Below are 56,762 nucleotides of genomic sequence, written 5' to 3'. Positions count from 1 at the left end.
TACCGCGGCGTGTTCGGCAGCCATGTCACCAACGTGCTGCGCCGGCTCAAGCGGATCTGCGCCTTCTACGGCGTGTCGCCACAGTTCATCCTGTGCTCGGCCACCATCGGCAACCCGCAGGCGCATGCCGAAGCGCTGATCGAAGCGCCGGTCACCGCCATCACCGAATCGGGCGCGCCGACCGGGCCCAAGCACGTGCTGCTGTGGAACCCACCGGTGGTCAATGCCGACCTGGGCCTGCGCGCCTCGGCACGCTCGCAGAGCAACCGCATCGCCCGCATCGCGATCAAATCCGGCCTGAAAACACTGATCTTCGCGCAAAGCCGGCTGATGGTCGAAGTGCTGACCAAGTACCTCAAGGACATCTTCGACCACGACCCGCGCAAGCCCGCACGCATCCGTGCGTATCGCGGCGGCTACCTGCCCACCGAACGCCGCGAGACCGAACGCGCCATGCGCGCGGGCAACATCGACGGCATCGTCAGCACGTCGGCGCTGGAGCTGGGCGTGGATATCGGCAGCCTGGACGTGGTGGTGCTCAACGGCTACCCCGGCAGCGTGGCGGCCACCTGGCAGCGCTTCGGCCGCGCCGGCCGGCGCCAGCAACCGGCGCTGGGCGTGCTGGTGGCCAGTTCGCAGCCGCTGGACCAGTACGTGGTGCGGCACCCGGACTTCTTCGCCGAGGCCTCGCCCGAACACGCGCGCATCGCCCCGGACCAGCCGCTGATCCTGTTCGACCACATCCGCTGCGCGGCCTTCGAACTGCCATTCCTGGCCGGCGACCCGTTCGGGCCGATCGACCCGCTGGTGTTCCTGGAAGCGCTGGCCGAAACCGAGGTGGTGCACCGCGAAGGCGACCGCTGGGAGTGGATCGCCGACAGCTACCCGGCCAATGCAGTGAGCCTGCGTTCGGTGGCCGATGGCAACTTCGTGGTGGTCGACCGCAGCGACGGCAGGCAGCAGATCATCGCCGAGGTGGATTACTCTGCCGCCGCATTGACGCTGTACGAAGGTGCCATCCACATGGTGCAGTCCACGCCCTACCAGGTGGAGCGACTGGACTGGGAAGGCCGCAAGGCGTACGTCACGCGCACCCATGTGGACTACTACACCGACAGCATCGACTTCACCAAGCTCAAGGTGCTGGACCGCTTCGACGGCTGCATGGCCGGCCAGGGCGATGCGCACCATGGCGAAGTACACGTGGTGCGGCGCGTGGCCGGCTACAAGAAGATCCGCTATTACACCCACGAAAACATCGGCTATGGGCCGGTCAACCTGCCCGACCAGGAACTGCACACCACCGCGGTGTGGTGGCAGCTGCCACAGGGCCTGCTGCTGACCGCGTTCGACAGCAAACAAGAGGCGCTGGATGGCTTCCTCGGCGCCGCCTACGCCCTGCACATCGTGGCCACCGTGGCGGTGATGGCCGACGCGCGCGATCTGCAGAAGGCAGTGGGCAATGGCGACGGTGCGTGGTTCGCGGTAGCTGACCAGAGCGGGCGTGGCCAGCTGCGCGGCGCCGAGTTCGACGCCAGCGCGATCGAATTGCAGCAGCAGTTCGTGCCCACCGTGTACCTGTACGACAACTTCCCCGGCGGCGTGGGCCTGAGCGAGCCGCTGTGGCTGCGCCAGGCCGAGCTGCTGCAGCGCGCGCAGGAACTGGTGCAGCGCTGCGACTGCAAGGCCGGTTGCCCGGCCTGCGTGGGCCCGGTGCTGGCTGGCCAGGAAGACGATGCCACCACGCCCAAGGCGCTGGCGCTGAAGGTACTGGCACTGTTCGACGAGCACGCGCTGCCCGTTGCCACCGCACGCGCGCGGCACGATGCCGAGGTGGTGCCGTTTTGAGCCTGAGCCTGGACAAGCTGCGCCTGCTGCGGCGCCAGGCCGGTGATGCCACACCGCGCCCGGCGTCTGCGGAGACGGCTGCCGCGCCTGCCCCCCCCGCACCCGTGGCGGCCAACGATGCGCAGGCGCACCGGCCCGCACCCGACTCGGTGTTCGCCTGGGTGGAACAGGAAATCCGCCACAAGCCGACCGGCGCTAGCGCCCCTGCGGCGGCACCGGCGCCGTTGCGCAAGCCCGATGTGGGTGGCCTGCACCGGCTGCTCGGCCTGCGCGATCGCGGCACGGCGGCGGCACGGCCGCGCGCGAATGCGCAGGATCGCCATGTGCCCGGCGAGGAAATCGCACCCGGGCTGTTCCTGATCGAATCGTTCCTGGCCCAGCCCGTCCCGACCCAGCCGCTGTCGCTGGCCTTCGCCAGACGCCAGGGCGAACAGGTGCGGCCGCAGGACCTGATGTTCTTCGATACCGAAACCACCGGGCTGGCCGGCGGCACCGGCACCCGTGCCTTCATGATCGGCGCAGCCGACTGGCATCGCGATGCCGCGCGCGGCGAAGGCCTGCGCATCCGCCAGCTGCTGATGACCACCATGGCCGCCGAAAGCGCGATGCTGGCCGAGTTCGCCCGTTGGCTGCAGCCTTCCACCGTGTTTTCCAGCTACAACGGCCGCTGCTACGACGCCCCGCTGCTCAAGACCCGCTACCGGCTGGCCCGCCAGCGCTGCCCGATCACCCCGCTGGACCATGTGGACCTGTTGTTCCCCACCCGCCGCCGTTACCGCGGCACCTGGGAAAACTGCCGGTTGGCCACCATCGAACGCCAGTTGCTGGAGATCGTGCGCGAAGACGACCTGCCCGGTTCCGAAGCGCCAGCGGCGTGGTTGAACTACCTGCGCGGCGGCAGCGCGGTGAACCTGCGCCGGGTGGCCGACCACAACCACCAGGACGTGGTGACCCTGTCGCTGCTGATGCTGCGGCTGGTGGCTGAAGAACGGCGCGAACGCGAGACGCTGGGCCTGGCAGGCGGGCCGGGTTCGGCCTGAGCGGGCGTTGACACCCCGTGCAGCCGGGGCAGTGCAAGCTGTCCACACTTACCCGCTCACGGAGACTGGCCATGCGTATGCCCCTGTTGTTGCTGCTTGGTTGTGCCCTGCCGCTGACCGCGTGCAGCACCCCGCCCAAGAGCAGCACCGAACCCACCGTGGTGGACCCGGTTCCACATGTTGCTGATGGAGGCACCATGGAGTGCAATCCGGACGTTCTCGAGCAGTTCAATGGAAAGGTAGCGGACGAAGCGCTGGTCAAGGAGGCAGTCGCCGCCAGCGGTGCCAAGAATGCCCGCGTGGTGAAGCCGGGCATGGCCGTCACCATGGATTTCCGCGAGGACCGGTTGACCATCAACGTCAATGGGAAAAACGAGATCGAGCGCATCGGCTGCAACTGATAACCCGCATCGATCTGTAGAGCCACGCCCTGCGTGGCTGCGCTTCGTTCGGCATCCCGTCAGCCACGCAGGGCGTGGCTCTACCCGGCGGTGTCCTGCGTTTTACCGCAACCGCTGCGCGCTGCCATCGGCCAGCGCCTTGTCGATCGCGTTGCGCACCTCGCGCGCGATCTGCGCCGAGGCCACGCTCTGTTGCTGCGCAAGGCCTGACTGTTGGCGGGCGAGTTCGGCCTGCTGGCGTGAGAGATCGGCGATACGGCGGTGGTCTACCGCCGCCGCCGCATCCGCTTTCGCGCGTTGCGCGGCGCGCTCGGCCAGCGCTGCATCGCCCTGCACCCTGCGCGCAGCGTTGTTGGCCATTTCCGCTGCATCCTGCGATTCCATCGCATCATGGCTGGCCCGCATGGACAGCGCGGCAATGCGCTCGCCCAGTTCCCCCTGGCGCTCGCCAAGTTCGCCCATGCGTTCGCCCAACGCCCCCTGCTGCCGGCCAAGCGTGGCCACCTGCTGCTGGGCCTTGGAAAGCGACTGCAGCAGCGCCGGATCACGCACCAGATAGCGCTCGTTGCCGCGCCGTACCCACAGCACCGGATCGTTGCCCTGCGCGTCGCGCTGCGCCTGCTTGAGGTCGGCCACCGAAGCATCAACGAAGTTGTCGCCGCCGCCCATCAGCACGAATGCCTGGCGCGGCTGGTGCGACATGTCCAGGCGGCCGTGGGTGATGGTGGTGGTGCTGACACGGTCCGGGTGCGGCAGCGGCGCGGGTGCTGCCAGCGCGGCTGGGGCGGCCACGGGGCGGGGCGCCGCCGGCGGACGCGGTGCCGGCACCGGTCGAGGCGCTGCCGGGGCGGCGACGGCAGGCGGCGCGGCCGGTGCTGCGGGGACGGCAGGGATCGCCGGTGCGGCCAGCACGGGGGGAGCCGGTGGCGGCGGCGGTACTGCGGCTACCAGCCGCATCGGCGCCACGCCGACCACCACGAACAGCGCGGTGATCGCCATCGATGCCACGCGCGGGAAGCTGCCGGTCTGCTGCAGGGTCAGCAGACGGCGCTTGAGGCTGCGGAAGTTCGGCGAGGCACTGGCCACGCCCACGGCCGGGCGCGGGGCCACGCCCAGCTGCACCAGCAGCCGGCCGTAGTCGTGGCGGCAATGCCCGTGGCCGGCAACCACCGCGCTGTCGCAGGCTTCTTCGCGGGCCAGCGCGTACTCACGCGCGGCCAGGTGCACCAGCGGATGGAAGAACAGCAGGTGCTGGGCAAGCGAAGGCAGCAGGCCCCACCACAGGTCACGGCGTTGCAGGTGCACCAGTTCGTGGGTCAGCGCCATGTCCAGGTCATCGGCGGCCATTGCCGGCAGCTCGCGCGCCGGCAACAGCAGCACCGGGTTCCATGGGCCGATCAGTTGCGGCGAAGTGATCTGCGCCGAAATCTTCAGCTGCGGCGCGCGCGCCAGCCCATGTGCTTCGGCGGCAAGCTGCAATGCCTGCTGCAGGCCGGCGTCGGTGCAGCGTGCAGCACTACGCACCAGCGCACGGCTCTGGCGGTAAGCGCGCAGGCTGTGCAACAGCATGACCAGCACACCGGCGGCCCACAACGCGAACACCACCGTCTGCCAGGACAGGTCGGGCAGCAGCGATGCCGTAACGGCTGGCGGCGCCACCTCGACCATCGCCCCGGTCAGTTCCATCTGCACCGGCACCATCGGTTGCGCGGCCAGCACTGCGGTATCGATGCCCGGCGCCGGCAGCACCGCCAGTTCCAGCGGGCTGCTCCACACCAGCCCGAGCACCGCCTGCACTGCCACCAGCCACCACAGCCGGCAGCGCGTGGCGGCGGGCAGGCGCGGCAGCAACCGGCACACGCCCCATACCAGTGCCACCAGCACCGCGCTTTGCACGCTGGTCCAGCCGAGGCGGTTCAACAGCTCCATCATCTGGGTATCCATGCTCAGCCCTCCCGCTTGCGGGATTGCAGCTGGGCGACCAGCGCTTCGAGTTCGGCCAGCTCGCTGTCGCTCACGTCCGCCTTGTGCGACATGAACGCCACGAACGGGGACACAGAGCCCTGCAAGGTCTTCTCCACGAAACTGGCCACCGCGCCCTGGACCACGCTGTCCTGTTCGCCGGTAGCCGAATAGCGGAATACGCCCTCGACCTGCTCACGCTGCAGGTAAGCCTTGCCGCGCAGGCGTTCCATCATGGTCAGCACGGTGGAACGGGCCAGCCCGCGCTCCTCGCCGAAGCCGGCCGCCACCTCGCCCACGCTGGCGTTGTTCTGTTCCGCTACATACTGCAGCAGGGCCAGTTCCTGGTCCCCGATGGTCTTGCCGCGCATGACACTCTCCGATGACTACACGTGTCGTCACGGTGCCAGTGACTACAAGTGTCGTCAAGTGCCGGAGGAGTACGGGCCGACGAACGGTAGGGGACCGCCTGGGCCGGCCGTTGGCCGGCTGGCCGTATGGCGTCGGCTACTTACCCGTGCGGTCCGCCCATCACCGGCAGCACCACGCCGCTGATATAGCTGGCGGTCACCGGCGACGCCAGGAAGACATACGCGGGCGACAGCTCTTCCGGCTGTGCGGCGCGGCCCATGTCGCTGTTCGTGCCGAACTCGGCCACGTCCGGCGCCTGCTTGTCGGCCGGATTGAGCGGGGTCCAGACCGGACCCGGCGCGACCGCGTTGACGCGGATGCCGCGTGGCAGCAGCTGGCTGGCCAGTGCCTTGGTGAAGGCGTGGATGGCACCCTTGGTGGCGGAATAGTCGATCAGCGCCTTGCTGCCGAACAGCCCAGTCTCCGAACCGGTGTTGATGATGCAGTCGCCTTCTTCCAGATGCGGCAGCACCGCGCGCGCCATCTGGATGTAACCGCCGATGTTGGTCTGCAGGGTTTCCTGCAGGTGCGCGTCTTCCAGATCCTCCAACCGTTCGCAGTGCAGCTGGAAGGCGGCGTTGTTGACCAGGATGTCGATGCCGCCGAACGCCTTGGCCACCTGCTTGACCGCCCTGTTGCAGAATTTCGGATCGCGCACGTCACCGGCGATCACCACGCAGCGGGTGCCTTCGGCTTCCACATGCTGGCGGGTGATGTCCGCATCTTCCTGCTCGTCCAGGTGCAGCACGGCCACGTCTGCGCCTTCGCGGGCGAACAACACCGCCACCGCACGGCCGATACCGGAATCGCCGCCGGTGATGATCGCGCGCTTGCCCTGCAGCTTGCCGCTGCCGACATAGTCTGGCGCGAGGAAGCGCGGGGCCAGATCCAGTTCGTGTTCGTTGCCCGGCTTGGCAATGTGCTGGGCCGGCATGGTGTCCGGCTGCTTGCGGCTGCCGGCCTGGGTCGCCTTCTTCGCGGCCTTCTTCGTGGCGGCCTTCTTTGCTGCAGCACGCGCGTCCTTGGCCTTTTCCTGGTCCTGCAGCCGGCGCTGGCGCGCGGCCACGCGCGCAGCGCGCGGATCGGCGGCGGCGGCCTTGCGGGTGGCGGTCTTGACCACCGGGGTACGCGCGCGGGTGGCCTTCGGTTCGGCGGCGGCGAGGGTGCTGCGTTTGCGGGTCTTCTTGGCCGTGGCCATGCTCAACTCCTTCGTTGCGGTTGCCTCGGCGCGGGTGGAGGGCGAGGCAAGGGCAGTGTGTCGGCGCTGTCGGTCATATACGGTGAATGCCATGTGGGCACGCCGTGCAGGGCTTCATCCGCCGCATACGCCTGCGGCGGCATCGTGGGTACAAGAATCCCGCTGGAGTGCTCCCATGTTCCGTCCCTTGTTCGCATTCGCCGCATTGACCGCCCTCACCGCCTGCAGCAGCACGCCGGTGGCCCAGGTGGAACCCATCGACGGCGTCATTTCCGGCCAGTGCCACGTGGACAAGGTGCGCGGCGCGGTTGGCCTGGCCGCATCGGCCGCCACCGTGGAGCGCGCCCGCGTGGACAGCGACAGCCTGCAGGTGGTCGTACTGCGCGGCCAGCGTGCAGAGAGCGGTGCCACCGCCAGCGGCGCGGCCAATCCCAGCCCGGGTGCGGAAAGCGGTGGCGAACGACTGACCATCGAGACCGGGCGCACCAACAACATCACCGCGATTTTCTGTGGTTGATTGCGGCTGACGGACACGGTTGGACCGCCTGGGCCGACCAACGGTCGGCGCTACCGGATCGGGGTCAGCGGGCGTTGCGGGTTTTCTTTCTCGCCACGCGCAGGAACTTCAGCGTGGCCTGCTCCCACTGGCGCTCGCCACGCAGCCCGGCCAGCTTGGCCAGAGTGCCGTCGCGCCAGCCGTCGAACACGCTGGGATCGATATAGGCCTTGCGGCACACCGCCGGCGTGTTGCCCAGCAGCGTGGCCACCTCGCACACCACCTCCTTCTGCAGCGCGGCCAGCGCACGCTCGCTGGGTGCCTCGGGCAAGGCGGTGGCAGCGAACTGGCGCAGCGCGGCCACGGTGCCACCCCAGGTGCGGAAATCCTTGGCGCTGAAATCGGTCCCCATCGCATCGCGCAGGTAGGCGTTGACCTGACCCGAATCCACCAGCTGCAGGGTGCCGTCGTCATCGCGATACTGGAACAGGGCCTGACCCGGCAGCTGCTGGCAACCCTTGATCAGGCCGACCAGGCGCTTGTCGTCGATATCCACTTCCTGCTGCTGGCCTGACTTGCCGCGGAAGCGCATGCGCGCGCGCGCCCCCTTGACCAGTTCCAGGTGGCGGTTGCGCAGCGTGGTGAGTCCGTAGGAGCGGTTGTCGCGGGCGTACTCCGGGTTGCCCACCCGCACCAGCGTTTCGGCCAGCAGCGCGATCACTATCGCCAGCACCTTGCCCTGCGGAAACCCGGGCAGCTTGAGGTCGCGGCGCAGGCGGCGACGCAGCGCCGGCAGCGCCTCGCCGAAGGCAATCACCCGGTCGAACTTGCCATCGCCACGCACCCGCGCCCAGTCGGGGTGGTAGCGGTACTGCTTGCGCTTGCGCGCATCGCGTCCGGTGGCCTGCAGATGGCCGTTGGCCAGGGCACAGATCCACACATCGGTGTAAGCCGGGGGGATGGCCAGCGAACGGATCCGCGCCAGGGTGGCGGCGTCGCGGACCGCGTGGCCGTCGGCGTCGCGGTAGCTGAAGCCCTTGCCGGCGCGGCGCCGCGCCAGGCCCGGCTGTTCATCGCTGACGTAACGCAGGCCGGCATCGCGGGCAGCAGTGGCTTCGGGGGTGGCAAGGCGTGCAGGCATGGTGGCGGGCAAGGAAGGGGCCTGCAGTGTGGTGGGCGCGGTGACGGCACCGCGTCAATAACGGAACACAAACACCTCACGTCCGCCCTTGGCGATATGCTCCATGGTTCACCGCCTGGAACTCCGGAGTCCCGATGTCGTCCCTGTCTTTCCGCCGCATGCGGCGCCCGTTTGGCCCCACGATCATGGCCGCCGCCCTGGTCCCCACTCTACTGTTGCTGGGCGCCTGCAACGCCCCGCCGATGGACGAACAGGAAGCAGCGGGTACCCACGCGCAGAAGGCTGCCGAAGAAGCCGCCGCTCCGGCCGATACCATCGGCAAGGCCACCGAGGCGCCGCCGGTCGGCAACTGCGATGCCACCCAGGTACAGAGCCTGGTCGGCCAGGCCTACAGCGACGGCATCGGCGCGCAGGCGCAGCAGGATGCCAGCGCGCGCCAACTGCGCGTGCTCAAACCTGACGACATGACCACCATGGAATTTGTCGGCGAGCGCCTGAACATCGAAGTCGACGAAAAGGGCGTGGTCACCGGCCTGCGCTGCGGCTGAATTGGGCACGCGCGGAGCGGGTTTTCGAGGGGTTTGGTTGCGCCTGCAACCGTGTATTGCGGCGTTGCAACAACTGTGATCTAGTCGAAGCATCCGGTGCCTCCAGATGCGCTCAACGGATTGAGCGGGGACGAGTGTCGCCGCTCACCCGACTTTGAGGCAGAGATGGCCCCCCGCAACCGCCAAGGGCTTTACGACCCGCAAGACGAACGCGATGCCTGTGGTTTTGGCATGGTGGCGCAACTTGATGACCAGCCGTCACGGCTGCTGGTCGATACCGCCATCGCCGCGCTTTCGCGCATGACCCACCGCGGCGGCGTTGCCGCCGACGGTGTCACCGGTGACGGCTGCGGCCTGTTGCTGCGCCGCCCGGAGGCTTTCCTGCAGGCGCTTGCTGCCGAAGCCGGCATCACCCTCGGCGCGCGCCACGCCGCCGGCGTGGTGTTCCTGCCGCACGACGAAGCAGCCGCGCAGGCCTGCCGCGACACCCTCGAACGGCAACTGCGCGACGCCGGCTGCCAGCCGCTCGGCTGGCGCGTGGTGCCGACCGATCCCAGCGTGTGCGGCCAGCTGGCCCGCGACACTCTGCCCCACATCGAACAGCTGTTCGTCGATGCCGGCAGCGGCCAGGATGAAGCCGCCTTCACCCTGGCGCTGTTCCTGGCCCGCCGCCGCAGCGAACAGCAGCTGCGCGAACATGCCGATTACTACGTCACCACGCTCAGCCCCAATGCGATCAGCTACAAGGGCATGGTGCTGCCGGACAAGCTGAGCCGGTTCTACCCGGACCTGCAGCGCAACGACCTGGCCTCCAGCGCCATCGTGTTCCACCAGCGCTTTTCCACCAACACGCTGCCGCGCTGGCCGCTGGCGCACCCGTTCCGGATGCTCGCCCACAACGGCGAGATCAACACCATCGAAGGCAACCGGCGCTGGGCGCAGGCGCGCAGCAAGGTGTGGAAGACCCCGCGTTTCGACATCGGCGAGTTCGATCCGGTGATCTCCATGCATGGCTCGGATTCGCAGAGCCTGGACAACATGCTGGAGCTGATGGTCAGCGCCGGCATGGAGCTGATCCAGGCGCTGCGCATCCTGGTGCCGCCGGCGACCCAGTCGCTGGAGTTCAAGGACGCCGACCTGGCCGCGTTCTACGAGTTCTACGGCCTCAACAGCGAACCCTGGGATGGCCCGGCCGGCATCGTCGCCTGCGACGGCCGCTACGCCGCCTGCACCCTGGACCGCAACGGGCTGCGCCCGGCGCGCTGGATGCTCACCTCCGACCGCCACTTCCTGGTCGCCTCCGAAGCGGGCGTGTGGGAAGTACCGGCCGAACGCGTGGTGCGCAAGGGCAAGCTGGGCCCGGGCGAAATGATGGCCATCGACCTCAAGCGCGGCGACCTGCTCGATTCGGATGCCATCGACCGCATCAACCGCGGGCGCGCGCCGTACAAGCAGTGGCTGCAGCAGGGCGTGACCTACCTGCAGACCGAGCTGATCGATCCTTCGCTGGTCGAAGAGCCGTTCGACGAACGCACCCTGCGCAGCTACCACAAGCTGTTCCAGCTCAGCACCGAGGAGGTGGAGCAGATCCTGCGCCCGCTGGCCGAGACCGAGCAGGAAGCCACCGGCTCAATGGGCGATGACACCCCGATGGCGGTGCTCAGCCAGCAGAGCCGGCCACTCTACGATTACTTCCGCCAGGCGTTCGCGCAGGTCACCAACCCGCCGATCGATCCGCTGCGGGAAGACTGCGTGATGTCGCTCACCACCCAGCTCGGCAAGGAGACCAACATCTTCCATGCCGGCGCGGAGACGGTGAACCACGTCATCCTCAATTCGCCGGTGCTCAGCCAGCGCAAGCTGCGCCAGCTGATCAAGATGCCGCAGTACGTGGACCGCAACCGCCTGATCGACCTCTCCTACAGCCTGGACGAAGGGCTGAAGGCCGGCATCGAGCGCATCTGCACCGAAGCCGAGGCCGCCGCACGCGACGGCATCGTCATGCTGCTGCTCAGCGACCGTTACCCGGTGGCCGACCGGCCGATGGTGCATGCGTTGCTGGCCACCAGTGCGGTGCACCACCACCTGTCCCACGCCGGGCTGCGCTGCGACGTCAACCTGATCCTGGAAACCGGCACCGCGCGCGACCCGCACCACATGGCCTGCCTGCTCGGCTTCGGTGCCACCGCGGTGTACCCGTACCTGGCCTACCAGACCCTGTTCGACCTGGGCCGGCGCGGCATCCTGCAGCTGAAGAAGGGCGGCGAGCAGTCGCAGATCGGCCGCAGTTACCGCAAGGGCATCTACAAGGGCCTGTCCAAGATCATCTCCAAGATGGGCATCTGTACCGTGGCCAGTTACCGCGGCGCGCAGCTGTTCGAGATCGTCGGGCTGGACGATGAAGTGGTGGATCTGTGCTTCCCGGAAACGCCCTCGCGCGTGGCCGGCGTGGGCTTCGCGCGGCTGGACGACGAGGCCCGCGAACTCACCGTGCGCGCCATGAACGATCTGCTGCGCCCGGACGTGGGCGGCGTGCTCAAGTACGTGCACGGCGGCGAATACCACATGTACAACCCCGACGTGGTCATGACCCTGCAGCGCGCCGCGCGCAGCGGGGATGCCGCCGACTGGCAGCGCTACTGCGAGGCGGTGCATGGCCGGCCGGTATCGACCCTGCGCGATCTGCTGCAGCTCAAGGCGGCCCCGACCCCGACCCCGCTGGACGAAGTGGCCCCGGCCGAAGACCTGTTCCGCCGCTTCGACACCGCCGCGATCAGCCTGGGTGCGTTGTCGCCCGAAGCGCACGAAGCGCTGGCGATCGCCATGAACAAGCTGGGCGGGCGCAGCAATTCCGGCGAAGGCGGCGAAGACCCGGTGCGCTACGGCACCCACAAGCGCAGCAAGATCAAGCAGGTGGCCTCGGGCCGGTTCGGCGTCACCGCCGAATACCTGGTCAATGCCGAAGTGCTGCAGATCAAGGTGGCCCAGGGCGCCAAGCCGGGCGAAGGCGGGCAGCTGCCCGGGCACAAGGTCAATGAACTGATCGCGCGGCTGCGCTATGCCAAGCCGGGCATCGGCCTGATCTCGCCGCCGCCGCACCACGACATCTATTCGATCGAAGACCTGGCCCAGCTCATCTACGACCTCAAGCAGGTCAACCCGGATGCGCTGGTCTCGGTGAAGCTGGTCTCGCATGCTGGCGTGGGCACCATTGCCGCCGGCGTGGTCAAGGCCGGTGCGGACCTGATCACCGTGTCCGGCCACGACGGCGGCACCGGTGCCAGCCCGGTAAGCTCGATCCGCTACGCCGGCGTGCCGTGGGAACTGGGCGTGGCCGAATCGCACCAGGCCCTGGTGGCCAACGACCTGCGCGGGCGCACCCTGCTGCAGACCGACGGCGGCCTGAAGACCGGCCTGGACGTGATCAAGGCCGCGCTGCTGGGCGCGGACAGCTTCGGCTTCGGCACCGCGCCGATGATCGTGCTGGGCTGCAAGTACCTGCGCATCTGCCACCTCAACAACTGCGCCACCGGCGTGGCCACCCAGGACGAACGCCTGCGCGCGCAGTACTTCACCGGCCTGCCCGAGCGCGTGGAGAACTTCTTCCGGCTGCTGGCCGAGGAAGTGCGCGGCTGGCTGTCGTACCTGGGCGTACGCTCGCTGGACGAGATCGTGGGCCGCACCGACCTGCTGCAGCAGCTGGAGATCGCACCGCGCCCGGGCGTCAAGGTCGACCTGTCGCGCCTGCTCAACCCGGCCCAGTACAGCGGCAGCCACTGCGCCGCGCCGCGCCTGTACGAATCGCCCGACAGCCTGGCCACGCAGATGGATGGCCTGCTGGCCCCGGCCATCGCCGGCAAGCTGGGCGGTGAGCACCGCTTCCTGATCCACAACACCGACCGCTCCATCGGCACCCGCCTGTCCGGCGCCATCGCGCGCGCGCATGGCAACCAGGGCATGAGCGATGCACCGCTGACCCTGCGTTTCCGCGGCACCGCCGGGCAGAGTTTCGGCGCGTTCAACGTCGGCGGCCTGCAGCTGGAAGTCGAGGGCGAAGCCAACGACTACGTGGGCAAGGGCATGGCCGGCGGCCGCCTGGTGGTGCGCCCGCCGCGTGGCGCGCGTTTCGAAGCGCGCAACACCGCCATCATCGGCAACACCTGCCTGTACGGCGCCACCGGCGGCGAGCTGTTTGCCGCCGGGCGCGCCGGCGAGCGCTTCGGCGTGCGCAACTCCGGCGCGCTGGCGGTCATTGAAGGTGCCGGCGACCACTGCTGCGAATACATGACCGACGGCATCGTGCTGGTGCTGGGCAAGGTGGGGCTGAACTTCGGTGCCGGCTTCACCGGCGGGCTGGCGTATGTGCTGGATATCGACCGCGATTTCGTGGACCGCTACAACCACGAACTGATCGACATCCACCGCATTTCGGCCGAAGGGTTCGAAAACCACCGCCAGCACCTGCACACCCTGATCAGCCGCCACCGCGAGCTCACCGGCAGCATCTGGGCCCAGCAGATCCTCGACGAGTTCCGCGATTACGTGGGCAAGTTCTGGCTGGTCAAACCCAAGGCCGCCAGCATTGAATCGCTGACCGAATCACTGCGCCGCGCCGCCTGATGCCGGGCAGAGCCCGGCACTACGCACCCATGCACCCTGGTAGTGCCGGGCTCTGCCCGGCAACACCGACAAACCTTCCGAGCCCGCCATGAGCCGCAAGCACGCCTTCCAGTTCCTCGACCTGCCCCGGACCATGCCCCAGCGCATTCCGGTGGAGCTGCGCACCTCCGGCGACTGGGGTGAGCTGTACGGCAAATTCGGCAAGGAAGATGCCCAGTACCAGGCCGGTCGCTGCCTGGACTGCGGCAACCCTTACTGCAGCTGGAAATGCCCGGTGCACAACGCCATTCCGCAGTGGCTGCAGCTGGTGCAGGAAAACCGCATCCACGAAGCGGCCACGCTGTGCCATTCCACCAACCCGTTGCCGGAAGTGTGCGGCCGGGTGTGCCCGCAGGATCGCCTGTGCGAAGGCAGCTGCACGCTGGAAGAGTTCGGCGCGGTCACCATCGGTGCGGTGGAAAAGTACATTGTCGATACCGCCCTGGCCACCGGCTGGCGGCCGGACCTGGCCGCAGTGGAAGCCACCGGCAAGCGGGTGGCGGTGATCGGTGCCGGCCCGGCCGGGCTGGCCTGCGCCGACCGGCTGGCGCATGCCGGCGTGCAGGCGGTGGTGTACGACCGCTACGAACAGATTGGCGGGCTGCTGCAGTTCGGTATTCCCAGCTTCAAGCTGGACAAGTCGGTGATCAGCCGCCGCCGCAACGTGCTGGAAGGCATGGGCGTGCAGTTCCGGCTGGGCGTGGAGATCGGCCGCGACGTGACCCTGGATACGCTGCTGGCCGACTACGACGCGGTGTTCGTCGGTACCGGCGCCTACCGCTACACCGATGGCGGGCTGCCCGGCCAGGACCTGAAGAACGTGCTGCCGGCGCTGCCGTTCCTGGTGCAGAACAGCCGTATCGTCAGCGGCAGCGATGCACACGGCCGGCCCATTGCCGGCTGGGAAGACACCCTTGCCCTGCCGGACCTGGAAGGCAAGCGCGTGGTGGTGCTGGGCGGCGGCGATACCGGCATGGATTGCGTGCGCAGCGCGGTGCGGCTGGGGGCGGCGCGGGTGACCTGCGCCTACCGCCGCGATGAAGCCAGCATGCCGGGCTCGGCACGCGAAGTGGCCAACGCCCGCGAAGAAGGGGTGCGCTTCCTGTTCAACCGCCAGCCGCTGTCGATCGAGGCCGGTGCCGATGACGAAGCGATCGGCGTGACCGTGGTGGAAACCCACCTGGGCGAACCGGATGCGCAGGGCCGGCGCAGCGCGGTGCCGATTGAGGGCAGCGAATCGCTGCTGGAAGCGGACGTGGTGATCATCGCCTTCGGCTTCTCGCCGACGGCGCCGGAATGGCTGACCGCGCAGGGCGTGGAGGCTGGCAGCAACGGCCGTATCCTGGCCGGTGGCAAGGGCCGGCTGCCGTTCCAGACCGCGCATCCGCGCCTGTTCGCCGGTGGCGACGCCGTGCGTGGCGCGGACCTGGTGGTGACCGCCGTGGCCGAAGGGCGCGATGCCGCAGCGGCGATCGTGGAGCTGATCACCGCCTGACAGCGGTCACGGGGGCAGGGTAGCGCCGGCCGTTGGCCGGCCCACGCAGTGCCGGATTCAAGCTGCGGCCCGTACCCCAGCGCGTTCGATCTCAAGCGCAATCAGCAGCTGGATCTCATCCAGCTGGTCGCGGATGCGGGCATTGCCCGCGTCGTCGGCGTGGTCGCAGCCGATATGTGCATCCAGCATGCGTGCCAGGCCGACCAGCAGCAGGTCGGCATCACCGCTGGCGGCATGGCGCAGCAGGCGGCCCAGCGCGCGGATGCGGGCACTGCGGTCGTGGGCCAAGGCCTGCACCGACGGATCATTGCGGGAAGCAGAGAGGGGCATGGGGGGCTGTCCTGATTGACCGGGTGACAGCCGTCAATGTCGGTTATGACCCCATCTTCGGCTATGCAACTTTTACGAATTGGTGTGAAGGACCTCAGGCGGCCTGTGGCGGTGGGCGTCGTTTGGGGATATCGCGCAGCCATACACGACATAGAATGTCGCTATTGCCCCGTCTTTCGGATGATCTCCATGCGCATCGGCTTGGCCGCCAATCGGCTGCACCACCACGACAAGCACGCCGCGCTGTTCCGCTGGCTCAGCGCCAGTGACGGTGGCCTGCGCGAACTGGGCGTGGAACTGCATGCGGTCGGCCGCACCTACGACGCCATCCAGCGGCTCGGGTTCCTTCCCCACTTCCCCACCCTGCGCCGCTACCCGAACGGCCGCGAAGGCGGCCTGATGAAGCTGGTGGCCGAGGTGGTCGGCATGGGCACGCCCGAACGCACGCTGGACGGGGCGATCTACCTGATGGACCCGGTCGACCCGTCCTCGGTGTTCCCCGAAGCCACCGCGCTCAAGCGCCAGTGCGTGATTCACGGCAAGCCCTTCATCTCCACGGTGGCCACCGCGCGCGACTGGATCGAAGTGGAACGCGTGCACGCCGGCCTGGCCGCCGATCCCGGTGCCGATGACCTGCACGCCTTCGAACGGCACACCCTGGCGCTGATCGCGCACGATGCGATGAAGCCGGCCATGCTCGCCTTCGCCGACGAACACTTCGACCTGCTGTCGCGCTTCCGCAGCCGGGTCGGTACCGGCACCACCGGCCAGCGCCTGAATGAACTGGCCTGGAGCCGCGGCTGGGCCAAGGACCAGGAATGGGTCACCCGTTACCAGAGCGGCCCGATGGGCGGCGATGCGCAGATTGCCGACCAGGTGCTGGAAGGCCGCTGCCAGCGTGCGATCTTCTTCGAGGATCCGCATGTAGCGCGCCAGCACGAAGCCGACATCCAACTGCTGGAACGCGCCGTCACCACCGTCACCGATCAGGCCGTGTGCATCACCGCGCCGCGCGTGGCCGCGCGCTGGGCACAGGCGGCCACGCTGCGCGCGCAGGCATCGCGCTGATCGCTACGGTACCTGGCCAATGCATCGTCTGATTCACGGTAATGGGTACGCTTGCGCGGGTGCGGCGAAGCCGTGCACGCCCTGCCCACGCCGCCAATCGCTGTCGCCACTGCTGCCATCGGCACTGGCGATGTAGCTGCCACGCCAATGGTCCTCGCTTTCACGGCGATCCATCCCATGCGTGGCGATGCTGCCCTGGCGCCGCCCGGTTTCGCGGAACAGCAGGCGGAAGCGCTTGCGATGGAACACACTGCCATACAGCCCACCGCTGACCTCCACCCGCGGCCGTTCGTGGCCCGCCAGCAGCCGCAGCCGGCCCGCGCCATCGCGGCACTGCACGCACTCGGCCACGCCTTCCACGCGCACCCCGCTCTGCGACAGCATCACCAGGTACACCGCCTCGGCGCGGCTGTTTGAGCCCGGCGCATAACGGGTCAGCGTCCACACCCCGGACACATCCGGCACCCGCGTGCGCAACATTGCCGCCGTGCCCAGCACGGCCGCGGCAAGCACATTGGTGAGCACATCGAAGGCAACCGAGGCCATGGTCGACATGGGTGTTCCGGGTGGCGGCAGAAGCCGCCAGATTCGCACCTGCCCGATTGACGTCCCATGCAACAAGGTCGAAAGCAGCCACGCAGGGCGTGGCTCTACGACCGGATGCGCGTAGTGCCACGCCGCGCCCCATGAACGGCGTGCGCCGGAACAGCGAGCGCGTCGCCACGCGCCCGGGTGCGTCCGCAAAGCCGGGATACGCTTGGTAGCGTGGCAACCCAGCCAACCTGGGCGGTGCGGAATTACAACAACTGCCGCAGCATCGCTTTAAGCCGCCGCCCTTCCAGCTGGAAATAATCCCGCTCCTCCCGCCACGCCGGGAAGCGTTGCTCCACTTCCTCCCAGAACGCAGCGGAATGGTTGGCCTGGATCAGATGGCAGAGCTCATGCACCAGCACGTATTCGAACGCCGACGGCCGCCCCAGCACCAGAGCCAGGTCCAGCGCCATGCTGCCATCCGGTGCCAGCGATCCCCATTGCGATGACATTACCTTCAGGCGCAGCCGTGCCGGTGCACGTGGCAGGCTGGGCAAATAACGCGGCAGCCACTGGCCGACATCGGCGCGGGTCTGCGCTTCGTAGAATTCGCGCAGCGTGCGCCGCACCGTGGCATCGGTGCCGCGCGCGGGCAGGTGCATGCATGCACCGTCCGGGTCCAGTTCCAGGCGCGCGTAGCGCCCCGTGTCCCAGCGCAGCGGCAACAGCTCGCCGCGCAGTGGCAGCAGCCCCGGTTCGCCGATCACCAGCGGCGGCGGCAGGTTCTGCGCCTGGTAACTGCGCAGCTGCGTGGACAGCCAATCACGGTGCTGCTCCAGGAAACGTTCGCCCATCACCAGGCTCGCGCGCGGCGGCAAGGTCAGCCGCACGCCACGCTCATCCACGCTCAGTTTGATCCGGCGCGCGCGTGGATCGCGCACGCGCAGCACGTCGATCTCGGCATCCTCCAGCCGCAGGCGCACGGTGTCGCGCTGCAGGGTGGGGGCAACGGCCGGGGAGATCAGGCGGCGGAGGAATCCGGGCATGGGGACAGCATAGCGCTCGTGGCGCGGGGCGTATGACTGCGGACCGCAACGGGGGTAGAGCGGGGCTCTGCCGGGGCAGAGCCCCGCTCTACGGGTTGTGTATCAATCGGCCTTGCTGAGCTTGAAGGCCTCTTCCAGCAGCAGGAACAGGCGCCGCACTTCGCCGCTCTGCAGGGCGAAACGGGCGTCCAGCTCGGCGCGGCGGCCGTCTTCGTCGGCGTGCTCAAGCTGGTCCAGGGCACCATCCAGGAACTTCAGCTTGCGCACGATCAGGTCGTCGCCCAGCACGAAGGACAGGTTGTCCTCGAACACCAGGGCCAGCTTGGTCACCTGCTTGCCGGCGTCCAGGTGCTTGTCGATCTCGTCGCAGCGCAGTTCCTGGTGCTGGCATTTGACCACCGCGCCGCCCTCGGCCGGGTCCTTCATCTCGCATTCCTCACCCAGGCTCAGCCCGGTGGGAAGCGGCTCACCGGCGATCCAGCCGGTCAGGATCGAGCGCGGGGCGACTTCGGCGTTCAGCGGCATCGCGGGGAAGCTGCCGAGCAGGCCGCGGATGTCGGACATCATGTTCTCGCCCTTCTTGCTGCTCGAGCAGTCCACCGCCACGTAGCCGTGGGTGAGATCGATCAGTGCGTCGGTGCGCGAGCTCTTCACGAAGGCACGCGGCATCAGTTCGTGCAGCAGGTCGTCCTTCAGGCGCTTGCGCTCGCGGCCGCCCGGCTTGCGCCCTTCCTTCTCCTCGATTTCCTCCAGCTTCCGGGCCAGCAGGTCGTTGACCACCGCGCCCGGCAGGATCTTGTCCTCACCGCCCACGGTCAGCCACAGCGCGTCGCCGACGCGGTGCGAGAACACGGCCTTTTCCTCACGGCCGAACGGGGAGATGAAGCCACGCGAATTCATTTCGAGCGGGCCCACCGGCTTGAGCAGCATCTGCGGCAGCAGGGTGTCGACTTCGGAAAAATCAGTGGCGGTCGGGAAGCGGAACAGCGTCAGGTTGCGAAAGAACATGGAGATCCGGAGTAAGGGCGTGAAAGGGAAGGTCAGGGGGTGCCGTCGGTCCAGGCCGACGGCGGGCTGGGCGCGACCGCAGTGCGGCCCAGCGCCATGAAATCGAACAGGGCCGGGTCGGCCAGCTGCGACGGATGGATGTTGCCCAGCGCACGCGCGATCTGGTCGATCCGCCCCGGGTGCTGGTCTTCCCACTGCTGCAGCATCTGCGCCACCTGGCGGCGTTGCAGGTTGTCCTGGCTGCCGCACAGCGTGCACGGAATGATCGGGAAGCCACGCGCCTGCGCGTACCGTTCGATATCGCGTTCGCTGACATAGGCCAGCGGGCGAATCACCACGTGCCGGCCATCATCGCTGCGCAGTTTGGGCGGCATCGCCGACAGCTTGGCGTGGTGGAACAGGTTGAGGAAAAAGGTGGCCACGCTGTCGTCGCGGTGGTGGCCGAGGGCGATCCTGGTGAACCCGTTCTCCGCCGCGTGCCGGTACAGCGCACCGCGACGCAGCCGCGAACACAGCGAGCACATCGTGCGGCCTTCGGGAATCACCCGGCTGACCACCGAATAGGTGTCCTGTTCGATGATCTGGTAGGCCACGCCGATCGACGCCAGGTAGTCGGGCAGCACATGTTCGGGAAAGCCCGGCTGCTTCTGGTCCAGGTTCACCGCCACCAGTTCGAACGCCACCGGAGCCTTCTTCTGCAGCTGCAGCAGCACGTCCAGCAGGGTATAGCTGTCCTTGCCACCGGAGAGGCAGACCATGATGCGGTCGCCCGCTTCGATCATGCCGAAGTCGGCGATGGCCTGGCCGACCTGGCGGCGCAGCTTGCGGGCCAGTTTGTCCTGCGCGGCCGCGTCCGCGCGCGGGGCGCGGGGGATGGGATCGGGCAAGGGCAGCACGGCGGGCATCCTGTGCATTCTACCGGCTCGCACCGGCCCTCACCGACGCGCGGAAGTGACTGCGTTCACTCCCGGGTGTCATCGCGGATGTGTATGCTCCATCCCTGTGGATACCTATACACCCGAGCAGATCAGCGAACGCCTTGCCACGCTCCGGCAGGAGCACCGCGAGCTGGACGAAACGATTGCGAAGATGGCCGCCAACGGCGAAGACGAGCTGGAGGCCAAGCGCCTGAAGCGGCGCAAGCTGCAGCTCAAGGACTGCATCGCCAAGCTGGAAGACATGTTGATCCCGGACGAACCGGCGTAGGTAGCGCCGACCGTTGGTCGGCTGCTCTCCATCAGGCGTTACCGGGGCCTGACAAACGGCTTCGGACAGAGGTCAGCGTCGGCAGGTTCATGGACGACGCGGTGTCCCTGACCCGGATGCTTGAGCCGCGCGTTGCGCGGTCGCCGGCCAACGGCCGGCGCTACGAATTGCTGGCGAACGCGGTGAAATCCGGATACGTCGGGATACGCAGGGTTGACGACGTGGTCGTCAATCCTGCGTTACCGGTTCCTCTGGTTTTGCCGCTTCCGGGCTGACCCGTTCGATGGTGTGGCGCAGCTCGCGGCCCAGGATGAACTTGGCATCCTTGGCCCAGCCATCCAGGCGTTCGTCGAACAGCAGCTTGCTGTTTTCGTCCGGCCACACCAGGCGCAGCTCGCGCATCTTCTGGATGAAGCCGCGGAACAAGGTGCGGTCGAAGAACTCCGGCGCGGCCGGGGCGTACAGCAGGCTCAACCGCTGGGCGGCCTGCTGGCACAGGCTTTCCAGCTCGGCCGCGCCCAGCGTGCCCGGGCCGTTCTTCACCAACACCGAGATGGCGATGTAGTAGCGCTCGAACGCCTGCTGCAGCGAATGGCCGATGGCACGCAGGCGGAACACCTCGTCGGTCTGCCCGGTGTTGCGCGCCAGGATGCCGCCGTCGTCGTCGTTGACGTTCTGCAGCAGGCCTTCGCGCACGAACACCGCGATGGTCTGTTCGATGCGCTGGGCGAACTCGTCTTCGGTCCACGGCAGGAACAGCTCGGCCTGCAGGAACGGGTACACGGTGCGGCCCAGCTGCACCAGCCCGGTGCGGCTCATGCGGCGGTTGTTCTGGAAGCAGCACGCCACCCACGACGACGCCGTGAACAGGTGGATGACGTTGTTGCGGAAGTAGCTGAGCAGCACCGCGGTATCGCCGCTGACGCTGAGCACATCGCCCAGCGGGTGCTTGACCCGGGTCAGGACGTTGATTTCCTCAGCGTGCGCGATGATCCGCTCCGGCGAATGCGGGGTCACGGTGACCCGGTCCGAATACGGCATCTCCACCAGCAGGGTCTTGCACAGCTCGATCTGCGCGATCAGGTCGGCTTCGCCCATCGCATGCTTGGGCGTGGACAGCAGCGCCAGCGCCAGCAGGTTGATCGGGTTCACGTCGGCCGCGCCGTTGATGTGCACCTGGATGCGTTCGGCCAGATGGTCCACCGTGCCCGACAGCCACGACGGCTTCTCGTCCTCGCCCACCGGCGTGCCATCCCACTCCGGCGCCTGGTGGGCCAGCACGTCGTTGAGCGCGATCGGCTCGCCGAAGTTCACCACCACCTGGCCGTAGTTCTGCTTGAGCACCTTCGGAATCGACCACAGCAGCTGCCAGATCGATTCCTTCTCCTTCGGCCGGCCGGACAGCTCGTCCAGGTAGCTGCCGCCTTCCATCAGCTTTTCATAGCCGATGTACACCGGCTGGAACAGCACCGGCTTGCGCGGCTGGCGCAGGAAGGCGCGCAGCGTCATCGAGATCATGCCGCCCTTGGGCTGCAGCAGGCGCCCGGTACGCGAACGGCCGCCTTCGACGAAGTACTCGATCGAATAGCCACCAGCCACCAGCTGCGCCACGTATTCGCTCAGCACCGCCGAATACAGCGCGTTGCCGCGGATCGAGCGGCGGATGAAGAACGCCCCCCCCTTGCGCAGCAGGGTGCCGACCACCGGCAGGTTCAGGTTGATGCCGGCCACGATGTGCGGCGGCACGATGCCCCGGTCGTACAGCAGGTAGGACAGCAGCAGGTAATCCATGTGGCTGCGGTGGCTGGGCACGTAGACCACTTCATGACCCGGCGCGGCCGCCTTGAACTTGTCCAGGTGGTGCACCAGCACGCCGGCGTAGATGCGGTTCCACACGTGGCTGAGCATGAAGCTGGCCGAGCGCACCACCGGACTGGAGTAGTCCGCGGCGATTTCCCAGGCGTAGGCATGCGCCTTCTTCCAGGCGTCGGCCGGCTTGGTGTTGTCGCGCTTGGCCTGCGAGGCGATCGCATCGCGGACGGTGTCCGCCTCCAGCACCTTGTCCACCAGCAGGCGGCGGGTGGACAGATCCGGCCCGATCACCGATTCGCGGATGCGGCGGAAGTGGGTGCGCAGCACGCGCTGCAGCTTGCGCACGGTGCGCTCGGGGTCCAGCCCCTCATCCACCGTGGTGCGCAGCGAGATCGGCGGGGCGAACCGCACGATGGTGCTGCGGCCGTTGAGCAGCACCGCCAGCAGGCGGCGGAAGCGGCCCACCAGCGCCCAGTTTTCCGAGAACAGCACGGCGAACCAGCCGCTCTGCTTGTCCGGCGCGCGGCCGACGAAGATCGACACCGGCACCAGGTTCACGTCCAGCTCGCCGCGAGCGCGGTGGGCCTGCAGCAACTTGGCCAGCGAATCGGAATGGGTCTTGGCGCCGCGCTGTTCGGGAATCAGCGAATTGCTGCTGCTCCGCCGCGACAGCGCCAGGTAGGCGCGCCTGCGCCCGGTCGGGTCGCCGGCAATGGGCACCAGCGGCGAGGGCAGGCCCGCTTCACGGCAGGCCTTGTCCAGGATCAGCGCATTGGACAGACCGTAGTCTTCCAGCACGTACACCACCGGGCGGCCGTCGTCGTACTGGCCGGGATGTTCGGGTTCGATCTTCAGCGACAGCCACGGCTCGATCAGCCGGCCCAGCAAGCGGGCCCACCACGGGCGACGGCCGGACGAGGTGCGGGCCGCCGCGCCGAGTGGGCTGGGCACGATCGCCGCCGGGTCGGTGGCATCCACCGACGCGGGTGCGCCCTCGGTGGCGGTGCCTGCGGCGGGCGCAGTGTCGGGCGACGCGGACGGGGCGTCCGGCGTCTTGGGCGGCTCTTCGCCGGGGAAAGGCAGGGGATTCTGGTTCGGCATCGGCTTCATTATGGCTTAGCCGGTGCAGAAGCACCGTCCTTGACCTGCGCGGCGGCCTCTGCTTCGGCGGCCAGTCGTGCGTCATGTTCAGCTTGTGCGGCCGCCGCAGCGGCGGCTTCGTCGGCCGCCTTGAGCAGCGCATCGGTCTCTTCCAGCGTGCGCGCCAGGTACCAATGGCCGTCGCGGCGGGCCATACGCACCTGGGCTTCGACCTGTTCGCCGGCCAGCGGGTACTGGATCCGTACCACGGCGGTGTCGCCCTCCTGCGACACCAGCTCACCGTGCAATCCGGTCATGGCCGCGTCCAGCGACAGCCCGTAACTGGCCAGCGCGGTCTTGAGCGCCTTCTCGAACGGCCCCAGCCGGCGCAGGCAGTCTTCCATTCCGGCCGCCTGCAGCTGGGCATCGGTGGACAGCCCGGTGGTGCGCGCGGTGGCGGTCAGCAGGGTGATGGTGGTTTTGGCGCGCTGCTTGTCGGTCAGCGGCGCGGCGGCGGCCCAGCGGCTCAGTACGTCCACCACCTGGGTGTAATGGGCCCGCTCGGTGTCGGTGTAGTCGGTCTGGTTACGCAGGTACTGCACGCCGAACAACCCCATGGAATGGGCCGCCTGGCGCACCCCCGTGGCCTGGCCGGCAATCTGGGTATCGAACGAACGCTGCAGGCGCGTGGGGGCGTCCGGCGCGGACAGGGCGGCCAGCATCGGCAGCAACTGGCCATCCAGTGGCAGGTCGGTCAACGGCCAGCGGCTGTGGCCCTCGGTCCACGCCGCCTGCAGGCGGGTGTACTGGGCCGGCGGCACCGATGCGCGGGCGTAGCCGACCAGGTCGTTGTCAGCCAGGTGGCGGGCGATCTGCTGCAACGCGGCTACCGGCTCGGCGGCCGGTGCCTCCGGGTCGATCGTGTCGCGCTTGCACGCCCCTGCCAGCAGCAACCCGCACAGCGACAGCGACATCACCCAGGGTCGGTAGCGCCCTGTCATCAACGGCATGGACATGAATTCGGACTTCCCCGGACCGGTCCGCATCTTGCGGCCTGCGCCCCTGCAGCGGCAACCCATCCTGTCCGCCGGGCCGACAGAATGGGCGTAACTCGCTGTTTTTATTGAATATCAATCACGCATCCACGTAGCCTGGATGAAATCGCGCACGTAGCCCTGCGACAACCGCGCATACACGCCGGGTCGCCCCGGCAGCGCGCAGCCTTCACCCCAGCTGACCGTGCCCAGTACCGTCCAGGCCCCCTTGCGACGCACCAGCAGCGGCCCGCCGGAGTCGCCATTGCAGCTGTCGATGCCCTCGGCCCCGGCGCAGATCACCGTGCCCGCCTGCAACGACGGGTAGGCCTCCTGGCAGGCGCTGAACGACACGAACGGGGTCTGCACCGTCTGCAACGTGGTGGGCAGTGCCTCGCCGGGAAACTCGGTCACGCCCCAACCGATCACCGTGAAGGCACGCCCGGGCCGCAGGTAGGCGCTGTCCCTGCCCAGCAGCACCTCGGCCGGTTCGGCCTTGGCCACGGGCCGCTTGAGCTGGATCAGCGCCACGTCGTTGACCAGTTCGCGTTCATCGAACGCCGGGTGCACGTGGATCGCCTTGACGTTGGAAACGCGGCGGCGCGGCGTGGTCTGCAGCGTGGTCTGCCCGACCAGCACCGCCAGGTGCGCCGGCAGCAGGCCGTCAACGCAATGGGCTGCAGTGAGTACCCAGGAAGGTGAGATCAGGGTGCCGCCGCAGCCATGCCGGGCGTGGTCCGAATCGCCCCGGCCCAGCCGCTGCAGGCTGGCCATGAACGGGTACTGGCCGGGTTCGGCGTCGACGCCGCCAATGATGCGGGGCACGTTGTCGGGCGCAGGCTGGGCCAGCGCGGGAACGGAAACAGCGGAGAGGATCAGGCCGAACATCCAGGCCGGCCGGGAACAGATACGCATGCAGCAACTCCTTTGCGGAAAAGTGAAAACGACAGGCACGGCGCCGGAGCGCGTGCGAGGTCGATTCAATGGCAAAGAAGGCGGGACAACTGCGTGCCCGGTCGCGTTTCAGCGGGACCAACGATTGATGGATCCGTTTCTGGGAACGGGCGCAACCTGGCACCGGGATGCAGTTCCATCCCGGTGCGTACAACCCTTACAGCAGTCAGCGTCGGGCGTTGCGGATCTCGTCCTGGATCGCCAGCGCGGCGGCGCGCGGGTCGGCCGCCAGCCGGATCGGGCGCCCGACCACGATGGCGTCGGCGCCGTCGGCGAACGCCTGGGCCACGCCCACGGTGCGCTTCTGGTCATCGCCGACCGGGCCGCCGGGGCGGATGCCCGGGCACACGATCGAGAACCCGGCGCCGGTCGCGGTGCGGATCGGGCCGGCTTCCTGGCCCGAGGCGATCACCCCGTCGATGCCGGCGGCCTGGGCGGCCAGCGCGCGTTCGACCACCACATCCACCGGCTCGCGGTCGATACCCATGCCACGCAGGTCATCGCGCCCCATCGAGGTCAGCACGGTCACCGCCAGCAGGCGCATGTCGCTGCTGTTGGCCGCCGCGCAGGCGTCCATCATGGCCGGGTGCCAGCCGTGGATGGTGGCGTAGCTCACCGGCCACTGCGACAGGCGGCGGATCACCGCCGCAGCGGTGGCCGGGATGTCGAAGAACTTCAGGTCCACGAACACGCGCTTGTCGCGCGCCGCCAGCGCATCGAGCACCTCGAAGTACTCGCCCGACGCCAGCAGCTCCATGCCGATCTTGTAGAACGACACCGCATCACCCAGCCGGTCCACCCACGCCAGCGCCTCCTCGCGGCCCGGTACGTCGAGCGCGAAGATCAGGCGTTCGTCATCGCGCAGCGGCAGCGGGGCGCGGCTCACGGCGCGTAGTCCAGGGCAGCGCGCTTGGCGTCATGGCGGGCCTGGCGCGACTGGCTGTAATCGTTGTTGAACTGGGCCGGTTCGAAGCCGCCGTAGGTCGGGTTGGGCAGCATCCACCAGCGCTCGCCGAACCAGTCGTGGTACTGCTGCAGCAGCGCGTCGCGGCCGTCGTTGGTATTGGCGGTGACTTCGACGAAGTCGCCCAGCTGGTCGCCGAACTGCATCAGCACGCGGTAGTTCTGCCCGGCCAGGCGGCGGCGGCAGTTCTTCTCGCTGCCGGCCTGCTCGCAGTCCTTCACCACCGTGCCCAGGCCCAGGAACACGCTGTCATCGGCCACCGGCAGGCCTTCGGCACGCAGGTTGGCCAGGGTGGCTTCCTTCAGGTGCACGGCGCGGTTGGAGATGTACAGCAGGGTCACGCCCTTGGCGTTGGCAGCCTTGGCGAAATCGACCACGCCCGGAATGGCCTTGGCCTTCTTTTCGGCCACCCACTGGTCCCAGCTCAGTTCGTCGTACTCGCCGCCGTCGCGGACCAGGCGGGCCTGGTAGGGCGAGTTGTCCAGCACGGTTTCGTCCACGTCCAGCACCACGGCCGGCTTCAGGCCCTTGGCGGCGTTGCCGCGCTCTTCGGGCACCAGTGCGTCCCAGTTGGCTTCCTTCAGCGCCTTGTCCAGGTGGTCGGCGGCGGCGCGGTAGGTCTGTTCGGTGATCGCGCGGTATTCCTGCGAACGCTGCATCCACAGCACGGCGTTGAGATTGTCGTTGGCGGCCACGGCAGCATCGCCCGTGGCAGCCGGTGCCGCGGCGGCCGCAGCAGGGGCCGGGGCAGCGGCTTCGGCGGGGGTTTCGGTGCGCTTGCATGCACCCAGCGCCATCACGGCACAGGCAAGCACAGACAGGGAAACGGCGGTACGACGCATGGGAATCACCAGAACTGAGTGGCGCCAGTTTACCGGCTTGGCCGCCGCGGTTCATGCCGGCTGCTGGGCTCGGCTATGCTGCACGCCTCAGAAACACCCCGGAGCGCGACATGACCGATGACACCCAGACCCCTGCCCTGCCCGTGCTCAGCGCGGCCCAGGCCCGCGCCCTGGGCTGCCTGATCGAGAAGGAAGCGACCACCCCGGACGCCTACCCGCTCACGGTCAATGCCGCCCAGGTGGCGGCCAACCAGAAGACCGCCCGCGAACCGGTCATGCAGCTGTCGGCCGGCGATGTTCACCACGCGCTGCGCCAGCTGGAAACCCTGGGCCTGGCCCGCCAGCAGTTCTCCTCGCGCGCCGAGCGCTACGAGCACCGCGCCGGCAGCGCGCTGGACCTGACCCGCCAGCAGCTGGCCATCCTGGGCCTGCTGCTGCTGCGTGGCCCACAGACGGTGAACGAACTGCTGACCCGCAGCGAGCGCCTGTTCCAGTTCCAGGACGCCGACGAACTGCGCCACCATGTCGAGCGCATGATCCAGCGCGACCTGGCCGTGCAGCTGCCACGCGCCGGCGGCCAGCGCGAAGACCGTTACATGCACCTGCTGGCCGGCCCGGTGGACGTGCAGGCATTGGCCGAGCAGTACAAATCCGCGCCGTCGGCCGGCGGCAGCAACGCCGGGTTGGAAGCGCGCGTGCAGGAGCTGGAAACCACGGTGGCCGCCCTGCAGGAACAATTGGCGGAATTGCGCGCTCAGCTGGGCGGGTGACGGCAGCCACGCAGGGCGTGGCTCTACGCGCTCAGGCGGTCATGCCCCTGTTACGGCGGGCGCGCCCGGCGTGGCGAACAACAGCAGCACATCTTCATCGCGCGGCGCCGGCAGGCGCACGTCGCCACGGTCTTCCATGCCCAGCTTGCGCAGCAGCGCGGCCGAACGCAGATTCTCCGGGGCGACGATGCCGTACAGGTCCGGATACCCGAGCACGTCGCGTGCGTAATGCATCACCCCGCGCGCGGCTTCGAACGCGTAGCCGTGGCCTTCGTACTGCGCCATGAGCGCATAGCCCACATCGGGCGCAGGCAGGCCATCGCGGCGCACCAGCCCGGCGTTGCCCAGCCACGCCCCGTCGCTGCGGCGGATGATGGCGTACATGCCAAACCCGTTGAGCGTGTAACTGCCGAGAACGCGCTCGGCGGTGTAATCGCGCGCCTGTGCCAGCGTGCGCACGCCACGGTCGGCGATATGGCGGATGAAGCCCGGCTCGTTGAGCAGGGCCAGCATGTCGGCCGCATCATGGTCGGGATCGATCAGGCGCAGCTGCAGGCGTTCGGTCTGGATCACGACGGACATGAAAACCCTCGGCGATGGGAAGGTATCGATTGTAGAGCCACGCCCTGCGTGGCTGGCTTCTTCGTTCAGGACCGCGAAGCCACGCAGGGCGTGGCTCTACGGGATGGCATGCGATTCAGTCGAACAATGCCTCGATCGCCGCCAGGCCCGCACTGGCGCGTTCCTTCTTGCGCGCCGCATCGGCCACCGGGTCGGCGCCATCGCGCTGCATTTCCTCGGCCGGGATTTCGTCGAAGAAGCGGCTGGGCTTGAGCCGCACGTGCTCACCGAACTTCCGGGTCAGCTTGCTGTGGCTCATCCACAACTGCACCTTGGCGCGGGTGATGCCCACGTACAGCAACCGGCGTTCCTCCTGCAGGTTGCCTTCGTCCAGGCTCACCTGGTGCGGCAGCACGCCATCCTCGCAGCCGACGATGAACACATACGGGAATTCCAGGCCCTTGGACGCATGCAGGGTCATCATGCGCACCTGGTTGCCGCCGTCGTCCTTGTCGTTGCGCGACAGCAACGCCAGCTGCGCGGCCAGGTCGGCGGTGGACGCGCCGCGCGGGCCGCCTTCGAACCACTGCGCCAGCTCTTCCAGGTTGCCCAGCCGACGCTGGTACACCGATTCTTCCTTGCACGCACCGCGCAGTTCGGACACCAGGCCCGAATCCTTGACCAGTCTGCGCACCAGGTCGCCCGAGCTGAGCCTGGGCATTTCCGCACGCAGGTCGCGCAGGATGTCGGTGAAGCGGCTCAGGCTGTTGGCCGCGCGCGGCGGCAGCTGCGACAGCGCGCCGATCGCCTCGGCGGCATGCGCCATCGGCAGCTCCTTGTCCGACGCCAGCTCGGCCAGCTTGGCCAGCGTGCCAGCCCCCACTTCGCGCTTGGGCGACTGCACCGCGCGCATGAAGGCCGTATCGTCATCGGGGTTGACCAGCAGGCGCAGCCACGCGAGGGTGTCCTTGACCTCCTGCCGTTCCAGGAACGCGGTGCCGCCGGTGATGTGGTACGGCGCGCGCACCAGCTGCAGCGCCTTTTCCAGCGGGCGCGACTGGAAGTTGCCGCGGAACAGGATGCAGAAATCGCTCCACGGAATCTGCTTGGACGTGGCCAGGTAAGAGATCTCGGCCGCGACCTTCTCTGCCTCATGTTCGCTGTTGCGGCACTCCCACACGCGGATGCGCTCGCCGTCGGCCTGGTCGCTCCACAACTTTTTCAGGTGTTCGTGCGGGTTGTTGGCGATCAGCGCATTGGCCGCGCGCAGCACGCGGTTGGAACAACGGTAGTTCTGCTCCAGCTTGATGATTTCCAGCGCCGGGTAATCGCGCGCCATCTGCTGCAGGTTTTCCGGGTTGGCACCGCGCCAGGCGTAGATCGACTGGTCATCGTCGCCCACGCAGGTGAAGTTGCCGGCGCTGCCGGCCAGCTGCTTGAGCAGCCGGTACTGCGCATCATTGGTGTCCTGGCATTCGTCCACCAGCAGGTAGCCGATGCGCTCGCGCCAGGCCAGCGCGATCTCCGGGTTTTCTTCCAGCACCTGCACCGGCAGGCGGATCAGGTCGTCGAAATCCACCGCGTTGAATGCGGTCAGGCGCAGCTGGTAACGCTCGTAGACGCTGGCCGCTTCCTTCTCGCGGTTGCTGCGCGCCTGGGCCATCGCCTGCTCGGGCGACAGGCCGGCATTCTTGGCGCGCGAAATCAGGTTCTTCACATCCTCGATGTCGTCCGGCTTGGCGCCGTACATCAGGTCTTTCACCTGCGAGGTGGAATCGTCGGCGTCGAAGATCGAAAAGCCGCGCTTGAGCCCGACAGCGGCATGCTCGATCTGCAGGAACTTCAGGCCCAGCGCGTGGAAGGTGCAGATGGTGACGTCTTCGGCGTCGCCGCCCTGCAGGCGCCTGGCCACGCGCTCGCGCATTTCCTTGGCGGATTTGTTGGTGAAGGTGATCGCCGCGATGCGCTTGGCCGGGTAACGCCGGGTGCTGATCAGCTGGGCGATCTTTTCCACGATCACGCGTGTCTTGCCGCTGCCCGCGCCGGCCAGTACCAGCAGGGGACCTTCGCAGTGCAGCACTGCCGCGCGTTGGGGGGGATTGAGACCGTGCATGCCTTCTCCGTGGGTGCGCCATTGTAGCGGGCCTGCCGGGGGGCCAGCCCGGTTGACGCCGGCATCGGCACCCGGTATTGAGGGGATCTGAGCCTAGGGAGGTGCTGCATGAACGGACGTCTGAATGGTCGTTGGATGTTGGGCGTGCTCACGGCGCTGGCCGTGTCTCCGGTACTGGCACAGCCCCAGGTGGCGGACCTGCGCGCGCGGGAAGTGCTGAGCAGTCCTGCGTTCATGGCCAACCACCCGGACATGCGCTACCGCCAGCTGGGCCATCAGGCCCAGGCCGACGGGCGCATGAGCGAGGCGCGTGACCACTTCCGGGCGGCGGCGCGGTACGCCGACAAGCTCTCGCAGGCGGCCTTGGCCGAACTGTGGTGGTCAGGCCAGGGCGGCCCGACCGACCGGGCCCTCGGTTATGCGTGGATGGACCTGGCCGCCGAGCGCGGCACCCCGTTGCTGCTGGTCCAGCGTGAGCGCTATTGGGCCGCGCTGGACCCAACCGAACGCGAGCGGGCGCTCACGGAAGGCCGGGCGCTGTATGCCGAGTTCGGCGATCCCACCGCCCAGCCACGGCTGGAGCGCGAGCTGCGTGCCGGGCTGCGCCGGGTGACCGGCAGCCGGACCGGGTCGGTGCCCCGCATGGAAATGTTCGTCCGTGAGCATCGCGGCGCCCGTACCGTGGATGCCGATGCGTTCTACCAGGACGACTACTGGCAGCCGGACCGGTATTGGCAGTGGAAGGCCGCGGAGCTGGCACGCGTCGGGGGCGGCAATGGCACGGTCGATGTGGGCCCGGCAACGACCGTTCGCTCCCCCATCGACTAAAATCCCTCGATGGCCAAGCTCTATTTTTATTATTCGGCGATGAATGCCGGCAAGACCACCACGCTGCTGCAGTCGGCGCACAACTACCGCGAGCGCGGCATGCGCGTGGCCATCCTGACCCCGCGGCTGGACGACCGCGCCGGGCGCGGCGTGGTGGCCTCGCGGATCGGGTTGAAGGCCGACGGCATCGCCTTCGACCGCGACACCGATCTGGAACAGCTGATCCGCACCGATATCGCCAGCCACGGGCCGTTGGGCTGCGTACTGGTGGACGAAGCCCAGTTCCTCAGCCGCAGCCAGGTCTGGCAGCTCAGCGAGGTGGTCGACCAGCTGCGCATTCCGGTGTTGTGCTACGGACTGCGCACCGATTTCCGCGGCGAACTGTTCGAAGGCAGCCAGTACCTGCTGGCCTGGGCCGACGAGATGCAGGAGATCAAGACCATCTGCCACAGCGGCAAGAAGGCCACCATGACCGTACGCGTGGACGAACACGGCCACGCGGTGCAGGACGGCCCGCAGGTGGAAATCGGCGGCAACGAACGCTACGTATCCGTCAGCCGCGCCGAGTTCAAGAAGATCACCCGGGGCGAAGGCAAAATCGACCCAGCCCAAGCGCAATTACCGATTTAAACAGCCCCGGCCGTAGGTTGGTTAATCCGGGCAACCGCCGTTAATACAACGTGCGTTCCGGTGCCCCTGCCGGCGGTGGGGTGTATTGATACAACCACGTTTCGGTGAGGGTCTTCCCACCGCTGCGCAGGTAAAGACGGATGTCGATCTGGTCGGTGCTGTTGTCCGGCGGAACCAGGTCGAACATGGCGCGGTAGCCCTTGATCTCGCGCAGGGGGCGCGCCGAGACGATCTCGGTGCGGCCGCGGCTGGCCTGCACCACCGCTTCCACTTCGCCCTTGTCGATCAGCGCGGCCAGTTCGCCGCCCTGGAAATCCACCGCGAAGCGCCATGAGAAATACTCGCGCTTCTTGCCGATCACCCCGCCCAGCCCGGTGCGGGTGGCCACGGCCTGTGCCAGCGGTGGGCGCGCAGGCGGTTCGGCGCCCCAGTACAGGCGGTAGCCGATCAGCAGCTCCTGGCCCGGCTGCGGCTTGGCCTCCGGGTTCCAGAACGCCACGATGTTGTCGAAGGTCTCATCCACGGTGGGAATTTCCACCAGCTGCACCGAGCCCTTGCCCCACTGCCCCTTCGGTTCCACCCACAGGCACGGGCGCTTCTCATAGAACACGCCATCGTCCTGGTAGTGGTCGAAGTTGCGGTCGCGCTGGAGCAGGCCAAAGCCCTTCGGGTTGTTGTCCACGAACATGTTGAAACGCAGCTGGCGCGGGTTGGACAGCGGGCGCCAGATCCATTCGCCCGCGCCGGTCCACATCGACAGACCGTCGGTGTCATGGATTTCCGGGCGCCAGTCCCAGGCCATGCGGCGGTCGTTCTCGCCCACCTGGTACATGCTGGTGCACGGCGCGATGCCGAGCCGTTCGATGGTCCTGCGCGGGTACAGCGCCACGTCCACGTCCATCAGCAGCACATCGCCGTTGGTGATGGCGAAGCGATAGGCGCCGGCCACGCTGGGCGAGTCCAGCAGCGCGTACACCACCAGCGTGTTGGAATCGGCTGCCGGCTGTTCCAGGAAGTAGGCGATGAAGTCGGGGAATTCTTCCGGGCGGTCCATGCCGGTATCGATCGCCAGACCGCGCGCGGACTGCCCGTACTGGCCTTCCTTGCCCACCGCACGGAAGTAGCTGGCGCCCAGGAACGCGGCGAAGTCGCGGTCGGTGTCCTTGCGGGTGTTGAGGCGGAAGCCGGCAAAGCCGAGGTCGGCCGGCAGGTGCCCGTCTTTCAGGCCGCTCTTGCCGTAGTTGAATGCCGCCGGGTCGTAGGCCAGTTCCTGCGCCTTGCCATCGACGATATCGAACATGCGCACCGGCGAATGGAAATACAGGCCCAGGTGGAAGAATTTGGCCTGGAAGCGGCCGGGCTGGTCGGCCCACAGCGCGTGGTCCTGGCGGTAACTGATCGACTGGTACTGGTCCCAGTCCAGCGCTTCCAGCGGCCCTGGCAGGGTGCGCCGATGGCTCTTGTATGGCGCTTCGGACAGCGCGCGCGCCTGGCCCTTGAGTATGGCGAAGTCGAACGGCTGCGGCTGGCCCAGCCGGCGCAGGCCGACCTGGCTGCCCTGCGCGGCACAGGCCGGCAGTGCCGGAAAACCGATGGCGGCCAGGGCCAGGGAAGCGTTGCGGATGAAGTCGCGTCGTTGCATGCAGGCAGCGATGGGCAGGAAAGGGTCGGCCATCATAGGCACGCGAACGTTAATTCGCCGCCGTGGCGACGGGTTTGCGTTCAGGCTCGCCCAGCCGCACCTGCAATAACCCGCCGCTGCACGCTTTCAAGGCCTGCTCGACCTGGCGCGGAACGCGGCCACCCTGGGGGCGCTGCGCACGCACCTCGGCCTGCAGGCGCGCCAGCGCCTGGCGCCCACGTGCCGGCGCCTGCGCGCAGTCCAGCTGGCCCAGCGCGGCCCGTGCCAGCCAGCGCAGGTTGACGCTGCGCGGATCCATCGCCCCGCCCTGGGTGAGCGGCAGCAACGCGCGCTGCGCCTCCATCGGCTGGTCCATGCGGATCAGGTTGCGTCCCCACGCCAGTTGCACTGCCTGCAGTTGCAGGCGCGCGTCCGGGCCACCACGCGCGGATTGGCGCATCAGCTTGGCCAGGCGCTCGCCGGCCTGCCAGGGATCGACATGCTCGCCGATGATCTCGGCCATGCGGCGGTCGCCGCGCTGCACCTCCGGATCGTCATCGCCGCGCTGCGCAGCCTGCCACTGGCGGCCCTCATGGAAAGCGGCCAGCGCATCCTGCCAGCGGCCGACGTCGGCCAGCGCGTTGCCGTAGTCGTACAGGCCCTGCGGCAGCAGGCCGATGCAGTCCGGCTGGCGCCAGATCGCCACTGCCCGCCCAAACGCATCCACCGCTGCAGCGGCGTCGCCGCGTTCCAGCGCCGAGCGCCCCAGCGCATGCCAGGTCTGGCCAGTATCGCGGTGCTGTTCGCCCAAGGCCTGCCGGGTGAGCCGATGCACCTGCTGCAGGGCGGCCTCGGCTTCGGCAAGATCGCCACGCTGCAGGGCCAGGGTCGCGCGCAGGCGGCGGATGGCCAGCGTCTCCGGATGGTCGGTACCGTACAGGTTGACCGCGTCGGCCCAGGCCGCGCGCAGGTTTCGGTCGGCGCCGTCCAGATCGCCCTGCGCGGCCATCATTTCACCCAGATGGCGGCGCAGCGTGACCCGTTGTGGGTGGCGGGCGGTGGTGCGTGCCTGCAGCAGCTGCAATGCCTGGCGGTAGCCGGCCAATGCGGCCTGGGCATTGCCATCGTCGTTTTCCAGCGCGGCCAGATCAGAGAGGCTTTCGGCCATGCCGGTTGCATCGTGGGTGATGTCGCGGCGCAGGGCGAGCGCACTTTCAAACCCTTCGCGCGCCGCATCGCGGTAGCCCAGCAGCTGCTGGCAGCGGCCCAGCTGGGCATGGAACTCGGCCACGATCGACGGCAGCGCCTGACGCTGTTCGTCCGCCAGCGCCTGCATCGGCCTCATGTGCGCCACGCACTCGCGCGAGCGGCCCAGCATGCGCAGCGCCCGGCCCCGCTGGGTCACCGCTTCCAGCTGCAGCCCGGGTGGCACTTCCTTGACCTGTTCCAGCAGCGCGCGCTGCCGGTCCAGGGTTTCCAGCGCCAGCGCGTAATCGCCCATGCCGATCCGCAAGCGTCCTATCACCCCTTCCAGGTCCGCCAGCGGCAGCGGCTGGTCGGCCAGTTCGGCCTCGCCACGCTGCTGCCCGGTGGCCAGCAGCTGGCGCACATCGAAGCTGCCGTGGCGCACGCTGGCGGCGCGGTCGAACAGGCCGATGGTGAAATCCTGCATGGCCTGCGCGCGGGCGATCTCACGCCGCGCCTGCTGCATCTGCCACACCGCCAGCGCGGCCAGCACCGCCAATGCCAGCACCGCTACGGCGGCCAGTGCCACCCCCCAGCGATGCCGGCCCAGGTACTTGCGCAGGCGGTACAGCGAACGCTGCGGGCGCGCGTGGATGGGGCGCCCTTCCAGGAAGCGCTGCAGGTCCTGCGCCAGCGCCTCCACCGAGGCGTAGCGCTGCGCCGGTTCCTTCTGCAGTGCCTTGAGCAGGATCGTGTCCAGGTCACCGCGCAGGCGCCGGGCCAGGCGCCGCGCGGCCGGCGTGGCCGCCGCATCGGTGATGTCCCCGCGCAGCAACACGCTGGACGCACGCGGTGAATCCACTTCCAGGATCGAACGCTCCCACTCGGCATCGCTGTGCCGGCGCAGGCGGTAGGGCTTGCGCCCGGTAATTACCTCGAACAGCACCACGCCCAGCGAATACACATCGGTCAGCGTGGTCACCGGTTCGCCACGCACCTGTTCGGGCGCGGCGTAGTGCAGGGTGAAGGCGCGTGCCTCGGTCGGCGGGTGCGCGGCGTTGGTGCGCGCCTGCTCATCGTCGAGCAGTTTGGCGATGCCGAAATCCAGCAGCTTCACCTCGCCTTCGGCGGTGACCAGGATGTTGGAGGGCTTCAGGTCGCGGTGCACGATCAGGTTCGCATGCGCGTGGCTTACCACTGCGCATACCTGCAGCATCAAGTGCAGGCGTCGTTCCAGCGGCAGCTGCAGGCGCTGGCAGTAATCGGTGATCGGCTCGCCTTCCACGTAGGCCAGCGCCAGGTAGGGCTGGCCCTGCAGGTCCACGCCGGCGTCCAGCAACTGCGCCAGGTGCGGATGCTGCAGCCGCGCCAGGATCTCGCGTTCGCGGCTGAAGCGTTGGCGCAGCCCGGGATCGGCGTAGCCGCTGCGCAGCAGCTTCAGCGCTACCTGGCGCTGGTACAGCCCGTCGGCGCGTTCGGCAAGCCACACCTCGCCCATACCGCCCTCGCCCAGCTGGCGCAGCAGCCGGTACGGGCCGATATGGGTGCCGGCGCGGCTGTCTTCCGGCGCGGCGGTCCACAGCGGCTGGGCCAGGAACTCGTGGCTTTCCCGTTCGTGTTCCAGCAACCGCTCGATTTCATCGGCCAGCGTCGCATCGGCCGCGCGCAGCTGCGCCAGGCGCGCGACGCGCTGGTCGTGGGGCATTTCCAGCAACTGATCCAGCAGCGTCGACAGCTGCCGCCAGCGCACTGCATCCATCGTCCCTTCCCCGGGCGCTGCATTACCACCGTGCACATCCACCCGCGCCAGCGCACGGGGCCCTGACTGCCGCCGTGCTCAGTCCTCGCGGACCGACGCCAGCAGGAACATCCGCGCTTTCTGCCAGTCGCGCCGGATACTGCGCTCCGAGCGATGGCACAGGTCGGCGATCTCCTGTTCGGACAACCCCGCGAAATAACGCAGTTCCACCACCTTGGCCAGGTGGTGGTCCACTGCCTGCAGGCGGGCCAACGCCACATCCAGCGCCAGCAGGTCTTCATCCAGGCGCACGCCGCTGCTGCTGTTCTCGGGAATTTCAGCCACGCGCTTGAGATCGCCGCCACGCTTGCGCGCCAGCCGGTTGCGCGCGTAATCGACCACCACACTGCGCATGGCCGAAGCGGCGTAGGCAAAGAAATGCGCGCGGTCTTCAAAGCGTGCCACGCCGCGCGCGCCCAACAGCTTGAGGTAAGACTCGTGGACCAGCGAGGTGGCATCCAGGGTACGGCCCTGCTGCCCCGCCAGCTGGCGCCGGGCCATGCTGTGCAGTTCCTGGTAGAGCAGGGTCAGCACCCGGTCCAGCGAGGCGCGGTCGCCCGCCCGGGCCGAATCAAGCCATACGGTGATATCCGGGCTTTCGTCCATCGCACACCCCCGCCGGTGACGTTGGGCCGACTATAACGCCCGTACGTGCCTGTGCGTGCGACGGTTCAGCGCTGGCAGTGGCCGCACCAGACGCTGGCGCGCTGGCCAATGGTGGCGTGGCGCAGCGCCCGGCCGCACTGCCGGCAGGGCTGGCCTTCACGCCCGTAGACCAGCAGTTCCTGCTCGAAATAGCCCGGGGCACCGTCGGGGTTGATGAAATCACGCAGGGTGGTGCCACCGCGGGTAATGGCGTGGCCCAGGATCTGCTTCACCGCTGTGGCCAGGCGCTGGTAGCGCTCGCGGGAGATCCTGCCGGCCTCGCGCAGGGGATTGATGCCGGCCATGAACAGGCTTTCGGCGGCGTAGATGTTGCCCACCCCTACCACGATGGCCTGGTCCATCAGGAAGGTCTTCACCGAGGCGCTGCGGCCCCGGCTGCGCTGGAACAGGTAGTCGCCGTCGAAGGCGTCGTCCAGCGGCTCCGGGCCCAGCCCGGCCAGCAGTTCATGGGTAGTCCCGGCCGGCTGCCAGAGCAGGCTGCCGAAGCGGCGCGGGTCGTTGAAGCGCAGCAGGCGGCCGTTATCGAGGCTGATGTCCACATGATCGTGCGCGCGCACCGGGGTATCGCCGGGCAGCACCCGCAGGCTGCCGGACATGCCCAGGTGCAGCAGGGCGCTGCCGATGGCGGTATCCAGCAGCAGGTACTTGGCGCGGCGGCGCACCCCTTCAATCGCCTGGCCAGGCAGCAGGGTGCTGATTTCGTCGGGAATCGGCCAACGCAGGTCGGGCCTGCGCAGGATCACCCCGTGCACGCGGCGGCCTTGCAGGTGCGGGGCCAGGCCGCGGCGGGTGGTTTCGACTTCGGGGAGTTCAGGCATACCCACATTGTAGAGCGGGGCTCTGCCCCGCTGCTTCATCCCGACTCAGGCGCCCTCGGCGGCCGCAGCAGGAGCAACCGCCGGTTCCTGCGACACCGGCGAGCGGTCCGGGAACAGCGTCGGCAGCGCGGCAACGAACTTGGCCGCACACGCATCGGTGTAGCGCTGGGCAACCTGCCTGGCCATCGCGTAGTCGTCGGCCTGCCAGGCCTCCAGCGGCGCGGAAACCGGTTCGGCGACACTGCAGTGCACACCTTCACCGCCGGTCAGGCGCAGCAGCTTGCGGCGGTACGGGAAGCCCACATGCATGGTCTGGCGCAGCTCGTACTCGGTCTCCGCGTTGCCCAGTTCCTTGTAGACCAGCGTGAACTCGCCCACGGTGGACATCACCCAGACCTCCTCGTCCGGCACCGCGCCCGGGTGCGCTGCGAAGTAGACCCCCAGACTCTCGCGCATCCTGTTTTTGAGGTAATTGAAGGCCGGGTTGGGGACGCTTTCGACGCGGGTGCCGTGCAACTGGTGCTTGTTGAAGGTGCTGCCGCCCACGGTACCGGACAGGAGCGACAGGACCGCCTTGCGTGCGAGCGCGCCGCCCGTGGCAGAGCGCTGGACCAGACGAAGCTCGCGGTCGCTGACGGGCTGACCGTCCGGACCCGGCTGCGGCTCGGCGCTGACGCGTACCCGGCCGACCCACGGCGGCACGACATCGGTAACGACTTCCTCATCCTCAACGTCGCGCCTCCATCCTACGCAGCACCTGGCGCTTCAAGCTCATCTTTGATGCTGAAAAGTCCGTGTCGATACAGGGTCTTCAGCTCCGCTCTCTTCGCTGAAAACAGGTCAAAGCTTCTATCCACATCCTCCAGATTAGCGGTGACCTGCACGAGGTATCCATTCGCGTACTCATCAACAATGAAGCCCGCCCTCTTCATCGCGTCTCGATCACCCTCTTCGGAGAACTCGTCGCCAAAGTAGGTTGCCCACGCGAGGTTGTGCAGCTCAGGAGCCAGCGAAGCTCCGAACGACCCAATTTCAAATGATGACCACGCGCCCCGGCGCCCAAGTTCGCGAGAAGTGAACAGATGAAGCGTTCCAATCTGGGGAGGGAAGATGCGAACAAGCTCACTGAATAACATCCTCCAATCGGTTCGTGAGTTCCACGGGGCGGAGATGCTGACACTCCCGGGAACCAGCTTCCCTGCGTGGTTGTAGATTCGGTGCCGGACGTAGCCACTCGGCTTAACAGTCTTCTTCCGCCTCCAAGCGAATGGCATCGGCGCTTCGAAGCTCCGTCCCTGCGATTCAACGATAGCCGCGGCTGCCCACCAGCGCTTCAACAGGGAACAAATGTCGCAATTGGCCACATTGCCACCGCTCTACCTAGGTGGGGCGGACAGTTCCTTCGCGCTCAGGACGCCGTCGCCGTTGGCGTCCTGCTTGTGGAAGCGTTCGATGATCGTCTGCCGCTGCTGTTCGCGGGTGATCGGCTTGCCCTTGCCGCCGGGCAGTTCATCGGCGCTGAGCACACCGTCGCCGTTGCGGTCCATGCGGTCGAAGGCGTACATCATCCACTGCACATATTCCTCGACGCTGACCTTGCCGTCGCCGTCGGCATCCATGCGCTGCAGGTAGGTCCCGGTATCGGTGACCTGGGCGTGCGCGGCCGTAGCGAGCAGCAGCACGGCCGCGCAGGAAAAACGCCGCACAAGGCGGCGCTTTCCGAAGGTGCGTTGAGCGCGCTGCACGGGTCAGTGCGCGGTCAGCGCGTAACCTTTCAGGCGCGCTGCGTAGTTCTGCAGGGCGGCGATACCGCTGGCCTCGGCCTCATGGCACCAGGCCTGCAGCAGCTTCAGGCGTTCGGCGGCATCGTTGCCACGGGCTTCCAGCAGGGCCGCCAGGCGCGCGCGGTGTTCCACCAGCACGCGGATGCGCGGGCGCTGTTCGACCCAGGTGCTGAGTTCGGCGCGGCAGTCCGGCTTGAGCCAGCGGCCGTCGTTGACCAGGCCACGGCGCATGCGGCGCGGCAGCAGCTTGCGCAGCTTGGCACCGGCAAAGGCCGCTTCCTCGCGCAGGGCGGGCACGAACACGTTGCGCTGGTAATCGGTCATGGCCTGGAAACGGTGCGAGAGCAGCGCCTTGAGGGTTTCGGCATCGGGCACGGCGATGTTCGGGCGCACGTCCATGTTCGGCGCCACGCGCAACACCTTGGCCAGGCCCACGGCCTGCAGGCCACGGATCACCGCCCAGCCGATGTCGAATTCCCAGCGGCGCATCGAGAACCGGGCCGAGCTGGGGAAGGCGTGGTGGTTGTTGTGCAGCTCTTCGCCGCCGATCCAGAACGCCCACGGAGTGAGGTTGGTGGAGGTATCGGCCGATTCGAAGTTGCGGTAACCCCACCAGTGGCCCAGGCCGTTGACCACGCCGGCGGCCCAGAACGGGATCCACGCCATCTGGATCGCCCACAGCGCCACGCCGGGCAGGCCGAACAGCAGCAGGTTCACCGCGAACAGGGCCACCGGGCCCAGAGTGGCGTGCGGGGTGTACAGGTGGCGCTCGATCCAGTCATCCGGAGCCCCACGGCCGTACTGCTCGATGTCCGCGCGCATGCCGCGGGCTTCGCGGTACAGCTCCACGCCGCGCCAGAACACCATGCCAATGCCCTTGGTGACCGGGCTGTGCGGGTCTTCGTCGGTTTCCACCTTGGCGTGGTGCTTGCGGTGGATGGCCACCCACTCCTTGGTGATCATGGAGGTGGTGAGCCAGGTCCAGAAGCGGAAGAAGTGCGCGATGACCGGGTGGAAATCCACGCCGCGGTGCGCCTGGCTGCGATGCAGGTACAGGGTGACGGCAAAGATGGTCAGCTGGGTGACCACCAGCAGCACCAGGCCCATGCCCCACCAGCCGAGGCCGACTACACCGCCGGTCAGGAAGTTGAGGAGGGTATCGAGCATCGCAGGACTCCGGGCCGCAGCGGCCAACAGGGAAACAGGTACGGGTGTGTCCATGATGGGGCCAGACGTTGCAAACTTCATCCATCTGATGCGATTTTTGCGCAGTCATTCAGTTGTTTTCCCCCTTCGTGAGCATTGCCCCCGCATTCATGACCGTTGCCACCCCTTTGCCGGCCATTGCCGCCGCCCCCCTGATCGAACTCGACCGCGCCTGCGTCATCCGTGGCCAGGTGCGCGTGCTCCACGACCTGAGCCTGCGCATCGCCCAGGGCCAGCACACCGCGCTGCTGGGCCCCAACGGCTGCGGCAAATCCTCCTTCATCAAGCTCATCACCCGCGAGCTGTACCCGCTGGCGCATGCCGACGGCAGCGTGGCCGTACGCGTGCTCGGGCAGAACCGCTGGCAGGTGGACCGGCTGCGCTCGCAGCTGGGCATCGTCACCGGCGACCTGAGCAGCAACCTGGCCGACATGCCCGGGCTGACCGTGGAAGAAGCGGTGCTTTCCGGGTTCTTCGCCAGCTTCGTGGTGCCGGCCTTCCGCGAGGTCACCGGAGACATGCGGGCGCGGGTGCGGGAAACGCTGGGCCTGACCGGGGCCCTGCCGCTGCTGCACCGTGGTTATGCCGAACTGTCGGCCGGTGAAACCCGGCGCGTGCTGATCGCCCGGGCGCTGGTCAACCGGCCGCAGGCGCTGCTGCTGGACGAGCCGTCTACCGGGCTGGACCTGGTGGCGCGCCAGCACCTGATCGCCACCATGCGTACCTTGGCCGCGCAGGGCATCACCTTGGTGCTGGTCACCCACCACATCGAAGAAGTGATTCCGGAGATTGAACGCGTGGTGCTGCTGCGCGGTGGGCGGATCGCGGCCGATGGCACGCGCGCGGAGCTGTTGCGCGATGGACCACTATCGGACGTATTCGGCGGGCCGATCCAGGTGGTGGAGCACGAGGGCCGCCTGACCGCCTTCGCAGGCTGACGCCCGCGACGGGGGTAGAGCCGGAGGGGACGGGCGTTGCCCGTCCCCCGGCTTCTTTCAGAACCGCACTGCTACCGCGCGGCTTTCAATCGGCGCCATCCGGCCCTGGTCCTGCAGCTGCAGGTCGCGCAGTTCAAACGGGGCGGCATAGCCGCTGGGCAATGCCACCGTGTCGAATGCCAGCAGCAGCTCGCCCGCACCTGCCGCATCGAACCACGCCGCACTGTGCGCCTGCGCCACCGGGTGCAGCCTGCCGTCGGGCCCGGTGGCATGCAGCGTGCCGCGCGCCTCGTAACGGCCTGGCGCACCGATCTGCAGCGGCAGCCGCACCTGGCGCTGTGCTGCATCCACCTCGACCTGGCCGCTGAAACGCGCGGTCGGCCGGGCCACCGCGAACGCCACCTTGGCGTCGCGCTGCACGCCCTGCGCAGTCACGAAGGCCTGCAGTTCCCACAGCCCCTGCGCCTGGCCTACATCCTCGGGGATGCTCACCTGCGCACGCAGGCCGTCCTTGCCGGCCACCAGCGGCACCGGCCAGCTGCGGCCATCGGGTGCCACCAGCAGCGCTTCACCGCCCGCAGGCAGCGTGCGTGCCACCGAGCGCCCCGCCGCCAGCGCCGCGCTGCCGCCGTCGTGCTGCAGGCGCGCACTCAGCACCACGCTGCCACCGGCCAGCACCTGCCGGCGGTCGGCCTGCAGCTGCAATGCGATCGGGCTGTTGGGCTCCAGCACCTGCACCACGTAGCGGCCCTGGGCCTGCGGCGCCTGCAGGCGGTAGGTACCCACCGCCGTGCTGGCGCCGGTACGTGCCATCGCGGTGCCCGCGCCCACGCCCATGCCCGCCGCACGCAGCTGCTGGGCATCCACCACCTTGTCCAGCGCGACCGCACCGGTGGGGTCGCGCACCTGCAGCTGCTCCACGTCCAGCGCGCGGGCGCCCTGTACCGGGCTGACCTGGATCACCGCATCGGGTGCGGTCAGCGGCAGCTCCACGCCGCGCTGCAGGCTCGCTGCATCCACGGTGTCCCAGTAGCTGCGGCTCAGCGCAACGAAGGGGGCCGGCGTGCCCAGCGCCTGCTGCGGGTCCAGCGCCCAGGCAAAGCGCACGGGAGCGCGTTCCACCCTCGCATCGGGCATGGGTGCACGTTCCACGCGCGGTGCCACCTGGTCGGTGCCGCGCGCGGCCTGCAGCGGTTGGGCGGCCTGCAGCGGCAGCGCGAACAGCGCCGAGGCCACGGCCATGGCAAGCGTCAATCGTGAAGTCATGGCGTGCTCCTCAGAGGGTCAGGTCATTGCGCAGGATCGCGCCCAGGCCGAAGCATTCGCGCCGGCTCTGGTTGTGGCTGAGCGGCTCGGCGCCAGTGGTGCGCGCCTTGTCGGTGAACAGCACCGTGCCGGCCGCCTTCTGGCTGCTGCAGTCCAGGAAGCCATCGGAACAGCTGTCGAGCCAGTTCTGGGTCAGCTCCAGCCCCACGTTCTGCGCGTAGCCGCCGCAGTAACTGCTGCCGTCCCACACGGCCGATTCCACGTCCGACCCGACCACGGCGCGGAACGGTCGGGGCAGCGCCGGGCGCCCCGCTGTGCCGTACAGGTTCTGCGCGTTGTAGGTGGCCATCCAGCCCACCTGCTGCATGCGCACCGCATCGTTCTGGTAGCCCAGCAGCCAGCCCACCGAGGCTTCGAAGGCATTGCCGTTGAGCACCGCGTCGGCCAGTGGCGTACCGGCCGACGAAGGCGCCAGCGCGGTGACCTTGCTGATGGTCTGGATGAGCTTCGGATAGCGGCTGTCGTAGGTGGGGTTGGACAGGATCCAGCGCACCACGTTGCCGCCGTTGGAATGGGTGATCACCACCAGCTTGGTGATGCCCTTGTTGTTGATGAAGGTGGTGAGCTGCCCGGCCAGGCAGCCGGCCGCTTCTGGCTTCCACATGTACTGCTCGAAATCGCAGTTGACCACGGTGTAGTTGGCGCTGTTGGGCAGGCCCTGGCGTACCGTGTCGATGATGCCCGGCTGCCAGTAATCGGCGCGCGCATCGGTCTGATTGCCCGTGCCGTGCACGAACGCCACGCCCACCACGTCGGCCGCATTCGCGCTGGCGCAGGCCAGCATCATTGCCAGGGCCAGGCCAGCGCCCTTCCCCACTGCAGTGCTTTGCATCGTGTGACTCCCTTTGATCAGCGGGGCAGAGCCCCGCTCTACCGGTGATCCCCCTGATTGCCGGCGCCGCGTGCAACCCATGGCGGCGCCGAGGCAGAAGCTATGCTGGCTGCGAATCGGTTTCCGTGAACCAGTAGAGGGTTCCTATCATTTGAAACGACTCCCAATGCTGCGCTGCACGGCGCCATGCCGGGTCTGGCGGCATGACCAGTGGCCGCAGGCAGGGCCGTGCGAAGCTGCGATCATGCGGGCTTCACGCTTTTGAGACCTGCCGATGCACGCTGTCGCCCCCTTCCTGCGCCCCCTGCTGACCCCCGCCCTGCTGGTGGCCTTGGCCGGCTGTACCACGGTGGCTGCGCCGACCACCCCGGTGGAAGCGTCGGTAGTCACCAAGGCGGTGGGGTACCTGGGAGCCGACGCCGTGCCGGACAGCCTGGCGCTGGTGCCGGCCCCGCCGGCGGCCGGCTCGGCCGGATTCGCGCTGGATGAGCAGGTCAGCCGCGAGGCGCGCGCCCTGCGCGACAGCCCGCGCTGGGCGCAGGCACACCGCGATGCCGAACTGGGCTTCCCCGAAGGCGCGAACCAGTTCGCCTGCGCGATCGGGTTGGACGTAGACGCGCAGAAGACCCCCGCCCTGTACCGCCTGCTCGAGCGCAGCCGCATCGACGCCAGCGCCGCCACCCGCAGCGCCAAGCATCAGTACCAGCGCGCGCGGCCGTTCATGGTCAATGGCGAACCCACCTGCACGCCGGAGGACGAGGAAGGCCTGCGCAAGAACGGTTCCTACCCGTCCGGCCACACCTCGATCGGCTGGGCGTGGGCGCTGATCCTGTCGGAAATCGTCCCCGAGCGCGCCGACGCCATCCAGGCCCGCGGCCGCAACTACGGCGAAAGCCGCCTGGTATGCAACGTCCACTGGCAGAGCGACATCCTGGAAGGGCGGTTCATGGGCGCCGCTGCGGTGGCGAGGTTGCACGACAATGCCGACTTCAACCGCGACCTGCTGGCGGCGCGCAAGGAAATCGCAGTGGCGCGAAAGGCGGGAGCGACCGTAAACCACGATTGCGCGGCCGAGGAAACGGTGCTGAAAATCCGACCCGCCAGCGCGCTGTGACGTTTGATCGCCCGATGCTGCGGTATCCGGGCCTCATAACGTTCGCCAGCAATTCGTAGCGCCGGGCTCTGCCCGGCGACCGTGCGAAGCGCGGCTCGAGCGTCCGGAGCGACAACAACGCGGCGTTGGTGTCATCACCGACGCTGACCTCTGTCCGAAGCCGTCCGTCAGGGGTTCATGACATCGGAACGGAGTGCCGTTTTTCGTTTCAAGGTCATGCGTTACCGAGCGTTGAAACGTTATCGGCAGTGGATGCTCCTCCGCGTCCTGCGGCCGCACCACTTGTGCATCCATGCACGGCGTCGTTTGGGAACCGACTCTACCGATGGGTGCACAGCGTCGTTAGGGTCCGACGCGTGCGAAACAGATTCTCCACACACAAAAACGGCGCGGATCTCTCCGCGCCGTTTCCATGACATCCCTTCACTCCGTGATCAGAACTTCGCCGTGAACTCCACGCCAAACGTGCGCGGCTCGTTGAGGAAGCCGGTGAGGTTGTTGAAGTCGATCGCGCCCACCACACGGGTCTGGTTGGTCAGGTTGCGACCGAACACGGCCACGTCGTACTGGCCGTAATCCCAGTTGTAGCCCAGGCGCAGGCCGCCTTCCAGCGACGAGCGGCTGCGGAATTCCGGCGACTCGTACAGGAAGAAATTCACCGCGCTGCGGTAGGCCCAGTCGGTGTACACGTAGAACTCGCTGGCATCGGTGATCGGGAAGCCGGCGCGCAGCGTCATGTTGTGGATCCACTTCGGCGCCTGCGGCAACGGGTTGCCGTTGACCAGCGCGTAGGTGCCACCATTGATCACCGTGGTCGGGTCGGTAATGGTGCAGCCGCCACCGCAGATCGCCACCGCCAGGTCGCGGTCCTTGATCTCGGTGTCGTTGTAGCTGCTGCCCAGGGTCAGCAGCACGTGGTCGGTCAGGTAGGCTTCGAAGTCCAGCTCCGCGCCCTGGCCGATGGTCTTGTCGGCGTTGAGCAGGGTGGCGGTGTTGTTGCTGCCGCCCACCGCGATCAACTGCTGGCCATCCACGTTGTAGCGGAAGATGTTGAAGCCCAGGCGCGCGCGGCGGTCGAACAGGTCGGCCTTGACGCCGATCTCATACGAAATCACCTTCTCCGAATCGGCCTGCGACACGCCACCGAAGGCCAGGCGGCCCTGGATCGACGGAGCGCGGAAGCCCTTGGCCACGCGTGCATACGCGTTGAAGTTGTCGGTGACCTGGTACACCCCGCTCAGGTCCCAGCTCACATCGTTGACGTCGGTGTTGGCCAGGTACGGGCCGCTGACCGGCGTACCACCCGGCACGGCCTGCAGCACGCTGGCGGTGAAGTCCTTCTTGTCCTGCGTGTAGCGCACGCCGCCGCGCAGCTTGAACTTGTCGGTGACGTCGAAATCGCCCGACGCGAACGCCGCCCACGCCTTGTTGCGCTGGCTCTGCACCGCGTGGCCGGTCTGCGGGTTGCCCGGGGTCAGCGAGTCGTAGTTGAAGCTGTCGATGGTGACGTCTTCATCGAAATAGAACACGCCCGCCTGCCAGTCGAAGCGGCCCCATTCGTTGGATTCCACGCGGAATTCCTGGGTCCATTGGCGGTGGTGCGGCAGGCCGTCGGCCGATTCGGACGGGAACGGAATGAAGCCCGGGCCGTAGTTGCCGTCGCCCAGGAAGCTGGCACCGTAACCACCGTCGATATCGCCATGGTTGAGCGATTCGGCGGTTTCATAGCCGGTGATCGAGTGCAGCGTCACGCTGCCCAGGTTCCACTGCAGGCGCGCGCTGCCGCCCCAGGTTTCCAGCTCGGAGAAGTTCACGCCGTCATTGGAGACCTTGTCGCGGTCGAAGTTCTCCACCAGCGCATTGCTGCCCGGCTGGATGATGTTGGCGCGGAACAGGCGCGCGGTGCCGTTGAGCTTGCGCTTGTGCAGGTTGAACAGCGCTTCGAACTCATCGCCTTCGTACAGGAACTGCACGCGGCCAGCGGCTTCGTCGTAGCCTTCAAAACCTTCCGCCGGTGCATTGGGGCGGGTGTTGTCCACGTAGTTGTCGCGGCGCTGGTACAGCGCCGACACGCGCGCGGACCAACGGTCGGTCAGCGGGCCGCCGTAGGCGGCCTGGGTGTTCCAGGTGTCATAGGTGCCGTAGGAAACTCTGACGTAACCGTCGGCGTCCTGCGACGGGCGGGCCGAATCGAATTTCACCACGCCGGCCGGGGTGTTGCGCCCGAACAGCGTGCCCTGCGGGCCGCGCAGCACTTCCACGCCGGCCAGGTCGAACAGCGGGAAGCCCTTCAGCAGCGGGCTTTCCTGCACCACATCGTCATACACCAGCGACACCGGCTGCGAGGCATTGAGATCGAAATCGGTGTTGCCCAGGCCGCGGATATAGAAGCGCGGGAAGGCACGGCCGTAGGACGATTCGATGTTCAGGCTCGGCACGCGGGCCGACAGGAAGCGGATGTCGTCGCCGGCCGAACCGAGCACATCGAGCTTTTCGCCCTGGATGGCCGAGATCGACACTGGCACGTCCTTGGCGTTTTCCACACGGCGCTGGGCCGTGACCTGCAGGGTGTCCAGTGCAACCGGATCCTTGGTGGCGGGGGCATCCTGGGCTGCGGCCGTCAATGGCAGCAGGGCGGCAAGAGCGACAACGAGGGGGTGCACGGACGGAAGACGGCCGTGGGCAGTGCGGTTCGGGAACATGGCGATTAGGCTGTGTTGGGAAGGGTGGTGGACCGGCGCTACCAGACAATTGTTGCAGTACAACAACATGCGAGCAAATTCCCGGCATTCATTACCGGATTCTTCAGGTCCCCGCGTGAAGGGTCATCCCGGTAGCGCCGGCCGTTGGCCGGCCCAGGCGGCACTTGGACGTTCGGCACCCTCACGGTGACGGATACAACCGAGCTCACCTGCCCTGCCCGTCCGAAGCGGCCAACAGGCCCACTGCTGAATGTTCGGGATCCCCAACCATCTTGAGGGCCGGCCAACGGCCGGCGCTACCGGTATGCTATCGCCCATTCACTTTCCGCCGACGCCATGACCGCCTTCCGCCGTACCCGCCTCTTGCTGTCCGTTGCCCTGCTCGGTCTGCTGGCCGGCTGCGGCGGTGAAAACGCCCGCCCCACCCCGGTCACGCCCATGGCGGTGCCGGCCGCGCAGGCCAAGCCGGTGAAGATCGGCATCGCCTTGGGCGGCGGTGCAGCCAAGGGCTTTGCCCACATCGGCGTGATCAAGATGCTGGAAGCCAATGGCTTCGAGCCGGTGGTCGTCTCCGGCACCAGCGCCGGCAGTGTGGTCGGCGCGCTGTATGCCAGCGGCATGGACGCGTTCGAAATGCAGACCAAGGCGGTGGCGCTGGACGAAACCAGCATCCGCGACGTGCGCCTGTTCTCCGGTGGCCTGGTGCAGGGCCAGAAGCTGCAGGACTACGTCAATGCGCAGGTCGACAACCGCCCCGCCGAGAAGCTGAGCAAGCCGTTCGCCGCGGTGGCCACCAATCTGGACACCGGCGACCGTTCGGTGTTCGTGCGCGGCAATGTGGGCCAGGCCGTCCGCGCCTCCAGCAGCATTCCCGGTGTGTTCGAGCCGGTGAAGATCGGCAAGAACCTGTTCGTGGATGGCGGCGTGGTCAGCCCGGTGCCGGTGGACGCTGCGCGCCAGCTGGGTGCGGACTTCGTCATCGCCGTGGACATTTCCAGCAAGGCCAGCGGCAAGTCGCCGACCGGCATGCTGGGCATCGTCAACCAGTCCATCGCGATCATGGGCCAGCGTCTGGGCGAGCAGGAACTGGCGCGCGCCGACATCATCATCCGCCCCAAGGTGCTGGACATCGGCGCAGCCGATTTCAGCCAGCGCGGGTACGCGATCCTGGAAGGCGAAAAGGCCGCCATGGCCGCGATGCCGCAGATCCGCGCCAAGATTCAGCAGCTGCAAAAGGCCCGCGCCGCCGCGCTGACCCCGCCACCCCCGACGCCGAAGTGCGACGAGCCCTCGCGCGTGGGCAAGCTGATGGGGCGAAAAGAGAGATGCGAGGGGTAACCCCTCGCGACCAGACGCTGTAGCGCCGGGCTCTGCCCGGCTGCTCTTCGTGCCGGGGGTCAGGCGTTGCTGCGTTGCCGGGCAGAGCCCGGCACTACTCTCCGCCATGGCATCGGGGACGTTCGACAAAGAGCGACCGACCAACGGTCGGCCCTACCCGCTGGAATAACGTTTCGCGTCATTCCAGCTGCGACAACGGCAATGCCCTGAAATCCTTCACCGTGCGCAGTACGAAGCTGGAATTCACATCGGCCACCCCAGCGGCATTGAGCAGCTTGTCCAGCAGGAAGCGGGAGAAATGCTCCAGGTCGCGCACGTAGATGTGCAGCAGGTAGTCCATGTCGCCGGTCAGCGCATGGCAGGCCACCACCTCATCCCAATCCACCACGCTGTCGGCGAACACGCCGATGGCGTGCTGGTCGTGCTTCTCCAGCTGCACGCGCACGAATGCCTGCAGGCCCAGGCCGATGCGGCGTGGTTCCAGGCGCGCGCCATAGCCGGCAATCACCCCCTCGCTTTCCAGCCGCTGCACCCGGCGCAGGCACGCCGACGGGGACAGGTTTACCCGCGCGGCCAGTTCGGCGTTGGTGGCACGGCCATGTTGCTGGATCTCCGCCAGGAGACGCAGATCCGTGCGGTCGAAGGGGGCATATCCGGACATTGCTGCTCCGCAACATTGATTGGACGCAACGATATTGCGCCAGACCGGCAGATCCGTGCAACTTTGCAATCCTCTTGCGCGCGCCCTGCCCTACCCTCTATCGATGACCTCCCAGAAGCCCACCTCGATGGAAACCGCCACCGCCCCCCGCCGCGTCGAACACCAGCAGACCGACAAGGGTTACGTGCCGGTGTATACCACCGCCGTGGTGGAACAGCCTTGGGACAGCTATACCGCCGACGACCACGCCACCTGGAGCACGCTGTACCAGCGCCAGCGCGAGCTGCTCGAGGGCCGTGCCAGCCGGGAGTTTCTGCAGGCGCAGGACGAGATGGGCATGAACGCGCACATGATTCCGCGCTTCGACCAGCTCAACGAAGTGCTGGGCGCGGCCACCGGCTGGACCCTGGTCGGCGTGGAGGGCCTGCTGCCGGAACTGGATTTCTTCGACCATCTGGCCAACCGGCGCTTCCCGGTCACCTGGTGGATCCGCCGCCCGGACCAGATCGACTACATCGCCGAACCAGACATGTTCCATGACCTGTTCGGGCACGTACCGCTGCTGATGAACCCGGTGTTCGCCGATTACATGGCCGCCTACGGCCGCGGCGGGGTCAAGGCGCACGCGATCGGCCCTGAAGCGCTGCAGCACCTCACCCGCCTGTACTGGTACACGGTGGAATTCGGCCTGATCAACACACCCGAAGGGCTGCGCATCTACGGTGCGGGCATCGTCTCGTCCAAGGGCGAATCGCTGTACTCGCTGGAATCGGCCGCACCCAACCGGATCGGCTTCGATCTGGAACGCATCATGCGCACCCGTTACCGCATCGACACGTTCCAGAAGACCTACTTCGTCATCGACAGCTACGAGCAGTTGATGGAAGCCACGTCGCCGGACTTCACGCCTATCTATGCGGCGCTGGAGGAGCAGGAGCACCTGCCGGCCGGTGACGTCCAGGACGACGACCGCGTGTTTCAGAAGGGCACCGGCGAAGGCTGGGCAGATGGCGGCGACGTGTGATTCGAATGGCGTCTCCTGGTGATGTAATTCACTGACGTCCTTGAAGTTTGGCGATCTAACTTTCAAATGCCATCCGCGCTTTTGAAGGTTGGCCGAGCAGCCGGGCAGAGCCCGGCTCTACCGGCGCCTGCACGTAGCGCCGGGCTCTGCCCGACCCGCCGGGGTGTCTTCGCGTAGCGCCGGGCTCTGCCCGGCCGGGGCCTTACCGCGGATAGGCCAACAGCACCACCAGATCCTGCTCCCCCCGCTGCTGCAGCGCATGCAGGCTGCCCACCCGGGTCAGCAGGGCATCGCCCGCCGCCACGTCGTACTGCTTCCCATCCAGCACATAGCTGCCCTGCCCGCTGACGATGTAATAGATCTCGTCCTTGTGCTGCGGGTGCAGGCCGATGCCGGCGCCCTTGTGCAGCACGCGCTTGCGCAGCACGAACGGCAGGTCCTTGTCGTCGGCAAAGAACGGGTACGCGGTGGTCGGTCCTGCGCCGCCATGCGGGCCGGGCTGGGTGATGGCGATATCGCGCTCGTGGACCACGCGCGAGGGCTTGGCCGCATCACTGCCCTGCCCTGCAGGTTCGCTCACGTCGCAGTCGATATCGCGCTTCAACGCGGTTTTCAGCTCCGGCTTCAACGCCACCCAGTCGCGCACCACCAGGCAGGCCACAGCGGTGGCACCGGCTACGCTGAAGTGCGTGCCGTCGGCCTTGTTCTGTTCGGGCACGAACATGAAATACGGTTTGGCGCCCTGCTCGCCCAGCGCGCGGATCCAGCGGGTGGAACTGGCGTTGAGGTCGATCAGCGCCACCTGTTCGCGCTCGGCCAGCTGCTTCATGGCCTGGGTGTACAGCGCGTGGGTGTCCAGCAGCGCGCCGAAGTCGTACAGCAGCCGCGCTACCGGGGTGATCAGCACGGGGGTAGCGCCCTTGTCGCGGGCCAGCTGGATGTAGCGCTGCAGGTAGTGCGGGTAGGCCGTGGCTGGTTCGTTGTAGCGGGTGGGGTCTTCGAATTTGGCGTCGTTGTGGCCGAACTGGATCAGCAGCACATCGCCAGTCTGGATCTCGGCCGCAATCGCATCGAGGCGTTTTTCCTCGATGAAGCTGCGCGCGCTGCGGCCGCCTTTGGCGTGGTTGCGGACGTCCCACACGGCCGGATCCAGGTAACTCTGCAGGGCCTGGCCCCAACCGGCCTGTGGCGCGCGCTCCGGGCCGTAGTCGGCGGCGGTGGAATCGCCGGCAATGAAGACGCGGTGCGGGGCAGCGTGGGTCACGGTGGAGAGCAACAGCAACGACAGCAGCAACGAAAAGCGCAGCATGTTCGTCCCCCGTAGCGCCGGGCTCTGCCCGGCGATCGCGCGGTGTCAGGAGTGCGTGGGCCGGGCAGAGCCCGGCGCTACGCGATGGATATCGACCGTTGGTCGATATCGGTGCCTTACCTCGCCAACCAACCGCCATCAACGGGAATCACCGAACCGTTGACGTAGTCCGAGGCGCTGGAGGCCAGGAACACGGCCGTGCCGGCCAGGTCTTCCGGGGTGCCCCAGCGGCCGGCCGGGATGCGGTCGAGGATGGACTTGTTGCGGTCCTCGTCGGCGCGCAGCGCGGCGGTGTTGTCGGTGGCCATGTAGCCCGGGGCGATCGCGTTGACGTTGATGCCCTTGTTGGCCCACTCATTGGCCAGCAGACGGGTGATGCCGGCGATGCCGCTCTTGCTGGCGGTGTACGACGGCACCCGGATGCCCCCCTGGAAGGACAGCATCGAGGCGATGTTGATGATCTTGCCGCGGCCCTGCGCGATGAAATGACGACCGGCTGCCTGCGAGATGAAGAACGCGGACTTGATGTTGACGTTCATCACGTCGTCCCAGTCCTGCTCGCTGAAGTCCACTGCATCGGCGCGGCGGATCAGGCCCGCGTTGTTGACCAGGATATCCAGGCCACCCAGGCCTTCCACGGTTTCGCGGATCACCCGCTCCACCGGCTCGATGCTGATCAGGTTTGCTTCCACCGCCAGGCAGCGGCGGCCCAGCGACGTGATTTTCGCGATGGTCTCGGTGGGCGGCGCGATGCCGGCCACGGCCACGTCGGCGCCGGCCTGTGCCAGCGCCACGGCGATGCCCTGCCCCAGACCGGTGTTGCCACCGGTAACGAGGGCGACCTTGCCTTCCAGACTGAACGGATTAGCCATTGCGGTTACGGTCCTTATCCAATGCGGTGTGGGTTACTTGAGCTGGCAGATGTCCAGCACGTGCATGTCGGTGTAATCCAGGTTTTCGCCACCCATCGCCCAGATGAAGGCGTAGTTGCTGGTGCCGGCACCCATGTGGATCGACCACGGCGGCGACACCACCGCTTCATTGTTCTGGATCACGATGTGGCGCTGCGCGTCCGGCTCGCCCATGAAGTGGTACACGCGGTCGTTCTGGCCCAGGTCGAAGTAGAAATAGACCTCGCTGCGGCGGTCGTGCAGGTGCGGCGGCATGGTGTTCCACACACTGCCCGGCTTCAGCACGGTCAGGCCCAGCAGCAGCTGCGAGGACTGGCAGGTGGCCGGCACGATGTACTGGTAGATGGTGCGCTCGTTGCTGGTTTCCAGCGCGCCGCGCTCCAGTGCAACGGCGTCCTTGATCGACAGCTGCCTGGTCTCGAAGCGCGCGTGCGCCGGGGTCGAGGCCAGGTAGAACTGCGCCGGGGTGGCGGCGTCATCGGAGGCGAAGACCACGTCTTCGCTGCCCATGGCCACGTACAGGCCGTCCTTCGGGCCGAGCTTGTACACGGTGCCATCGACGGTGACGGTGCCGCTGCCGGCGCCGACATTGATCACGCCCAGCTCGCGGCGCTCCAGGAACGCATGGCCGGCGGCCGAGGCCGGCTCGGTCTGCTTCGGCAGCGCCACCGGGCCCTTCACCGGGGCCGCACCGCCGAGCACGAAGCGCTCGTAGTGGGTGTACTTCAGGGTCACCGCGTCGGCATTGAACAGGCCGTCGAGCAGGTACAGCTCGCGCAGGTCGTCGTTGCTGGCGCCCTTGATGGCGTCGGGATGGGTGGCGTAGTGGGTCTTGCAGTACATGGCGTCTCCAGAGCAGGGGTGGGCCGACGGGCGGCCCTGGCGCGATTTCCTCCATTCTAGCCAAGAAGGAAACCGGTGTCATTTTGCGATGCAGCGGCGCGCGGGCGAGCCCCGGCCGAAAGGTACGTGAGGGTTACAGGGGCTGAGGGGTCACGACCAACGGTCGTGACCTACCGGATGAACCCCGGTGGGGTTAATCCTCCGGCGGTTGGCACGAATCGCGCACGATCAGGTGCGGGCGCACGCTGGCAATCTGCAGCGCGGCCTGGCCATCGGGCTGGACCAGCATGGCTGCGGCGGTGCGGCCGGTGTCGCGGGTGTGGCGGCGCACCGAGGTCAGCGACGGCCACAGGCGCGAGGCCAGCGGGCTGTCGTCGTAGCCGATGATCGACAGCTGGCGCGGAATGTTGATGCCCGCGCGCAGGGCCACCTTGTAGATGCCGGCGGCCATTTCATCGTTACCGGTGAAGATCGCGGTCGGGCGCTGCTTGCCCAGCAGCAGCTTCTCGGCGGCGGCCACGCCGGATTCAAAGGTGTAGCCGGCCTCCACGATGCGCCCGGGCGGCAGCTCGATCCCGCGCTGGGCGAGGGCATCGATGAAACCGGCGGTGCGCTCGTGCGCCGAGCGGTAGGCGCTGGGGCCGGTGACCAGCGCGATATCGCGGTGGCCCAGCGACAGCAGGTAATCGGCCGCTTCGGCGGCGCCGTCACGGTCGTGGGTCACCACCATCTGCGAGGTGTCATCCAGCGGCAGCGCGGCGATGCGGGTGAAGCGGCAGCCGATCTCATCCAGCATGTCCACCAGCGCCTGGTCTTCCGAGGCTCGCGGCACCAGGATCACCCCGTGCAGCTTCTGCTGCTGCACGAAGCGGCGCACGCCTTCGATGTAGCCGGGGCTGCGCGAATCGCACGGGTGCACCACCAGTTCGAAGCTGGAACCGCGCAGCGCGTCCAGCGCGCCGTACTGCATGTCCACGATGTACTGCGCGGTGGGGTTGTCGTAGACCATGCCGATCAGGAACGAACGGCGGAAGGCCAGCCCGCGCGCCAGCGGGTCGGGCGTGTAGCCCACCTCGCGCATCAGCGTTTCCACCTTCTCACGGGTGTCCTTGCGCACCAGTGGCGAGTTGTTGATGATCCGCGAAACCGTTTTCTTGGATACACCCGACAGCCGCGCGATGTCATTGATCGTGGCGGCCTTGCCCTTGGTCAACCCGTGCGGTGCCGGGTCGGTCTTGCTGCGCAGTGACATGTGTTCAAACCATGAGAGGTCGAAGGAGTCTACCGGCGCACTCAGTCGAGGGCGCGGTAGCGGAACTGGCGGAAGGTCACCTTGCCGTCGCCGGCAGCGTACAGGGCCGGCTTCAGGGCGAGGAACTTCCCGGCCACATTGTGATGGTAGCCGGAGACTTCCATCTGAACCGGGTACTTCTGCCAGGTTTTGCCGTCCGTGCTGGAATGGAGGGTCACGATGTGCCGGTTGTTGGTCACCCGCAGCCACAGCTTGCCGCCTTTGGCACTGGGCGCCAGCCGGGTGGGGCGTTCCTCGCCATAGCGGTGCATGATGAACTTCTCGCCATTGCTGCCTACTCCCACGTACAGTTTGTCGCTGTAGAAGAGCAGGGCGCCGCCCACCGCGCCCGGCGCGATGTCCATTTCCACCTCGAACTGGTAGGCCTGGTCGCCGGCGATGGCGGTCAGCGGCGAACTGTCCTTCGGGGTGTCGCCCTTGCCCTGCAGGGTCATCCCGTTGGCGCCGAAGCCCAGCCGCTTGTACTCGTCCTGGGCCGGATTGAAGAACGACCACTGCGCGCCCAGGGTCTTGCCGGTGAAATCATCCGACAGCGCCATGCCGTGCGGGCCCACCGATTCGCCCGACGGCTTGGCCAGGGGCTGGCCGAGATCGCCGCCCTTGGCCACGAACCAGCCATCGTCGGTCCACTCGATCGGCTCCAGCAGCGCCTGGCGGCCCAGCGTCCAATAGCCGTTCTCGTAGCCGTGGTACATCATCCACCAGCGCCCGTCGGTGCCTTCCACCACGGTGGCGTGGCCGCGCGACCACCACGGCTCACTGGCGGATTTCGTGCGGGTGATCGGGTTGTTCGGCGCGTTCACCCATGGCCCGTGGATCGAGCGCGAGCGCGCGGTGATCACCATGTGCCCGGTCGGCGGGCCGGCGGTGCCGCCCACGGCGGTGGTCATGTAGTACCAGCCATTGTGGAAATTGATCTTCGGCCCTTCCTGCGCATAGGCCTCCACGTCCCAGCTTTCCGGATACTTCCAGCCGTCGTACACATGCTTGGGGGTGCCCACCACGCTCAGGCCGTCGTCGGCCAGCTGCACGTAGGCGCCACCGCTGAGGAACAGGTAGCGCTTGCCGTCTTCGCCCACCGCGTGTCCCGGGTCGATGTAGCCGCCCAGGCCGATGTCGATCGGCTCGCTCCACGGCCCGCGGATGCTGTCGGACCACACCACGAAGTTGCTGCGGCTCTCGCCGGTGCGCGCCGGGAAGTAGATGTAGTAACGGCCTTCGTGCTTGACGATGTCCGGTGCCCAGATCGCGCCCACGTTCTTCGTGATCGCATGGCCCAGCGGCTGCCAGTTCACCAGGTCGCGCGAATGCCAGATCGGCAGGCCAGGGTAGGCGTCGAACGAAGACAGGGTGAGGTAGTAGTCGTCGCCATCCTTCAGCACGGAAGGATCCGGGCGG

At 67.7% G+C, this 56,762-nt stretch carries 49 protein-coding genes (2 of these 49 running past the window's edge); 16 read left to right on the top strand and 33 right to left on the bottom strand.

Annotated elements, in window-relative coordinates; genetic code table 11:
- From WIX41_RS09615 to WIX41_RS09605, 3 genes are all read left to right on the top strand, one after another.
- On the top strand, positions 1-1,848 hold the 3' portion of the coding sequence (locus WIX41_RS09615) for a DEAD/DEAH box helicase (protein ID WP_339446975.1). Its footprint begins 633 nt before the window's first position; 1,848 of the gene's 2,481 nt are visible here — the last part of the coding sequence; its start codon lies beyond the left edge, outside the window; it ends in the stop codon at positions 1,846-1,848.
- A complete protein-coding gene (locus WIX41_RS09610; protein ID WP_339446973.1) occupies positions 1,845-2,888 on the top strand; it encodes a ribonuclease H-like domain-containing protein in 1,044 nt (347 codons plus the stop codon). The genes WIX41_RS09615 and WIX41_RS09610 overlap by 4 nt, the downstream gene beginning before the upstream one ends.
- A 71-nt stretch (positions 2,889-2,959) precedes the next feature.
- A complete protein-coding gene (locus WIX41_RS09605; protein WP_339446971.1) occupies positions 2,960-3,289 on the top strand; it encodes an I78 family peptidase inhibitor in 330 nt (109 codons plus the stop codon).
- Positions 3,290-3,391: 102 nt separating this feature from the next.
- Here the strand turns inward: WIX41_RS09605 and WIX41_RS09600 are convergent, their stop codons facing one another.
- From WIX41_RS09600 to WIX41_RS09590, 3 genes are all read right to left on the bottom strand, one after another.
- Positions 3,392-5,233: a M56 family metallopeptidase gene (locus tag WIX41_RS09600; protein ID WP_339446969.1), complete on the bottom strand. Its 1,842-nt coding sequence runs from the start codon at positions 5,231-5,233 to the stop codon at positions 3,392-3,394.
- Positions 5,234-5,235: 2 nt separating this feature from the next.
- Positions 5,236-5,622: a BlaI/MecI/CopY family transcriptional regulator gene (locus WIX41_RS09595; RefSeq protein WP_339446967.1), complete on the bottom strand. Its 387-nt coding sequence runs from the start codon at positions 5,620-5,622 to the stop codon at positions 5,236-5,238.
- A gap of 140 nt (positions 5,623-5,762) precedes the next feature.
- A complete protein-coding gene (locus WIX41_RS09590; protein WP_409187480.1) occupies positions 5,763-6,860 on the bottom strand; it encodes an SDR family oxidoreductase in 1,098 nt (365 codons plus the stop codon).
- 175 nt (positions 6,861-7,035) lie between these two features.
- On the opposite strand from WIX41_RS09590, the gene WIX41_RS09585 reads away from it, so the two are divergent.
- Positions 7,036-7,377, top strand: coding sequence for a hypothetical protein (locus tag WIX41_RS09585; protein WP_339446963.1), 342 nt, complete (start codon positions 7,036-7,038; stop codon positions 7,375-7,377).
- Between the two features lie 64 nt (positions 7,378-7,441).
- On the opposite strand, the gene WIX41_RS09580 is transcribed toward WIX41_RS09585, so the two are convergent.
- The gene (locus WIX41_RS09580) at positions 7,442-8,497 is read right to left on the bottom strand and encodes a DNA topoisomerase IB (protein ID WP_339446961.1); all 1,056 of its coding nucleotides are present in this window, start codon (positions 8,495-8,497) and stop codon (positions 7,442-7,444) included.
- Between the two features lie 185 nt (positions 8,498-8,682).
- Here WIX41_RS09580 and WIX41_RS09575 point away from each other — a divergent pair, with 185 nt between their 5' ends.
- The 3 genes from WIX41_RS09575 (at position 8,683) to WIX41_RS09565 (ending at position 15,199) form a co-directional block, all read left to right on the top strand.
- Complete coding sequence (locus WIX41_RS09575) at positions 8,683-9,045, top strand: I78 family peptidase inhibitor (protein ID WP_409187479.1); 363 nt, start codon at positions 8,683-8,685, stop codon at positions 9,043-9,045.
- 165 nt (positions 9,046-9,210) lie between these two features.
- The gene (gene gltB / locus WIX41_RS09570; RefSeq protein ID WP_339446957.1) at positions 9,211-13,665 is read left to right on the top strand and encodes a glutamate synthase large subunit; all 4,455 of its coding nucleotides are present in this window, start codon (positions 9,211-9,213) and stop codon (positions 13,663-13,665) included.
- A gap of 88 nt (positions 13,666-13,753) precedes the next feature.
- Positions 13,754-15,199: an FAD-dependent oxidoreductase gene (locus tag WIX41_RS09565; protein WP_339446955.1), complete on the top strand. Its 1,446-nt coding sequence runs from the start codon at positions 13,754-13,756 to the stop codon at positions 15,197-15,199.
- Between the two features lie 57 nt (positions 15,200-15,256).
- Here WIX41_RS09565 and WIX41_RS09560 read toward each other — a convergent pair whose 3' ends face one another.
- Positions 15,257-15,529: a hypothetical protein gene (locus tag WIX41_RS09560; protein ID WP_339446953.1), complete on the bottom strand. Its 273-nt coding sequence runs from the start codon at positions 15,527-15,529 to the stop codon at positions 15,257-15,259.
- Between the two features lie 189 nt (positions 15,530-15,718).
- Between WIX41_RS09560 and WIX41_RS09555 the strand changes: the two genes are divergently transcribed.
- Entirely contained in the window at positions 15,719-16,597 is an 879-nt protein-coding gene (locus WIX41_RS09555) for a methylglyoxal synthase (protein ID WP_339446951.1), read from the top strand.
- 33 nt (positions 16,598-16,630) lie between these two features.
- Here the strand turns inward: WIX41_RS09555 and WIX41_RS09550 are convergent, their stop codons facing one another.
- The 4 genes from WIX41_RS09550 to ttcA all read right to left on the bottom strand — a co-directional run bounded on the left by WIX41_RS09550 (position 16,631) and on the right by ttcA (position 20,087).
- Positions 16,631-17,152, bottom strand: coding sequence for a hypothetical protein (locus WIX41_RS09550; RefSeq protein ID WP_339446949.1), 522 nt, complete (start codon positions 17,150-17,152; stop codon positions 16,631-16,633).
- A 242-nt stretch (positions 17,153-17,394) separates the two neighbouring features.
- Positions 17,395-18,174, bottom strand: a complete 780-nt coding sequence (locus WIX41_RS09545) for a M48 family metallopeptidase (protein WP_339446947.1) — start codon at positions 18,172-18,174, stop codon at positions 17,395-17,397.
- Positions 18,175-18,276: 102 nt separating this feature from the next.
- On the bottom strand, positions 18,277-19,182 hold the full coding sequence (locus WIX41_RS09540; protein WP_339446945.1) for a recombination-associated protein RdgC: 906 nt from the start codon (positions 19,180-19,182) through the stop codon (positions 18,277-18,279).
- A 32-nt stretch (positions 19,183-19,214) separates the two neighbouring features.
- Positions 19,215-20,087, bottom strand: a complete 873-nt coding sequence (ttcA, locus tag WIX41_RS09535) for a tRNA 2-thiocytidine(32) synthetase TtcA (RefSeq protein ID WP_339449458.1) — start codon at positions 20,085-20,087, stop codon at positions 19,215-19,217.
- A gap of 97 nt (positions 20,088-20,184) precedes the next feature.
- Between ttcA and WIX41_RS09530 the strand changes: the two genes are divergently transcribed.
- The gene (locus WIX41_RS09530) at positions 20,185-20,388 is read left to right on the top strand and encodes a YdcH family protein (RefSeq protein ID WP_339446943.1); all 204 of its coding nucleotides are present in this window, start codon (positions 20,185-20,187) and stop codon (positions 20,386-20,388) included.
- A gap of 228 nt (positions 20,389-20,616) precedes the next feature.
- On the opposite strand, the gene plsB is transcribed toward WIX41_RS09530, so the two are convergent.
- From plsB to WIX41_RS09505, 5 genes are all read right to left on the bottom strand, one after another.
- Positions 20,617-23,310 (bottom strand): glycerol-3-phosphate 1-O-acyltransferase PlsB, encoded by a 2,694-nt coding sequence (gene plsB / locus WIX41_RS09525; protein ID WP_339446941.1) that lies wholly within the window; start codon positions 23,308-23,310, stop codon positions 20,617-20,619.
- Complete coding sequence (locus WIX41_RS09520) at positions 23,310-24,296, bottom strand: hypothetical protein (protein ID WP_339446940.1); 987 nt, start codon at positions 24,294-24,296, stop codon at positions 23,310-23,312. The genes plsB and WIX41_RS09520 overlap by 1 nt, the downstream gene beginning before the upstream one ends.
- 114 nt (positions 24,297-24,410) lie before the next feature.
- The gene (locus tag WIX41_RS09515; protein WP_339446939.1) at positions 24,411-25,229 is read right to left on the bottom strand and encodes a S1 family peptidase; all 819 of its coding nucleotides are present in this window, start codon (positions 25,227-25,229) and stop codon (positions 24,411-24,413) included.
- Between the two features lie 205 nt (positions 25,230-25,434).
- Complete coding sequence (pyrF, locus tag WIX41_RS09510) at positions 25,435-26,154, bottom strand: orotidine-5'-phosphate decarboxylase (protein ID WP_339446938.1); 720 nt, start codon at positions 26,152-26,154, stop codon at positions 25,435-25,437.
- On the bottom strand, positions 26,151-27,074 hold the full coding sequence (locus tag WIX41_RS09505; protein ID WP_339446936.1) for a 5'-nucleotidase, lipoprotein e(P4) family: 924 nt from the start codon (positions 27,072-27,074) through the stop codon (positions 26,151-26,153). Before WIX41_RS09505 ends, pyrF begins: the two co-directional genes overlap by 4 nt.
- A 110-nt stretch (positions 27,075-27,184) precedes the next feature.
- Here WIX41_RS09505 and WIX41_RS09500 point away from each other — a divergent pair, with 110 nt between their 5' ends.
- Complete coding sequence (locus tag WIX41_RS09500) at positions 27,185-27,844, top strand: YceH family protein (RefSeq protein WP_339446934.1); 660 nt, start codon at positions 27,185-27,187, stop codon at positions 27,842-27,844.
- 39 nt (positions 27,845-27,883) lie between these two features.
- Here WIX41_RS09500 and WIX41_RS09495 read toward each other — a convergent pair whose 3' ends face one another.
- On the bottom strand, positions 27,884-28,426 hold the full coding sequence (locus WIX41_RS09495; RefSeq protein ID WP_339446932.1) for a GNAT family N-acetyltransferase: 543 nt from the start codon (positions 28,424-28,426) through the stop codon (positions 27,884-27,886).
- A 115-nt stretch (positions 28,427-28,541) separates the two neighbouring features.
- Entirely contained in the window at positions 28,542-30,518 is a 1,977-nt protein-coding gene (locus tag WIX41_RS09490) for a UvrD-helicase domain-containing protein (RefSeq protein ID WP_339446930.1), read from the bottom strand.
- Between the two features lie 108 nt (positions 30,519-30,626).
- On the opposite strand from WIX41_RS09490, the gene WIX41_RS09485 reads away from it, so the two are divergent.
- Both WIX41_RS09485 and WIX41_RS09480 read left to right on the top strand, forming a co-directional pair.
- Positions 30,627-31,346: a hypothetical protein gene (locus tag WIX41_RS09485; protein ID WP_339446928.1), complete on the top strand. Its 720-nt coding sequence runs from the start codon at positions 30,627-30,629 to the stop codon at positions 31,344-31,346.
- Between the two features lie 9 nt (positions 31,347-31,355).
- The gene (locus WIX41_RS09480) at positions 31,356-31,976 is read left to right on the top strand and encodes a thymidine kinase (protein ID WP_339446926.1); all 621 of its coding nucleotides are present in this window, start codon (positions 31,356-31,358) and stop codon (positions 31,974-31,976) included.
- A 40-nt stretch (positions 31,977-32,016) separates the two neighbouring features.
- Here WIX41_RS09480 and WIX41_RS09475 read toward each other — a convergent pair whose 3' ends face one another.
- The 8 genes from WIX41_RS09475 to WIX41_RS09440 form a co-directional block, all read right to left on the bottom strand.
- Positions 32,017-33,618: a glucan biosynthesis protein gene (locus WIX41_RS09475; RefSeq protein WP_339449456.1), complete on the bottom strand. Its 1,602-nt coding sequence runs from the start codon at positions 33,616-33,618 to the stop codon at positions 32,017-32,019.
- A gap of 49 nt (positions 33,619-33,667) precedes the next feature.
- Complete coding sequence (locus WIX41_RS09470; protein WP_339446924.1) at positions 33,668-36,541, bottom strand: protein kinase domain-containing protein; 2,874 nt, start codon at positions 36,539-36,541, stop codon at positions 33,668-33,670.
- 78 nt (positions 36,542-36,619) lie between these two features.
- On the bottom strand, positions 36,620-37,186 hold the full coding sequence (locus WIX41_RS09465; protein ID WP_339446922.1) for an ECF-type sigma factor: 567 nt from the start codon (positions 37,184-37,186) through the stop codon (positions 36,620-36,622).
- A gap of 65 nt (positions 37,187-37,251) precedes the next feature.
- A complete protein-coding gene (mutM, locus tag WIX41_RS09460) occupies positions 37,252-38,064 on the bottom strand; it encodes a bifunctional DNA-formamidopyrimidine glycosylase/DNA-(apurinic or apyrimidinic site) lyase (protein WP_339446920.1) in 813 nt (270 codons plus the stop codon).
- Positions 38,065-38,109: 45 nt separating this feature from the next.
- Positions 38,110-38,766, bottom strand: coding sequence for a hypothetical protein (locus tag WIX41_RS09455; protein ID WP_339446918.1), 657 nt, complete (start codon positions 38,764-38,766; stop codon positions 38,110-38,112).
- Positions 38,767-38,810: 44 nt separating this feature from the next.
- Positions 38,811-39,200 carry a hypothetical protein gene (locus tag WIX41_RS09450; RefSeq protein WP_339446917.1) on the bottom strand — a complete coding sequence of 130 codons (390 nt, stop codon included), beginning with the start codon at positions 39,198-39,200 and terminating at the stop codon, positions 38,811-38,813.
- Positions 39,201-39,440: 240 nt separating this feature from the next.
- Complete coding sequence (locus WIX41_RS09445; protein ID WP_339446915.1) at positions 39,441-39,770, bottom strand: EF-hand domain-containing protein; 330 nt, start codon at positions 39,768-39,770, stop codon at positions 39,441-39,443.
- Positions 39,771-39,812: 42 nt separating this feature from the next.
- Positions 39,813-41,015: a DesA family fatty acid desaturase gene (locus WIX41_RS09440; protein WP_339446913.1), complete on the bottom strand. Its 1,203-nt coding sequence runs from the start codon at positions 41,013-41,015 to the stop codon at positions 39,813-39,815.
- A 149-nt stretch (positions 41,016-41,164) separates the two neighbouring features.
- On the opposite strand from WIX41_RS09440, the gene WIX41_RS09435 reads away from it, so the two are divergent.
- A complete protein-coding gene (locus tag WIX41_RS09435) occupies positions 41,165-41,992 on the top strand; it encodes an ABC transporter ATP-binding protein (protein ID WP_339446911.1) in 828 nt (275 codons plus the stop codon).
- A gap of 57 nt (positions 41,993-42,049) precedes the next feature.
- On the opposite strand, the gene WIX41_RS09430 is transcribed toward WIX41_RS09435, so the two are convergent.
- On the bottom strand, positions 42,050-43,258 hold the full coding sequence (locus WIX41_RS09430) for a DUF4785 domain-containing protein (protein WP_339446909.1): 1,209 nt from the start codon (positions 43,256-43,258) through the stop codon (positions 42,050-42,052).
- 10 nt (positions 43,259-43,268) lie between these two features.
- Positions 43,269-44,150, bottom strand: a complete 882-nt coding sequence (locus WIX41_RS09425) for a hypothetical protein (protein ID WP_339446907.1) — start codon at positions 44,148-44,150, stop codon at positions 43,269-43,271.
- 274 nt (positions 44,151-44,424) lie between these two features.
- Between WIX41_RS09425 and WIX41_RS09420 the strand changes: the two genes are divergently transcribed.
- The gene (locus tag WIX41_RS09420) at positions 44,425-45,264 is read left to right on the top strand and encodes an acid phosphatase (protein WP_339446905.1); all 840 of its coding nucleotides are present in this window, start codon (positions 44,425-44,427) and stop codon (positions 45,262-45,264) included.
- 434 nt (positions 45,265-45,698) lie between these two features.
- On the opposite strand, the gene WIX41_RS09415 is transcribed toward WIX41_RS09420, so the two are convergent.
- Positions 45,699-47,966 (bottom strand): TonB-dependent receptor, encoded by a 2,268-nt coding sequence (locus WIX41_RS09415; RefSeq protein WP_409187355.1) that lies wholly within the window; start codon positions 47,964-47,966, stop codon positions 45,699-45,701.
- A 336-nt stretch (positions 47,967-48,302) separates the two neighbouring features.
- On the opposite strand from WIX41_RS09415, the gene WIX41_RS09410 reads away from it, so the two are divergent.
- Positions 48,303-49,304 carry a patatin-like phospholipase family protein gene (locus WIX41_RS09410; RefSeq protein ID WP_339446901.1) on the top strand — a complete coding sequence of 334 codons (1,002 nt, stop codon included), beginning with the start codon at positions 48,303-48,305 and terminating at the stop codon, positions 49,302-49,304.
- Positions 49,305-49,482: 178 nt separating this feature from the next.
- Here WIX41_RS09410 and WIX41_RS09405 read toward each other — a convergent pair whose 3' ends face one another.
- A complete protein-coding gene (locus WIX41_RS09405; RefSeq protein ID WP_339446899.1) occupies positions 49,483-49,965 on the bottom strand; it encodes an Lrp/AsnC family transcriptional regulator in 483 nt (160 codons plus the stop codon).
- Between the two features lie 127 nt (positions 49,966-50,092).
- Here WIX41_RS09405 and phhA point away from each other — a divergent pair, with 127 nt between their 5' ends.
- A complete protein-coding gene (gene phhA / locus WIX41_RS09400) occupies positions 50,093-50,989 on the top strand; it encodes a phenylalanine 4-monooxygenase (protein WP_409187478.1) in 897 nt (298 codons plus the stop codon).
- A gap of 202 nt (positions 50,990-51,191) precedes the next feature.
- On the opposite strand, the gene WIX41_RS09395 is transcribed toward phhA, so the two are convergent.
- From WIX41_RS09395 to WIX41_RS09375, 5 genes are all read right to left on the bottom strand, one after another.
- Complete coding sequence (locus WIX41_RS09395) at positions 51,192-52,298, bottom strand: GDSL-type esterase/lipase family protein (protein WP_339446895.1); 1,107 nt, start codon at positions 52,296-52,298, stop codon at positions 51,192-51,194.
- 116 nt (positions 52,299-52,414) lie between these two features.
- Positions 52,415-53,170 carry a 2-dehydro-3-deoxy-D-gluconate 5-dehydrogenase KduD gene (gene kduD / locus WIX41_RS09390; RefSeq protein ID WP_339446893.1) on the bottom strand — a complete coding sequence of 252 codons (756 nt, stop codon included), beginning with the start codon at positions 53,168-53,170 and terminating at the stop codon, positions 52,415-52,417.
- Positions 53,171-53,203: 33 nt separating this feature from the next.
- Positions 53,204-54,052 carry a 5-dehydro-4-deoxy-D-glucuronate isomerase gene (gene kduI, locus WIX41_RS09385; protein ID WP_339446891.1) on the bottom strand — a complete coding sequence of 283 codons (849 nt, stop codon included), beginning with the start codon at positions 54,050-54,052 and terminating at the stop codon, positions 53,204-53,206.
- Between the two features lie 193 nt (positions 54,053-54,245).
- Positions 54,246-55,304 (bottom strand): LacI family DNA-binding transcriptional regulator, encoded by a 1,059-nt coding sequence (locus WIX41_RS09380; RefSeq protein WP_339446889.1) that lies wholly within the window; start codon positions 55,302-55,304, stop codon positions 54,246-54,248.
- Positions 55,305-55,345: 41 nt separating this feature from the next.
- Positions 55,346-56,762: the 3' portion of a family 43 glycosylhydrolase gene (locus WIX41_RS09375; protein ID WP_409187477.1), read on the bottom strand. The gene runs 122 nt beyond the window's last position; the window shows 1,417 of its 1,539 coding nt (coding positions 123-1,539); its start codon lies off the right edge, out of view; its stop codon occupies positions 55,346-55,348.

Origin of the sequence: Stenotrophomonas sp. AB1(2024) (assembly GCF_037482345.1) — a bacterium.
In the GTDB taxonomy this organism is placed as follows: domain Bacteria; phylum Pseudomonadota; class Gammaproteobacteria; order Xanthomonadales; family Xanthomonadaceae; genus Stenotrophomonas.
This window is presented reverse-complemented; position numbering and strand designations above follow the sequence as displayed.

What these genes read in the sequence shown, in the direction of transcription:
- WIX41_RS09395 (WP_339446895.1), bottom strand. Translation starts at nt 52,298, where the DNA reads ATGCTGCGCTTTTCGTTGCTGCTGTCGTTGCTGTTGCTCTCCACCGTG.
- plsB (WP_339446941.1), bottom strand. Translation starts at nt 23,310, where the DNA reads ATGAAGCCGATGCCGAACCAGAATCCCCTGCCTTTCCCCGGCGAAGAG.
- WIX41_RS09505 (WP_339446936.1), bottom strand. Translation starts at nt 27,074, where the DNA reads ATGCGTCGTACCGCCGTTTCCCTGTCTGTGCTTGCCTGTGCCGTGATG.
- WIX41_RS09605 (WP_339446971.1), top strand. Translation starts at nt 2,960, where the DNA reads ATGCGTATGCCCCTGTTGTTGCTGCTTGGTTGTGCCCTGCCGCTGACC.
- WIX41_RS09435 (WP_339446911.1), top strand. Translation starts at nt 41,165, where the DNA reads ATGACCGTTGCCACCCCTTTGCCGGCCATTGCCGCCGCCCCCCTGATC.
- WIX41_RS09410 (WP_339446901.1), top strand. Translation starts at nt 48,303, where the DNA reads ATGACCGCCTTCCGCCGTACCCGCCTCTTGCTGTCCGTTGCCCTGCTC.
- phhA (WP_409187478.1), top strand. Translation starts at nt 50,093, where the DNA reads ATGGAAACCGCCACCGCCCCCCGCCGCGTCGAACACCAGCAGACCGAC.
- WIX41_RS09550 (WP_339446949.1), bottom strand. Translation starts at nt 17,152, where the DNA reads ATGTCGACCATGGCCTCGGTTGCCTTCGATGTGCTCACCAATGTGCTT.
- WIX41_RS09565 (WP_339446955.1), top strand. Translation starts at nt 13,754, where the DNA reads ATGAGCCGCAAGCACGCCTTCCAGTTCCTCGACCTGCCCCGGACCATG.
- kduI (WP_339446891.1), bottom strand. Translation starts at nt 54,052, where the DNA reads ATGTACTGCAAGACCCACTACGCCACCCATCCCGACGCCATCAAGGGC.
- WIX41_RS09490 (WP_339446930.1), bottom strand. Translation starts at nt 30,518, where the DNA reads ATGCACGGTCTCAATCCCCCCCAACGCGCGGCAGTGCTGCACTGCGAA.
- WIX41_RS09420 (WP_339446905.1), top strand. Translation starts at nt 44,425, where the DNA reads ATGCACGCTGTCGCCCCCTTCCTGCGCCCCCTGCTGACCCCCGCCCTG.
- WIX41_RS09600 (WP_339446969.1), bottom strand. Translation starts at nt 5,233, where the DNA reads ATGGATACCCAGATGATGGAGCTGTTGAACCGCCTCGGCTGGACCAGC.
- WIX41_RS09500 (WP_339446934.1), top strand. Translation starts at nt 27,185, where the DNA reads ATGACCGATGACACCCAGACCCCTGCCCTGCCCGTGCTCAGCGCGGCC.
- WIX41_RS09580 (WP_339446961.1), bottom strand. Translation starts at nt 8,497, where the DNA reads ATGCCTGCACGCCTTGCCACCCCCGAAGCCACTGCTGCCCGCGATGCC.
- WIX41_RS09440 (WP_339446913.1), bottom strand. Translation starts at nt 41,015, where the DNA reads ATGCTCGATACCCTCCTCAACTTCCTGACCGGCGGTGTAGTCGGCCTC.
- WIX41_RS09405 (WP_339446899.1), bottom strand. Translation starts at nt 49,965, where the DNA reads ATGTCCGGATATGCCCCCTTCGACCGCACGGATCTGCGTCTCCTGGCG.
- WIX41_RS09450 (WP_339446917.1), bottom strand. Translation starts at nt 39,200, where the DNA reads ATGTTATTCAGTGAGCTTGTTCGCATCTTCCCTCCCCAGATTGGAACG.
- WIX41_RS09425 (WP_339446907.1), bottom strand. Translation starts at nt 44,150, where the DNA reads ATGCAAAGCACTGCAGTGGGGAAGGGCGCTGGCCTGGCCCTGGCAATG.
- WIX41_RS09585 (WP_339446963.1), top strand. Translation starts at nt 7,036, where the DNA reads ATGTTCCGTCCCTTGTTCGCATTCGCCGCATTGACCGCCCTCACCGCC.
- WIX41_RS09485 (WP_339446928.1), top strand. Translation starts at nt 30,627, where the DNA reads ATGAACGGACGTCTGAATGGTCGTTGGATGTTGGGCGTGCTCACGGCG.
- kduD (WP_339446893.1), bottom strand. Translation starts at nt 53,170, where the DNA reads ATGGCTAATCCGTTCAGTCTGGAAGGCAAGGTCGCCCTCGTTACCGGT.
- WIX41_RS09595 (WP_339446967.1), bottom strand. Translation starts at nt 5,622, where the DNA reads ATGCGCGGCAAGACCATCGGGGACCAGGAACTGGCCCTGCTGCAGTAT.
- ttcA (WP_339449458.1), bottom strand. Translation starts at nt 20,087, where the DNA reads ATGCCCGCCGTGCTGCCCTTGCCCGATCCCATCCCCCGCGCCCCGCGC.
- WIX41_RS09590 (WP_409187480.1), bottom strand. Translation starts at nt 6,860, where the DNA reads ATGGCCACGGCCAAGAAGACCCGCAAACGCAGCACCCTCGCCGCCGCC.
- WIX41_RS09380 (WP_339446889.1), bottom strand. Translation starts at nt 55,304, where the DNA reads ATGTCACTGCGCAGCAAGACCGACCCGGCACCGCACGGGTTGACCAAG.
- mutM (WP_339446920.1), bottom strand. Translation starts at nt 38,064, where the DNA reads ATGCCTGAACTCCCCGAAGTCGAAACCACCCGCCGCGGCCTGGCCCCG.
- WIX41_RS09470 (WP_339446924.1), bottom strand. Translation starts at nt 36,541, where the DNA reads ATGGATGCAGTGCGCTGGCGGCAGCTGTCGACGCTGCTGGATCAGTTG.
- WIX41_RS09480 (WP_339446926.1), top strand. Translation starts at nt 31,356, where the DNA reads ATGGCCAAGCTCTATTTTTATTATTCGGCGATGAATGCCGGCAAGACC.
- WIX41_RS09520 (WP_339446940.1), bottom strand. Translation starts at nt 24,296, where the DNA reads ATGTCCATGCCGTTGATGACAGGGCGCTACCGACCCTGGGTGATGTCG.
- WIX41_RS09415 (WP_409187355.1), bottom strand. Translation starts at nt 47,966, where the DNA reads ATGTTCCCGAACCGCACTGCCCACGGCCGTCTTCCGTCCGTGCACCCC.
- WIX41_RS09545 (WP_339446947.1), bottom strand. Translation starts at nt 18,174, where the DNA reads ATGCCCGGATTCCTCCGCCGCCTGATCTCCCCGGCCGTTGCCCCCACC.
- WIX41_RS09540 (WP_339446945.1), bottom strand. Translation starts at nt 19,182, where the DNA reads ATGTTCTTTCGCAACCTGACGCTGTTCCGCTTCCCGACCGCCACTGAT.
- WIX41_RS09465 (WP_339446922.1), bottom strand. Translation starts at nt 37,186, where the DNA reads ATGGACGAAAGCCCGGATATCACCGTATGGCTTGATTCGGCCCGGGCG.
- WIX41_RS09560 (WP_339446953.1), bottom strand. Translation starts at nt 15,529, where the DNA reads ATGCCCCTCTCTGCTTCCCGCAATGATCCGTCGGTGCAGGCCTTGGCC.
- gltB (WP_339446957.1), top strand. Translation starts at nt 9,211, where the DNA reads ATGGCCCCCCGCAACCGCCAAGGGCTTTACGACCCGCAAGACGAACGC.
- WIX41_RS09430 (WP_339446909.1), bottom strand. Translation starts at nt 43,258, where the DNA reads ATGACTTCACGATTGACGCTTGCCATGGCCGTGGCCTCGGCGCTGTTC.
- WIX41_RS09475 (WP_339449456.1), bottom strand. Translation starts at nt 33,618, where the DNA reads ATGCAACGACGCGACTTCATCCGCAACGCTTCCCTGGCCCTGGCCGCC.
- WIX41_RS09495 (WP_339446932.1), bottom strand. Translation starts at nt 28,426, where the DNA reads ATGTCCGTCGTGATCCAGACCGAACGCCTGCAGCTGCGCCTGATCGAT.
- WIX41_RS09575 (WP_409187479.1), top strand. Translation starts at nt 8,683, where the DNA reads ATGGCCGCCGCCCTGGTCCCCACTCTACTGTTGCTGGGCGCCTGCAAC.
- WIX41_RS09555 (WP_339446951.1), top strand. Translation starts at nt 15,719, where the DNA reads ATGCGCATCGGCTTGGCCGCCAATCGGCTGCACCACCACGACAAGCAC.
- WIX41_RS09515 (WP_339446939.1), bottom strand. Translation starts at nt 25,229, where the DNA reads ATGCGTATCTGTTCCCGGCCGGCCTGGATGTTCGGCCTGATCCTCTCC.